Genomic DNA, 49142 nt, shown 5'->3' with positions numbered 1-49142 from the left:
TTGTTATTGTGGGATGGGCGGGACGCCCGTCCAAAACGGACGGGCGTCCCGCCCATCCCACTTTCAAGAGTGGAAGTTATTTAATTCTCATTCCTAAGAGTGCCTACCCCCTATCTATCGGGCAACCGGGCGTGGGATTGCCCCTACAATAATTATGCAAATGATGCGAGGAGTGCTATATAGCAATCCTAAAAGAGTCGTAAATTTTTTACCCCATCCCAACCCTCCCCGCGGTTTCGGGGAGGGAGTAAGAAATTCACAAATTATGCGAGGATTGCTATAGAGACTATTGCGAAAAAAAATCTACTGCGAAAAAAAATCTACCTAAATTAGGTAGACTTTTAGAAATGTTCAAGCAATGAGTTCACTGTGGGCTAACCGTTGTTGTGGTGGATGTGCGATGCAGAAACACTATCCAACTGATCGCGCCCGTTGCGGATCACGCGCAGCATATCGCTCAACTTATGCTCGATATTATCGAGCACTTGGTCGGCATAATCATCGGCTCCGTTTTGAATTTCCTCGCATTCAGCCATCGCCCTAACTCTCATCTCTTCCAATTCCTCTTGAGCCTGGTAGCGAATTTGTTCGACTTCCGCCAGCGTGGCCTGCTGAATTGCCTCGCAGTCGAGCAAAACTTGCTGCCGCAACTGATCAGCCTCTATCTTCGCCTGCTGGAGCAGTCCCATATCGTTTAAAATTTCTGCCGCTCTTTGTTCTGCTGCTTCTATCACTTCCTGAGCGTAAAGTTCCGCCTCTTGAAGCAAGTCGTCCTTGTGCCGGATGATCGTCTCGGCTTCCTGAAAGGCGATCGGCAAATTTAGCCTCACCAAGTCTAACTGATCGAGCAACTGTTCTTCATCCACCAGAGTGCGTCTGGTCATAGGAATTCGCGGGCTGTCGAGAACAATTTCCTCAAGCCGATTCAATTCCCGCTGGATGTCTACTCCTGCGGTTCGGGTGGGATCTCCGAAGGTGGCTGTGTTCTGAGGTGATTCGTTCTCAGTGCCGCGTCCGGTAATGTCGGGTTCGATGCGAGTTGGTTCCTGCTGGCGTAACATTTGTAAATATCTAGGGCGACGTGTTTCGGAACAAGATGATCTACGGAGCCACCAAACTTGGCTATTTCTTTAACTACACTACTACTTAAAAAGCTGTACTCGTTAGAAGTTGCCAAAAAAACTGTTTCAATTTCACCCAGAAGGGTTTTATTGGTGTGGGCCATCTGGAGTTCCATTTCAAAATCTGTTAATACCCGGAGCCCCCGCAGCAGCACTTTGGCTTGTCGAATCTTAGCATAGTTTACTGTCAAACCCTCAAAACTGTCTACTTCTACATTTGGCAAGTGTTGGGTAGAGCGCCGGATCTGCTCGATCCGTTCCTCTACGGTGAACAGAGGGGTTTTGCTGGGGTTTCTGACTACGGTAACAATTACCCGATCGAATAGTTTAGATCCCCGCTCGATAATGTCTGCGTGACCGAAGGTAATGGGGTCAAAGCTGCCTGGATAGATTGCAATCACGAGTTTGGCTCAACCGAGTGGGGGGAGTGGGGGAGTGGGGGAGTGGGGGAGTGGGAGAGTGGGAGAGTGGGAGAGTGGGAGAGTGGGAGAGTGGGAGAGTCTATTATCCTTGTATCCGTGTTAATCCGTGTAGTGCCTTCCTTCTGACAACTGTCAACTGTCAACTGACAACTGTCAACTGACAACTGTCAACTGACATCTACTTTTTCATGGAATGAGCTTTGTAGAAAGTTTCGAGGCTTTGCTTGTCGCCCACAAACCGCCAGTGCCAAGGCTCGTAACTGACGCCTTGGCGATTGTTTCTGGGGAAGGACATTTCAAAGCTGAAGGCGACGGCGTTGGCTTCTAACCACTTGAATGCTTCGGTATTTTCAAAACTGGGGCTGAGGTTGTGTTCCGGGGCGGTGCCGTCGCCGATGTCGATCGCATAACCGGTGTGGTGTTCGCTGTAACCTGGAGGGGCGCTGACTTCGGCTCGCTTGCTGGCGTTTTGCCTGCGTTCGGCTTTCACATCAAAAAATACGTGCTGTTGGTCTTGCAGCGAGCGAAAGCCGGATATGGGAGCGAAATAGATGCCTGATGCTGCGGCGGCGTTGACCATTTCCTGATATTTTGCTGCTGCTGAGGAGCGGAGTTTGACGCTACCGTCGGAGGTGACGCTTACCAAGTCTTTGGCTGGTGCTTCTGGGTACGGCAAGTGTCCCAGCAGGTTTTCTGGGAGTGCGGGGACTTTTGGGGTGGTAGCTGGACTCGGGACAGACGGAGACGCGGAACTGGTGGGCGCTGAGTCTTGTTGAGTTTGCTCTGCCTGACTGGTGGCTGGGAACAAGTTAAAGTTGAGGTGCAGCCAGATGCTGACCCCAAAGGCTAAGGCGGCCAACCCTAGCAGTTTCCAAATCAGCCCTTTTTTCTTAGACTGACTCTGCCCTGCTTCTGGGTATGGGTGATCTCGCACTGCTTCTGGAATTTCGTCGGCGACAAGCTCCGAGGCTTGCGGGGGTTTTCTTGACAGACTAGCGTTATCCAAGCCAGCTCCACTCCTGCACTTCAATAAGGCTCAACGTTACAAATTGTAGATCGATATGGGCGATCGAACAGCTACAATTGCCGCTGAGAATATATCATCTCTTTCTGACCTCGCCCCGTCCCATCCGCCAACTCTCGCATCTGTTGCTTGGGCCCACAGTCGATCGTCCCTGCGATGTCGCACTGGTTGGCGTTGGTAGCGCTGGTTTATTTTAAGTGTAATTTGTTACTGTTGTTCGACAAAATCCAACAATTCTTCGATCGACACATCAAACGTCCGGGCCAATTTTAGCAGAGCACCGATGTCAGCCATTGCCATACCGGGCGATCGGGCATAACTTTTAACAGTATTGTAGGATACGCCGGAGCGATCGGCTACTTCTTTGAGCGTCCAACCTTCCCTAGCCGCCAACTCTCTAATTCGCAATTTTATTAATTCGCCTCTTGACATGAGGGTGAAATCTCACCTCACACTATATATGAGATATCAAGCGCCGACCAGCGCCACCGCACTCCCGACGCCTAATCTTCCACAACCTCAAACAAATCTTCAATCAACAGGTCAAAAGTTCGAGCTAATTTTTGCAAATGAGTAACGTCAACCGTTGCTAACCCGGGCGAACGAGCATAATTCTTAAGCGTGCTGTAGTGAACTCCCGATCGCTCAGAAACCTCTGTCAAAGTCCAACCCTTCTCGGCAGCCAGCTCTCGAATCCGCAACTTAATCAATCCCATTCTTGACTACAGGCCAGTATTGGCCTTAAAATATTTACATCATAAATAGCGATCGCCCCCCGGCCTCGAAAACTGAAGAGCGAACAGCTATTTATTCAAATGACCGACAATTTGGCATTCACCAACAAAAAGTAGGATTCACCAACAAAAGGTAGGATTCACCCAAAATCAAGTCGGATTCACCCCAAACAAGTCGCAGTCACCCCAAACAAGTCGGAGTCACCAAGTCACCAACCATGATACCAAAACAAAACTCAGAAGCCAAGCAAATAAATCCACTCTCTCGCTTTGTAACCAAAGAAGCAGTTGCCAAAGTCTTGAAAGTCAAGCCAGAACAGATTCGGGACATTCGCTGCTGGGCTTACGTCATCCACGTTGTGGGAGTTGGGATTAGTCGGTTTGTCAGCTACGGAGATATGCCACCAATTTTAGGAGTCGAACCGCCGACGCTGCAAGATTGCATTCGGTGGCGGAAACGCTGGAGAAGCAGCCAACATCAAGCACCGATATTTTGGGTAGATTTTTACGAGGGGAAATTTCGGCAGTCTCGCGGTGTGGAAGAACTCTACAACTGGGGTAAGTTGGTAGGTAAGATTAAGCACGGGTTGTCACAATTGCAGGTGCAGTTGCTGCGGAATATTTATTGTGTGGTGAAAGAGTTTATTGAGGCTTTTTGAGTAGAGTTTGTTTAGCAAATTCCTTAACTTATTTTATTCGTGAATAGATCCATCTGGCATAATTGCACCAGTGAGTATAGCATTTTGAAAGCCCGCTCCCCCTATTTTTGCATTTGTTAAGTTAGCGCCCGATAAGTCGGCAAAACTTAACTTTGCCGCGCGGATGTCTGCTGAAATTAGGTCAGCACCACGCAGTTTTGCACTGTTTAATTCAGCTTGACGCAAATCAGCTTCGGTTAAGTCTGCTGTAGTTAGATCAGCACTAACTAATCTTGCATCGTTCAAGTTAACTTGTCTTAAATTAGCCCTGCTCAAATTTGTGCTATCCAGTATTGCTCCCTGAAGTTTTGCCCCACTCAAATTCGCATCTCTCAAATTGGAATTATTCAATTGTGCCGAAATCAAATTAGCACCTTGTAAATTGGCTCCCATCAAGTTAACACTGCTCAAGTCCCTACCAGTTAGCTCGGCATTTTGCAGCGATACATAAGGAGCAATTAAGTAAGCGCCCGCTTTCACGGGATCGAAATCAGTAGGAAATAAAGTTGCTTCACTGTAAATAGCTCCTTGAAGTTGAACTCCTTTGAGATTTGCTCGATCTAGGTTGGCTTCTAAAAGGTTAGAATTACTCAGATTTGCATTTGTCAAATCAGCATTTTTAAGGTCTACTTTCCTCAAGTATAGCCCGCTTAAGTTAGCTTCAGCGAGATTTGCAGTTGTGAATTTTGTTTGTTGATTGATTTTAGCACCGCTGAGGTTTGCACCGTTCAAATCGGCTTCACTAAAATTTGCCGATTCTACGTGAGCTAATCTTAAGCTGGCTTTGCTTAATTTGGCTTTTTCTAGTTTAGTAGATTGTAAATTAGCCTGAGCGAGGTTGGCATTGATTAAATTTGCCTGATGCAGATTGGCACTGGATAAATTAGCCTGAGAAAAGTTGGCACTTACCAAGTTGGCTTGATGCAGATTGGTACTGGATAAATTAGCCTGAGAAAGGTTGGCTTTGACTAAGTTGGCCTGATGCAGATTGGTGCGGGATAAATTTGTATTCGAGAGATTCGTCATTGATAAATTAGCCTGACTAAAATTTGTGCCATCAAAACGTGCATCCCTCATATCTGCTCCCTTCAAAATTGCCCCACTAAGATTTACAGCCTGCCAAGTTGTACCAATCAAATTAGCTTTATTCAGATTAGCATTACTCAAATTAACACCAGAATCTAGACGTTTACCCCTGAAATCAGCAGCCGCTAAATTAATTCCAGTAAAATCTCTTTCTCCCTCACTGTAACGCTGCCAAAACTCCTCAACACTAACAACAGGTTCTCGACATTCCTCAGACTCATCCTCCACATCCTCACAGCTATCCTCTAAAGCAATATCTTCAGCATCCACCGCTAATCCTTCCACATAATCCGCTCTATCCAAGTAATCCGAACTCGCTACAAACCGCCTTTCTATCTCCTCCTCATTTAATACCTCGCTGCTTTCAAATCGCTCAATTAATTGCTTGACAATTTGGCAGTCAGTCGTGCGAATTCCCACTTCTTTTTCTGCACTTTGGTCGTTGTTAGTCAGCAAATTATGACTACCCAACATGGCAAAACTAGAATCACAGACTAAAAAGTTTTCGTGAGTTCCCAATAAAGAGAGACAAAATTTATCGGGATATTCGCTGGCTAATTCTTGCAAATCTGCCAAAGCATTGTAGCGCCATCCCTGGCCGATTTTTTGCCTGTCTCCCAGATAACCCCACCCAATATTTATTAAACACCCTCGGTTCAAGCAATCCCTAAATTTTTGCAGCAATTCATCATTAAGGCTGTTACAATTGAGCCAAGGGCAAACAATAATCAGCCGCTCTTGAGCTAGTGATAAAGCTTCCATCAAGACAGCACGACTGTTGGGACGATCGCATACTAACTGATACTGAAAGTCTGACTTTGGCTTTTGTGTCTCGGTGTCAAGCTCGATCGGTCGATCGGCAATGACAGACATATCGCCATTTCCCAAATCACACGGCTGTTGCAGGGACGCAATTTCAGCAGTCAAACTTTCTAGCATTTGCGGCTCCGGGCGATCGTTAAATCGCTGTTCCTGTGCCTCTAACTGGCGCTTAAGTTTGGCTAGATATTTTTTCAGAATAACTTGCTCTTCTTCAAGCTGCAATACTCTCGTGGCTATTGATCCTAAATCTAGTTCGGTTTCTGACATAGTGCTCCCCTCAAATCAAAAAAACTTAAAAAGCCATGTTTGGGAAATGGGCGAGTCATCAAACATTACCAACTTCCGCCAACTCAGCAGCGCCAACAGAATCTTCCTCTTCCCCTTTATCCCCTTCATCAACCGCAACAGTTAACTTCAATCCCAGAGCATTCAGCCAACTTGCCAAAGCATAAATTGTCGCACTTCCTTCTCCCGACAACAAAACATCTAATTTTTCCAGATGCAATGAGGCCTCCTCATCAGACATAATTGGTTCGCCCAGAGCCTCAAATACATCTCGAAGCGATTTTCGCATTATTCCCATCTCTAAATCGCCTTCTTCCTCTTCTTCAAAGATCAGTGAGAGGTAAGCAGCAGCATAATTTGGGTCTTTGAAATTGGAAATTTTAAAAGAATGATAACTATCACTCGTCGGCACTTTGGCGTCTTTCATAATCTCTCCAGTATTCCTGAGCTTTAACAATGTCTTGGTCTTGAGTGCTTTTATCTCCACCGCACAGGATAAGAACAATCGTAGATCCCGCTTGTCCAAAGTAGATTCGGTAGCCCGGGCCATAGTCAATCCTTAATTCCCAGACTCCTGCGCCAACTGAGCGATAGTCTCCTAAGTTGCCACCGCTAACCCGCTGAAGCCTTTTATCAATCCTAATTTTAGCGTTAACATCCCGCAGGGTTGTAAACCATTCTGCAAAGGGAACTGTGCCATTTTGTCTGATATAACGCTGAATTTCCCTCGGTTGTACTTCCATAAAGTCGATCGAACTTGCACCCTCATATTAATATCGGCGATCGCCCCGTATCCAAGCTTCTTCACCTGGGCTAACTCAAGATCACCGATCGAAAAAAACTCTGCCGTCAGGCGTGGTGTAACGCTCAATTTCACGCTTGTTGCGCTTCCATAATCTTGATTTTAGCGACGATCGCACTCCAATCTTACAGCCGCGCTCGATCGGCCCTTGACTTCATGCGCTACAATTATTAAGAAATCTTTAGTTAGATCCGTTTAACGTTCCAGACGCATTATGAGTCTTCCCATTCGCAACGTCGCCATCATTGCTCACGTCGATCACGGCAAAACCACCCTTGTGGACGCTCTCCTCAGACAGTCCGGGATCTTCCGCGAAGGGGAAGAAATCCCAGATTGCGTCATGGACTCCAACGACATCGAGCGCGAACGTGGCATTACCATTCTTTCCAAAAACACCGCCGTCAGGTACGGAGAAACCCTGATCAACATCGTCGATACCCCCGGACACGCGGACTTCGGCGGAGAAGTCGAACGAGTTCTCGGCATGGTTGACGGCTGTCTGCTGATCGTAGACGCCAACGAAGGCCCGATGCCACAAACCCGGTTCGTGCTCAAAAAAGCTCTAGAAAAAGGACTGCGCCCGATCGTCTTTGTGAATAAGATCGATCGCGAGCGAGCAGACCCCCACAAAGCCGTCGATAAAGTTTTGGATCTGTTCCTCGAACTAGGTGCTGACGACGATCAGTGCGAATTTCCCTACCTCTTCGGTTCCGGCTTAAGCGGTTACGCCAAAAAACACCTCGAAGACGAAGGGGTAGATATGAAGCCCCTGTTTGAAGAAATCCTCGACCACGTACCGCCCCCCGTAGGCGACCCCAACAAACCGCTGCAACTGCAAGTAACCACCTTAGATTACTCAGAATACGTCGGTCGCATTGTCATCGGCCGCATCCACAACGGCACGATTAGAATCGGCCAACAAGCAGTCTTAATCACAGAAAGCGGCGCGCTTGTCAAATCAAAAATTACCAAATTGATGGGCTTTGAAGGCCTGAAGCGGATTGATATCCCAGAATCTTCTGCTGGTAATCTTGTCGCCGTTGCCGGTTTTGCTGATGCGTATATTGGCGAGACAATTACCTGCCCCAACGACCCGCAAGCGCTGCCTTTAATCAAGGTAGACGAACCGACTTTGCAGATGACTTTCTCTGTGAACGATTCGCCGTTCTGCGGTCAAGAAGGTAGTTTGGTAACATCGCGTCAAATTCGCGATCGGCTAATGCGAGAACTCCAAACCAACGTCGCCTTGCGCGTCGAAGAAACCGAATCTCCCGACAAATTCCTCGTATCGGGTCGCGGCGAACTCCACCTCGGAATCCTGATCGAAAATATGCGTCGCGAAGGATACGAATTCCAAGTATCCCAGCCCCAAGTAATCTTCCGCGAAGTCGGCGGTCGTCCCTGCGAACCCTTTGAATGTTTGGTGTTAGACGTACCCGAAGAAGCAGTCGGCGGCTGCATAGAACGCCTCGGTCAGCGGAAAGCAGAAATGCAAGATATGCACGTCAGCAGCACCGGTCGCACCCAAATCGAATTTTCAGTCCCCGCTCGCGGTTTGATTGGATTCCGAGGCGAGTTCATGCGCTTGACTCGCGGCGCTGGAATTATGAACCACAGCTTCCTCGACTATCGCCCCCTCGGTGGAGAAATTGTCGCCCGTCGCAACGGAGTATTGATTTCCTTTGAAGAAGGAGTTGCAACTACTTATTCACTGAAAAATGCTGAAGACCGCGGCGTATTTTTCATCACCCCCGGAACCAAGGTTTACAGAGGGATGATTATCGGAGAAAACAACCGAGATGACGACATGGAGCTGAATATTTGCAAGTCGAAGCAGTTGACAAACCACCGCGCATCTGGCGGTGAAGAATTGGCGCAATTGCAAGCACCAGTCGATATGAGTTTGGAACGTGCTTTGGAGTACATCGGCCAGGATGAATTGGTGGAAGTAACACCACAATCAATTCGCTTGCGGAAGGTTTCTAAGAAGTTGGTCAAACGCTAAAACAAATTAAGGGCTGGCAAAATTGCTAGCCCTTAGTGTCAACTTCAAACTACTGTATTTAAAGACAATATTAATTTTTATAGAAATCAAAAATAGGTAAAAACGATGTCAACAGTTTATCGTTTAAAAGCCAGTGAACTAGATCGTAACTTTTTAGAACAAATTAAAGCGATTTTTGGAGATAAAGAGATTGAAATAATTGTCTCAGAATGCGATGAAACCGAATATCTTTTGAAATCGGAAGTCAATAAAACCAAACTGTTGAAAGCTATTGAAAATGTTAAAGACAGACAAAATTTAGTTGAAGTCGATTTACAGGATTTGTAATGAGTAGAAGAATTATTTTTGAATCTTCGGCTTTTGCAGATTTTAATGAATGGGCAAAATTAGACAAAAAGATTTATCGCAAAATTGTAGAATTGATTAAAGATATAGATCGATCGCCCTTTGAAGGATTGGGCAAACCTGAACCTCTGAAATACGAGTTAAGTGGTTTTTGGTCCAGGCGCATTGATAACGAACATCGTTTGGTTTACCAAGCTACCGATGAAGAAATTGCGATCGCAGCTTGTAAGAATCATTACAGTGAATAGTATATTTGAAGCTTTAAGCAATGTAGCGATCGCTCTTTTTATCCCTTTACTAAATGCGATCGCTCTCAATATTCTTCCTGAAGTTCTTCTATTAGATCAAGTACCTCTTGATAATTTTCTTCTTTTTCCTGTACATGATATAAATTTTTAGCGTGGTGAAGATCCAGAGCTGCTTTTTCGTAATTTCCCAACTGACCGTAGACAATGCCTCGGTTGTGATAAGCTTCAGCAAATTTCCCTTCAAGCTGAATTGCCTGAGTGTAATCCTCAAACGCTTTCTTTTTTTCCCCCAACCTAAAGTGAATAACCCCCATGTTGTAGAAGGTTTTTTCATTATGGGGGTTCAGCCAAGCTGACTGGGTGTAATCATCAAGTGCTTTTTGCAGATCGTCTAGTTCCAAGAAGTAGACATCACCTCTATTATTCCAAGCAAGGGCATAATCAGGATTTAGTTCAATTGCTTGGGTGAAATCTTTAAGTGCCCCTGGCACATCCCCCATTTGTAAACGAGCAAAACCTCGGCTATTGTAGGCTTGATCATTGTTAGGATTTAGTTGAATTGCTCGGCTGTGATCTGCCTGTGCTCCTCGGTGATCACCTAATTCACAAGAAATAATACCGCGGTTTCTGTGAAAATCTGAACACTTAGGATTGAGCAATATCGCCTCTGTGTAATCTTCAATTGCTCCTGGATAGTCCCCTAGTTCAGCACGAATAAGAGCCCGGTTATTGTAGGCATTTGCATAATCAGGATTGAGCTTAATTGCTCGACAGAAATTTTCAATTGCTCCCTCAAAATCTCTTTCCTTAGCCTTGTTTATTCCCAGTTTATCGTAATCCTCAGCACAGAGCGGAGAGTGCGATCGCACCCTCTCGACCACAACCTCGTCACAAAAGTTGTCCAGCACTTCCTCAATTTGCTCAGGTTCAGAATCTTGAAAATGAGGGTTACTCTGTTCTTTTTCCTCTGTCTCAGTTTCAGTGAGCGGATTAGCAATAATATCTCTCCAATCTAGCCCTAGCCTTGTACAAATCTCTTCAAAATTTAAGCGCTCAACTGGTACAGGTTTAAAAAAACGACTAACAGTTGAGCGAACTATTCCTAACTCTCGCGCTAAAGCCTTCTTATTTAAACTATTTCTGACTAAAGCTTGTTCGGCCTTTTCGATGCCTTCTGGAGATGCCTTTATTCCTCTTTTCGCCATAGCCTGACTCCAACACTTATGGCTATTGTAACTGAACGAAGGAAAGTCAGGCACAAACTCAGACAGAAAGTCAGACACATCCGATAGTTTACTCGGTCACAATCTCAGACACCAACCCTCGAAGCTAGGGATGTAGTGATTCACTACTCAAAACTTAGCTGACGGAATTAATCATGTACAACAATAATCAGCACAACGAAGCCAAATTCTCCCAGCCACTACCCCCGCTTTCCCAAAAACAGGAATACGACTTCCAAACTCAAAAGAAAGTAGGAAAAGCAGGAGAGGCGATCGTAGATCAGTGGTTGCAGATTCATGGCTATCGCATTGAGGATGTCTCAGATTTGCCGCAGTATCAGAAAGCAGGTATTGACCGCGTACTAATTCGCCCAAACGGTTCAACTGCAACTGCTGAGTACAAGACTGATATAAAAGCCAAGCAAACTGGAAACTTGTTTTTTGAAACTTTTGACGATCGCAACCGTCCCTGTTGGGGATTGACTTCTAAAGCCGATCTCTGGATATTTTTCATTCCTCAACAGGAGATATTGGTCGTCGAACCGGGTAAATTCAGGTTGTTAGTTTTGCAGCAACAGCCAGAACTCTCGCAGAAAGTAGTACCAAATCGAGGCTACAGTGTAACTGGATTACCTGTTCCATTAGCAAAGGTGCGGAATATTGCTAGTCACGTTTTCAAGTTTCCTGACGTTCTTTTCTAAAAAGAGACTCGCTGTTAATCTGGCGATCGCCTTGAGTAGGCGATCGCCATTATTCGAGTAATAATACTTAGCAAACGCTAATTGGGCGATCGTTATGTTTTAATAAAAAATTGAGCAAAATCCAAACAAAGCCAGCCATGAGTCCTAAATCAATAGCCGTAATCAACTTCAAAGGCGGTGTCGGGAAGACTACCGTCACTTGGAGTCTGGGAAATATTATATCCCAAGGAACCGACTTAGAAGTCTTGATGTTAGACTTAGATCCGCAAATGTCGCTCACAGAGGCGATCGGACTTAACGAAAACACAGGTCATTTAGATGATAAGTTTGGTAAGTGGTACGAACAATCTCTCAAGCATAGACTTACAATTTACGACGCTCTAGAAGTCTTTAAAAAAGCCGGACAGAATTTTAAATTTCCCGTTGGTTTCGACACCATTTATCAGATTGACGAACAGTTGCATTTTGTCCCTTCAGTTGAAGAATTGTATTGGTTGGATATCGATGGCTTTGAGGGAAAAAGTGTTAAAGACTTCATCCGCCGATTCATCGGTAAAATCGCCAACTCTGCCAATCTCCCCAAATACGACTTAATGCTTTTTGACTGTTCGCCTTCCTTCAGTCTCCTCACCTACAGCGTACTCTCTTGCTGCGACTTAATATTGATTCCCGTCAATCCCGATTATTTTGGTTCTAGGGGATTAAGTTTAGTTTTAAACTCGCTTCAGAAACGGATTGAGCCTTATCCGTTTCCCAAGATAGCAGTCTTTATGAATAAAGCTAAAACCTATGGAGGATTGCTGACAAATGAAGTTCAGTTTTACATGAGAGAAGTAAAGAGACTTTGCGATGAGATATCAAAAGATAATAACATAGAAGTTAGATTTTTAGAATCGACGATTCGGGAAAGCGTCGGGCTAAAACGGGCGATTAATGAGGGAGAACTGCCGCGAGAATTAGTTAGAGAATTTGAAAAACTATGGCGCGAGTGTGAGGAGTATCTGAAATGAGTAAAAAAGAAAGTTTGGCTGCTTCCGAACAAGAAAGCGGGGGGTTGGTTGAGGAAATTGGCGAACTTAAGGAAATCTTGCGGGACGTTGCTCGAAAATTAACCCGGCTTGAGACTCAAGTCAAACGGGGTGTGATTTCTGCTGGCTCAAAAGCTTCGGATATCCCTAGGGGTGCTGATGTTAATAAACCTGCTAATTTATCGGCGACCAATGTTCTAGAAGTTTATGAAGAACTTCGTTTACAAGCTAAGAAGGGTAATGAAGAAGAGGTGAGGCAAAAGTTGTTGGCAATGAGTGCAACTGACTTGAACTTAATGTGTTGCGAGTTAGGGATGCCACCCAGCAGCAAGAATCCGTCCCGCAAAAAAATGTTTGAGCTAATTATTGGCAGAATTAAACAGAGTTTGAGGCTGTCGCGGCATATAGACCGACAAACACTTTGAAAATTAGCAGAGGAATCGATAAAATGCGTTTTAACTTGCATTTCCCTCTGCGATATGGAACAGGCAAGATGCCCGTTCCACAAAAGCTTGTTCCACAAGATTTTCAGTTGAGTGTGGGGAGTAGGGGTTGGGAATCTTGGCCGCCCCTGAAAAGCTTGTTGCAAATTATGCAACTTTTCACCTTCCATAAATTATGGCCGATAAGTTCGATCGCCCTCATCTCCCTAACACTCTTAATCAGCTTGTTTTTGAGCCTTCACAGCCCTCCCCCAACCGCAGCCCAAAAACCAAGGATACTAGCGTTTACCGCCCTCCAGATGCGGGGCAGCGAGCCCAGAAACAGTTTATTTGCCCTCAATGCTACCAGTTCCGGTCGCCGCGAACTTACACCCAATATAGATGTTAGCCCTCCCCTAGTGTGGTCGCCCAACGGCAAGCGACTGGCTTTCGTTGGCGGATACAGCGACATCTATACAGTCAATGCTGACGGTTCTCGACTAACTAAACAGTTTGCTGAGGGTGGTTGCAAAGCACCTAATTTTGAAATAGCTTGGTTTTCCAACAGCCAGAAACTTCTTTTTGCCCGTTATTGCAACGGTTTTACCTCTGATACTCCCGGCAGTCAATCACTTTATACAAGCGACACTTCTGGCATCCAAGGAACTAAATTAGTTAGGAATTTGGAAGTAGGAGGATATCCGCCTAAAACAGAAATTTCATCACAATTTTACCTTTCGCCGGACGGCCAGCAGGTAGCATTTGTCAAGGATAAAAATATTTACAAAATGAATGCCGACGGTTCGGGAATGACCAAACTAACTAAAAGTCCCGGCGAATATATATCTGGCGGCAGTCAACTTGTTTGGTCGCCCGATCGCACAAAAATAGCTTTCCTGTTCGGCGCTTATCCGAAACAGCAAATTTACACCATTAATGCCGATGGAACCAACCTCAAAAATTTGACAAACAACCCGCAACATCAGGTTTACAACGTCAAATTATTTTGGTCGCCAGACAGCAGCCGCATTGCTTACTATTACAATAAACCAGGCGATTCAGCAGGCGAACAGCAAGATATTTACCTGCTCGACATTAACCGGGGGACAGCCAAGAACCTCACCCAAAAACCCAGAAACTACGACGAAATTTCGTGGTCGCCGGATGGCAAATTTATTGCTTTCGTCGCCGGAGAGTTCAACAATCAAAAACTCTACACAATCAATGCTGACGGCAACCAGCTAAATCAACTAGCTACCAGGCTAAAACCGTCACAAATTTCAGAATTAGCTTGGTATTCTGACAGCAACCAAATTGCTTTTATATATAATGAAACCGAAGGCGAAAAAAGCAAGTTGTATGTAATTAATCTGGACGGTTCAGGATTGACTAAATTGACAAACGACAAAGATTTGTATCCTGGCAATCCGGTTTGGCAACCGCAGTAAACTTAAGAGCCACAATATGCTGTAGGGGTGGGTTTGATCACAGATAAACCCAGCAGGGCGGGCTATATTGGCATTCCCCCGCAGCGAAAGCGGGTTACTTAACAAGAAAAAATCCACCAAACTCAACACTCAGAAAAATTCTCAAATTGGGGAAGATGAAAGAATTTTTTTCTCCTTTAATGGCTGGTGAACTTGCAATTCATTTGACTCAACTTCCTGCTGTTTTTCATCCTGTACCTGTTTATCAATTTTGGGCAACTTTAAAATCGCTCCAGCTAAAACCCAATAATACACCGACACTGGATCTACATCCAGCGGATAGTATTGAGTATTGATCGTAATAAATGCAACAAACACCCAAAAACTAGCTCCGTAACTCCGCAAACTTTTGTCCTTGACAGATCGGTAAGCTCTAAAAGTTAGAAAAGCTAAGTGTAAAAGCATCATCTGAAAACTAATCATTCCCGGATAACCGAGTTCGTATATCAACTTAGGTTGAAAAGTTTCAATTAGCTGCGTGGCACCAAATATTCGCGTTGAATTAGTTGCTCGTCCCACACCTCTACCCAGAGGTCTATCAATGATAAAATTGTTGCTCTGCTCGAACTGATTAAAGAGAAACTGCTGGGGCGGTGCAGCATTCCAGCGACTAACAAAACTCTCCCACCGCTGCTCGATAATTCCCGGGTTAATAGCTGCACCGACAAACAGCAGAATCGCCAGTCCAGCACCGATGGGAATAAATCGTTTTAAATTAACTAATTGACCGGTGAGAACTAGCAGGATTGCTGTAGCAACGGGAACCATAACTAAAGCAGCTCTTTGACCGGAAATAACTGCATTGGCAAATACTAATGCCATGCCAAATAAACCGATAACTCGCCACCAGAAGGAAGGGTCGCAAAAGGCAGAGGCAAAGGTTAAAAAAGCATTAGAAATTAAAAACCACGCCCACTGCCAAGGCGCGACAAAAGTTCCCGGCAAGCGGACAAACTTGACTTCTGGACTGAACACCAAGGAACCGCCGACAAAACATCTAGCTTCCAACGTTGCTTTATATAATTCTGCTCCGATCATGCCTCTGGTTCCCGCACACTTTCCACTTTGCAGCAACAGGTACTGAATCAAACCGAGAAGGCAGCAAACGATCGCCAAAACGATGTGCATTCGACTAAAAAACACCAAATCCTTCTTAGTGCGGAGCAGATAATAGGTACAAGCAATCAGCGGTATGTAACCTATCAATACTTTTAAGCCGAGAATTCCTTGCAGAATTGGTTTGTCGCCGCCCCTAGGGTTGAGCTGCATCTCCCCGTTGACAAAAATTAAAGTCAGCATTGCCATCATCAACAGGATGCTGAAGGTAGAAAGCATTTGTTTGGGAATGAACAGGGGCAACTGTTTATTTTTGCAGCTTTGAATTAGGGCGATGAGAGCTGGTATGTAGAAAGCATCTTTGGCTACTTGAAATGCAGGATTGCCGCCGCCAATTGCGTAGGTAATTGTACCACTGAAAGGCAGGTAAATTAGAAAAGTCCACAAAGCTTGACGGGGGTATTTGTAGGAAAGCAGCAAGATGGCTGCGGCTGCGCCTCCTCCAATAGCAATCTTAGGGCCGGCTACGAAAAACAGGGGAATGCTGAGAGCAAAGGTGATTAAGCAGCTTATGGCGATCGCCTGCACCACTTCATTGCGCTTTTGGGAAATTTTGCGTTTTTGTGCAGTTACTTCTTTTTTGCTGAGCGCTGTGGTTTTTTCGCTGTGCTTGTGTTTGGATTTCTTGGATTTGCGCTTGGTTTTCAACATAATTTCTAAAAGGCACTTATGTAGAAGGCTGAAGGCACTCTGATGTAGAAGGCACTCTGATGTAAAAGGTAGAAGGCAGAATGAAGAGAATCAAAAATAGGTCGGCAGATATGGTTAGGGATGAGAATTAAATAAAATCCACTTTTCATGACTGTTGTGGGATGGGCCTAAGAGCCCGTCCTTTCTGGGCGGGCTCTTAGGCCCATCCCACAAGAAAAAAGGGAAATTATTTAATTGACTATCCTTACTTATTCTTAAAGTCAAGATAAGAAAAAGTCTCGGTCGAGATTGTCGGTGTGACGCGGGCATAAATTAGACTGGCGACCTTGTAGAATATAACTGCTGCATCTATACTGTACAATGTACAAAAATGTACAAATCTCGAAAAAATAATTTTAATGTTGCGGTGAATATGAAATTAACAAAATTTGTATCGATCGGCATTGCCCTAGTTTTAGGAGCAAGCGGGAGCATATTATCTAGCAGCAGTAGAGCATTAGGGGCCGAAAAAGTAGTCCTCACATTTGGCCCGATCAGACAAGCCATCAATGTCAGCGACTTAGAAGAATTTGCTAAAAACGGCACGACGACGCCAACCCTCCAACAAATTATCCGGTTCTCCAAAATGGACGCGCAATTACTGCGGGGGTTCATGGGTTTAGAAATTGGTTTAAAGCCTGCTAATCTGGCGAGGGTAGTTTACAGCACCCCAGGAGAAAAGATCACTGACGACATCGGTCAAGCAATTCGGACTCAGCGCCGCACAGAAAGCGGGAAAGCTTTGCGGGCAGCGGTGATCCTGGCATCCGGGGATGACGGTAAGGTATCGCTGCTAGAAATCCTGAAAAAGTATCCTCTCAAGGAGGTTTACGTAGATGTTGCCAGCCTTCGCACCGCTGTTGGGAAAGTTCAGAGTATAGCTGGAACTCTGCGAAGCCTGCTTGAAGATGTGACGCGATCGACAACTCGCACAACTGAAACAAATCCCACCGAAAGTCCGATCGAACCTCGCCCCAGCGTTCCGCCAACAACTCCGCCTCCAGCGCCGCGCCGCGCCACCCCCTTGCCAGCACCAGCACCGCAGCCTGTGAGGCCGGTCAGAGGGCTTTGGTAAAAAAATCATAAATTTGTGCTAAAGGCGGGTTGAAGCGGCTGTTGTGGCATTCTGCAGACACTTTTGATATCGTTTCCGGTTGCATCAGAATCATAAAATCGAGTCAACAGTCAACAGTCAACAGTCAACCATCATTCCGGTTTAACCGGAAATGATATGAGACCAAACCCGCCCCCGCCCTACCCTGATCCCAACCCCCAAGAGGGTTAGGACTTGTGTAGAAACTCCCAAAGCAATCAATTTTTCTTGAGCAATTTTTTGAGCAACTTAGGAATCTCGGAAGGTCGAGCCGCCACAGGTATGTCCGCCTCTTCAAAGGCAGCCATTTTGTTTGGGGCCGAAACTCCAAAGGCTTTCTGGGCAGCCGCGCGAGAACTGATCAGGATGCCGGCGTGGCCCAAAGACGGCCCCTTGGGAGCGTAGCGGCCGGCTAGATAAGCAACCACGGGTTTGTCGATCGCCGAGGCGATGTAAGAAGCTGCAGCTTGTTCACTCCACCCGCCAACTTCCCCCACCAAAACTATCGCTTCCGTACTGTCGTCTTCGTCCAAAATTTGCAGCCACTGCATAAAAGAAGAACCGACAATCGCGTCGCAACCAATACAAACCGCCATCGACTGTCCCAACCCAGCCTCCGTCAGTTCTAGGGCAACTTCGTAAGTCAAAGTGCTGCTGCGACTGATCACTCCCACCGGGCCGGGAGTGTAAAATTCCTTGGGGTGAGTTCCCAGCAGCAGTTTGTCGGGCACAATAATCCCCGGACTGTTGGGCCCGATTACCAAAGTTTCGGTGGCTTCTGCTTTTCTGACTAAGTGCACCATATCCAGAGGAGGCACTCCCCCTGTGACGATCGCGATTTGCCGAATTCCTCCGGCGATCGCTTCTAAAGCCGCATCCAGCACTGAGTAAGCGTCTACCAAAATTACCGCAGTGTCAACGTGACCCACTGCAGCCACTGCTTGTTCTACCAAATCAAAAATCGGAATTCCCTCCACTTCCAGCCCCCCCCGACCGGGACTAACACCGGCGACTACATTCGTGCCGTATGCTTTCATCATCAGGGCGGCGCGGGTGGACGCGGGAGATTCTGTAATGCCTTGTACTAGGACTTTGCTTTCAGGAGTTAAATTCATTTTTTCCCACTTGACACTCGATCTGTAAAAAGCAGAAGGCCTTCATCTGTTGTAGAGAAATCTCGTTTTTTGCCGATCGACTGCCGCTACTTGACGGAGGATACAGAAGCGGCAGCGGCCTCATCCAAAGTGCTAGCTAGCTGCACCGGCAACTGTCCCAAACGCTTTTTAACAGCATCAGCATCGATCTCTACCAGTCGCAGCACAACTTGGATGTGGCGGTTAGCGCGAGCTTTCCGTTCCAAATAGCCGGCTACTGCAGCGATTATTTCCTCGGTCTTGGAGGCGCTGCCCAAAATATTTACAAGTATCACCTTAACGCTTTTATCCTGAGCGACTAACTCCAGACCCAACTCCACGCGATCGCGCAGGGCATTTGCTGCATAGTAGCGGTCTAGGGAACCAATATTCACAAAATTAGCGGGTTTTCCTCCTTGGTGGGTTACAGCATCTAGAGTTGCCATTGTCAGGCCCACTCCGTTGCACAAAATCGCAATATTCCCGTCTAGTTCGATTAATTGCAGGGATTCGGAATTCGAGATTGGGGATTTAGATTTGGGGTCAAACTCCGGCGACTGCTGAACCTTGGACTGGGAATGGGAGCGATCGCCCCCAGCATGGGGACTTCTTCTTTCCCGTGCCAACCCGCCCAAGAGCTTCTTCTCCGAGAGTGCTGCCAAATCTGGATGTCGTCCCAAGGCATCGTCGTTGGCGGTGACTTTACCGTCTAAAGCCATTACCTCTCCCCTTGGACTGATGCCGAGAGGATTGATTTCTACTAGGTCTAAATCTTTTTCGACAAACAGTCGGTACATTTTTTCGACAATAGTGCTCACCGATTGAATCAAGTCTCCCTGCAATCCCATTTTCAGCGTGAGACGCCTCGCATAGAATGGCGAAAATTCTTGATCTACGGCAACTTGCTGCATTTGGTCGATCGACCCTTCGACATCCATACCTCCTTGGCTCGACCCCAGAAGCACCGGGCGTCGCGCTACGGGGTCTAGGAGTACCGCTAAGTACAATTCTTGGTCGGCGTTGTACTTTGCTTCTGCCAGCAGGACTTGGGGATATTCATCCTCGATCGGCAAATTAAAAATTGTTTGGGCTGCTGCTACTGCATCGATCGTATTTTCTACAAACTTGATACCGCCGGCCCTGCCCCGTCCCCCAGCCCGCACTTGCGATTTGAGTACAACGGGGTAAGGAATTTTCAGTCCTTTGAGGTCAGCGGGATTGTCAATCCGCTGCGACGGCAAAATCGGAATTGCCATCTGGCGAAATAATGATTTAGCTTGGTACTCTAACAAATCCATTTATCAATTACGGGTGACGGGTAGTTGGCAACAAGCAATTCGTCCTAATTGGCAATTCATAATTAATAGATAGTAATTGGTTTTTTGTCAAGTTAAAAGTTAAAAATTCTCGCTTTTATCTTTTAATTTTAGACTTTTGTATGGCCGATTACTTATTCGCTATTACCGCTCGCCGATTACCTATTACCTAAGCTGTTTCAAAGTGTTTTTTTCTCGGAATTGCCAAATTTTACTGGTGGATATGGCAGGGAGATATTTGGCGAGCGTTGGTGTTTTTTTGTCTCGCAAAATCTTCGGACGTTCGGCCATACTGTGCCGAGATATTTCTGCGAAGTGTTTACTTGAGGCTATTAACAGCGCCTTGATGGACGGTTTTGACCCATTTGAGCCGCTTGGGCCGTACCGCAATCCGAGCCGTCACAGTCCCTACCAGCAGCCAGTGGAACATATACACAGTACCCCGCAGCGTTTGCAGCCCGGTGAGAAAAACTCGCCTTACGTCAAATTTGGTTTCTTTGCGAGTGCGGCGCAAACCGACAAACATTCCCACCACCGACAATGTAAGGGTCATAAAAGTTATGGGACTGGCGATCGGCATCCGGCGCAGCGCAATTGACATCACAAAGTCGGGTAGGGCTACTGTGGGTAAGAAATATTGAGATACCCAAAATCCAAATAAATCCCAAGTTTTCCCAGTTCCCATGCGGTTCCGCAAAATTAGCCGCCAGTAGTCAAGATAACGCTGATAGCCACCTTCTGCCCAGCGATTGCGCTGATGCCACAGAGCGCGAGCGTTAGTGACTCCTTCTTCTGACACGGCTGGGAAAGCGAGAAATTCAATGTCCCAGCGGTCTAGGTGCAGCCTCACCGTCAAATCCAGGTCGTCGGTAATCGTCTCCTCGTTCCAGCCTCCGCAGCTTTCCAAGGCGGTGCGACGCATGAATTGGCCGTTACCGCGCAATTCTCCAATGCCACCGATCGCAATCCGCTGCTGCTGGAAAAAACTGTCTAGAGCCATTTCTGCTTCTTGGCCACGAGTCCAAAAATTTACCGCAGCATTGGCGATGGCTTTCCTGACTTGCACAGCCCCTACTTTTTCTTGATCGAACACCGGCAGCACGCGGCGCAGTAAGTCTGGCGTTACCGTCGCGTCGGCGTCAAATATTCCCACAAATTCCCCGCGAGTCAGGGGTAACACTTGATTCAGGGCCCCCGACTTGCCGCCGCTGGCATTTGCTCCTCGGCGAAATACTTTGAGCTGGGGGTACTTTTTGGTTAGCTGTTCCAACACTAGCGGCGTGGTGTCGCTGCTGTGATCGTCGATCGCCCACACTTCGTAGCGGTCGATCGGATAATCTACATTGCAGATGGATTCTACGAATCGGGCAATCACCGCTTCCTCATTTTTCGCCGCTACCAGCAGCGACACATAGGGCCAATCCTCTCGACTTTCATCGGCAAGAGGCGGCAGTGCGGGCTTGGGCTGGGCAAACAAAACTCGAAATGCTTGCATCCACAGCAGTCCCGTCAACCCCCACACTACCCACGCACCCCAAGAAATCAAGTGCAGGGCGATCGTGCCGGCCCAAATCGCAGCCAGCACTGCGGCAGCTTTTCCGCGCCTTCCCCGGTACAGATTTTGAGGAAAGGAGGGAGTTCCCGGCACAGACACCGCCACCGGGAGCTCTGCTTTTGTTTCCGCGTCAAACACCCTGTCGCCAATGTCTGATATAGCAAATACTTTGCTCAGCTTCGAGTTCGAGGTCAAACTCTTGAGCTCTTCTTGAGCTAAATCAGAGATGTCCAAGTTAAGCTCGCTGCGAGCGTCGTTTTCTGGCCAAGAACTCTCCTGCATAGGTTACTTGATTCAACCACCAATAGTTTTTGATTTTAGATATAAGCATCTACTGTATCAGTTTCTGGACTTTTGTTGAAAGCAGGCGCTTGCAGGGCACCGCAGGAGAACCTGTTGCTGGTACGGCCCTGGTAAACCGGAACTGCATAAAGTATTTGACTTTACCCGCAAATGGATACAAGCCTCCAGACTTCAGTTGTTCGCCACCCCAAATTTTAAACTCCCCTTCTTGCTGGCAGATTCATCTTTTGTGCTGTAAATCTAAAATCTAAAATCTAAAATCTAAAATCGACTGACTTTTGCTTGCGATCGACCTGGAATATCTGCTAGTTTTTTCAGGGGATCTAAACTATCTGTTAGTAATAATTGTCTGAGGTGGAAATATGTCTATTCCTCAACTCAAGCCAGCCGATGACAAAGAAGTGAAAGTCTACGCGCCTTTCTGTCAAGAGCCCAGGCGTAAGTTTTTACCGCACGCTATTGGCCTCTACAAGCTCAAAACCTTGGAGGGAGCAAGAAAAATTGACGGCGGGGAGAGCGTGCCGTTTGTCGCTAGTTGGAATATCTCGTCGCTGCCGATCGATTTAACCCGCTGTCGGGTGTTGTTTGACGGCAATGCTGAACTCAGCTACGAAGTGACTATGCAAAGCTCTGAGTTTGTTAGTTGCTTAATTGAGGTACTCCTGACTTTTCAGCGAACTCGTACTGTCGATTTTTCTAAAACGTTTTACCGCAAGCTGATGCGAATGGATGAATAACTTTCACCGCAGCCGCACTCCCGAAAGTCCGCAATTGACAATCAAGCAATTTAATCCGGGGCCCCCGGATTGATTCGGGGAGTGAGAAAAAAGCTCCGAATCCCGATCGCCAGCCCCCGGATTTATCAGTGGGCTTGCTTTCTTCAATCTCAAATCTCAAATCTCAAATCTCAAATCGATTGACGGGCGCTATAACTGACCCACCAATAGTGTAAAGCCACGACGGCAACATTACATGATTGGGGAGCCAGTTTTATTTGAGAAGCGGAAATAGTAAGTGAGTTGTTGGATCGTTCTCAATAATCCCTTTGGGGGTCAGCACTTATCCCCATTGCTAAAGTAAATCTACCGCAGTTTTCAGTTGAGCGTGATACAGAGTTCGCTACCTGTATTTCATCCAATTGAAAACTACTGTACTTTGTTCTGGTAAAAGTCCAAAAGTCTATTTCGGACATGGGTGCTGTGCGAGTACGCGCGAGCGAAGCTATCGCCGTTAGGCGAATCGCGCCGTCCGATTTCGTTCAAATTTTGCGACTCGGTAGCTGAGAGGAAAGCGCTGTAGATCCGCCCAAGGAAAATTAATCTACAGCCCTTGACGGCGATCTGCCTAGCATCGCAATCAGCCCAAAGGCTGCCGAAATTCCAGCCCACGCCGCCCGACAATTTATGTGTTTAGAAGCTAGAATCCCGATTATAAGGAGCTTATTGCTCGCATTGCCAGTGTTCAGCTTTAAAGCGGGCGATCGCACTAATAATGAATAACTAATAATACATATAGCAACCCTAAATCATTCGCGTAATTATTGTAGGGGCAATCCCACGCCCGGTTGCCCCGATAGATAGGGGGTAGGCACTCTTAGCACTACCCCTACAAATTTACATGAATGATTTATGATTGCTATATCGATTGTCGATTATATGCAAGAATGATCGGGCAAGCACCGGGCTTGATTCCTACAAAATACCTGTATTATAACAATCCTTGCAGGAGTCGTATTTTTTTTACCCCACCCCAACCCTCCCCTTACGAAGCGGAGGGGGTAAGAAATTCACAAATGATGCGAGGATTGGTATATACCAAACAAAAACTGCACCAAGCCCTATTAATAGGTTATTCCTAAGCTGTTGCGCGTTTAAATTGCATATTCTGGACGGGCTCGCGTGCCCATCCCACAATAATTTGATTGATTTTTGACACACAATTTAAATGGATAACAGCTTCTTAGTCAAATTTCCACTTATACCCTGTTATATTTATTTTATAAAAGTCGGTATTAACATCTAATTATAGCAATAAACATGACTAAAAATTTATAATTCTAAATCATTTTTAAAAAAATAATCGGCGATAAATAATTATCAAAAACTGCTGGTAAAACAAACAATTTAAAAACTGGTTTTCCAAAATCAAGTAAAAAGAATGGGAAGAAAATGGTTGCGAACAGGTAAATAAAAAATTTTCGCCAAAAAACAATCTGCCCAAAAGCGACAAAATCGAGTATAATCGAGTATAATATATTATTTCTAAATTGAGGCTCAGTTCAGAAATACTGTTGAAAAACTAAATTTATTGAAATAGACAGGTGCACATTGAGGATTGAAGGCGTACCCAAATTGACTAAATATTTGCTGATCGGTTCCACAAAAGCTTACAGTGGCAAGTCTGCCATCGCCCTAGGGATGGCACTCGGACTCCGGGGAAAAGGACTGGCCGTCGCCTACGGCAAACCTCTGGGAACCTGTTTGAGCTCGCCCGGAGCTGGGATAGAGGACGAAGACGTGCGGTTCGCCGTAGAGACGCTGAATCTCTCAGAAAGTCAGATGCCGTCAACACTGCTGTATTTGGATGAAGAGACGGTTCACAAGCGTTTGCGCGGAGAAGACAAGACAGATTACCGCCAGTCTTTAGCGCAATATTTGCAAGCTCCCAGCGGAGACTTGGCGCTGTTAGAAGGCCCAGCTAATTTGGAGGAAGGCAGTCTGTTTGACTTGTCTTTGGCTCAAATCGCTGAGACAGTTGATGCCTCTGTGCTGTTGGTAGCTCGCCCGATCGATCTGTATATAGACGATTTGCTGTCGGCTAAACAGCGTTTGGGTTCGCGGTTGCTGGGCGTGGTACTCAATGACGTTCCCTCGGACAAACTCGAATCGGTAACGGCGACTGTGCGGCCTTTTCTGGAGGCTGCGGGTATTCCAGTTTTGGGAATGCTGCCGAGAAGTGCTTTGCTGCGAAGTGTCAGCGTCAAAGAATTGGTGCACCAATTAAAAGCTGATGTGCTGTGCCGTCGAGACCGTTTGGACTTGATGGTGGAAACCTTGACAATTGGCGCGATGAATGTTAGTTCGGCTATGAAGTATTTCCGCAAAGCGAGAAATATGGCGGTGGTGACGGGGGGCGATCGCACGGACATTCAGCTAGCGGCTCTGGAGAGCTCGACTCAGTGCTTAATTTTGACAGGCCACTTGCCTCCTTCTCCCCTAGTGATCGGCAGGGCAGAAGAAATGGAAATTCCGGTTTTGTCTGTTGATTTGGATACCTTAACCACGGTAGAAATTATCGACAGCACCTTTGGCAGCGTGCGCCTGCACGAACCGATCAAGGTGGAATGCGTTACTCAGCTAATGGCAGAACATTTTGACCTTGATGGCATGATGGCATCCTTGGGCCTGGGCGATCGAGTCCATTAAGAAGAGAGCCGGAGCTGAGGGAAGAAGGTATTCGGCAGAGAGAACTTTTTGTTTAAATAAATAAAAAGGTAAAATTCTTAAATTCTCAATTTTTCTTGAATTCTACCTAGAGCTCCGGCTGCCGAATGTCTTGAGACATTCTGCCTTCAGGCGAACTCAAATCTCCAGATCCTCTAGTCTGAGCCCGTCAATCAGCAATTCTTAACTTCTTTTTGGCGGCAATGGCTAGTGAGTCTGCTAAAATCCACAACGTAGTTTTATTTAATTTAATAAATTCTTTGAGTCAATCAATTGAGCTACCCAGAGTAGATGATTTTTTACAAGAACTTGCGGCGATCCAGCAAACCAGCTCCAAGCGGATTGCTCTTTTGGGTTCTCGCCACGTTCCTATTACCCACCAGCAGCTAATTGAGATGCTGAGCTACGCCATAGTTCTGGGAGGCAATCAGCTCATCACTTCTGGCGCTACAGGCACCAATTCAGCCGCAATTCGGGGGGCGATGCGAGCAGATCCTAATCTGCTGACGGTGATTTTGCCACAAAGCATGAGTCGCCAGCCCCGGGAGTCTCGCGACCAACTCGAACAAGTGATACATTTGGTAGAAAATCCCAAAAATGATAGCTTGTCTCTCCCGGAAGCAAGCGCCATGTGCAATCAGGAGATTATTTCTCGCTGTCAGCAACTGATATGTTTTGCTTTTCACGAAAGCCACACTTTGCTGAAAACTTGCCAGGATGCGGAGGAACAGCGCAAGGTGGTTACTCTGTTCTATTTTGATTGAACTGCGAGGCGGATGATGGTGTTGGGATTGCCTGTGTCGGTTATTCTGCTTGATTGTATTGCTGCTGCTGCTGCGCTGGTTTACGCACCGTTTTTGGTGGTTGCGTTCGCCCGCTTGCAGCTAGGCTACGACCAAGCAGCCCCCCGCGCTATGTTTGAGAGGTTGCCTGCTTACGCTCAGCGGGCAACTTGGGCTCACCAAAATTCGTTTGAGACGTTTATGCTGTTTTCAGCGGCGGCTTTGATGGCTTTTGTGACGGGGGTAGATTCGGAGGCGGCGGGTTGGGCTGCGATCGCTTTTACGATCGCCCGGTTGTTGTTTTCGGTTTTCTATATTCTCAATGTGCCACTGGGGCGATCGCTCATGTTTGCGATTAGTTCTTCTTGCACTGTTTCTTTATTCTATTTCAGTTTAATGGCTGTTAACGGCTAATTTTCAGTAGTCATTGGTTATTGGTTATTGGTTATTGGTTATTGGTTATTGGTTAGTTGTTAATGCCCAATGCCCTGTTTGGCCAATGCCCAATGCCCAATGCCCAATGCCCAATGCCCCATTACCAATTACTAATTTATGGCTGCTAGTTATTCCTTTGATATTGTCAGCGAGTTCGATCGGCAAGAATTAGTCAATGCTGTTGACCAAACAACGCGAGAAATTCAAAGCCGCTACGATTTGAAAGATACCAAAACTACCGTGGAATTGGGCGCAGAATCCATTACTGTCAATACGGACAGTGAATTTACTCTCGACGCGATTCACACTGTTTTGCAAACTAAAGCCGCCAAGCGCAATTTGTCTCTGAAAATTTTTGATTATGGGAAAATTGAAGCTGCTAGTGGTACTAGAGTACGCCAAGAAATCAAACTGAAAAAAGGGATTGACCAGGAAATTGCCAAGAAAATCACTAAATTAATTCGAGATGAGTTTAAAAAGATTCAAGGCTCGATTCAAGGTGATGCAGTGCGGGTTTCGGCTAAGGATAAGGATGAGTTGCAGTTGGTGATTCAACGCTTGAAGCAAGAAGACTATCCGATGGCTTTGCAGTTTACCAATTACAGGTAAATTTGATAGTTTATCGGGACTTCAGTCCTCATACGTGGTGACGAATCAGGACTAAAGTCCTGATTAGAAACAACTTTTTACCTACTTAATATTAAATATCTAAACCCGTGACAGTTAAGTCGGGAGGATGTTCGACAACAAACTGGTAATATAACTCTTGCTTTGCTTGCGGCGGCAGAGACATTATCCATTCTAGCAGTCCCATTTCACCTGCTACTATCTTCGGATTAGTGAGAGTCGATCGCACTTTAATCTGTTCATTGCGGCTGACTGGCAATTGCTCTTTTAGTGTCAGGTGTACCTGCACCTGCTGCAAGTTTGTCACATTTAAGCGATAAGCGTAACTCGTGCGCCTCTGCTGACCGATCAGTTTTTTATCTACTTGTCTTTCTACTAATTCCCGCTCTATTTTTAACCGTTCATCTATTCCTAAATTCAGTTTATATTCTTGGCCGGGGGAAACATTTTCTAACTGCAAACTGCCGACAAAAGTGTTGTCGCGAAAGATATTTGCTTTACCGGGAAGCAGAGTTGCACCTGTCAGCGGATTCACCACAACTGCTTGCAAATAGGCAAAACTGACTAATCGCGGGACGGCTATATATTCAGGTTTAAACGGATAATTTTCGCCGAAAATAGTAACTTTGTGCGGTGTGCCGTCGCTGGGAATCTTGGTATTTCCGCCTACTTGAAATGAGACTGTACCGCCTTCTCTAGATACTTGGGCTGTGGCTATTTGAGCTGCTAGGGGCGCTCGTGTTATGGAGCGTGAACGGCCTGCAAAACCTTCAGATAATACCTCTTCTAGGTCTAAAAAATCATTCTCTGATGAACCCCTACCAAAAAATTGCTCTGGCTCGGTTTTATCAATATACCAAGGTTCTAGTTTTGGTGGGAGAGTTCCCATTCCGGGTTTGGCTGTAGATAAAGTAAGCCCTACTCCCGTCCAATCTTCGCCGGTATTTTGATTGACTTCGGCTAGGTAATTGAGATTAATTTGGTTGTTGGTAGTGTTTACTCGCAAGTCGTAAAGGGGAGTCCAACGGGCTCGCGTGACTACATAGGAAACTTCTAGTTCAAAATTGCCGCTGCCACTGGGTTCAATGGCAACAATGATGTTAAAACTTTGCTGCGAATGGGGAGTTTGTACTTGCCCCACCTGCTGCTGCAAAGCTTTTATTTGCTTGTCTATTTCGCGCTGCTGTTTTTCGTGTTGGGCGATCGCACTTACATATTTTAGGTAATTAGTTCCTAAAAAATTGAGCAATTCGCCAGTTTCGTTTAAACCTACCTGCTGTTTGGCGATGCTGCTGGAAAAGAAACCGACGCTTTTTTCGCTCAAACCTTCCACAAATTGGAGCTGAATTTTTCGGGCGGTTATTTTGTCGTTAATTCCCCGTCTTTGGGTTTGTAACTCCTTAATTTGTTGGGTTAATTCGGCAGTGCGATCGCCCAATGGTTCGCTGCTAAACACTCTGTGGCAGCGCACTCCCAGCAATCGCACAGCAACTGTACCCGCACCCGTAGCCCTGACTGACTCTGGTTCCAGGGTTGCGGGGAGAGAGGCGATCGCCAATTCTCGCTCGTTTCCCGTCAAAGCGACTGTGCCACGGCGCGTCACCAAAGCGCGATCGGTGTAAACTGTAACTTCGGATATGCTAGTATTTAGTGTTTTAATGGTATCAGAATTAAGTATTTCTGAGTCAGTCATTGCCAGTTGCTCCTATTTAATAAGCGTTTAGTCGATCGAGCTATTTCAAAAGTAGTTTATTGCTCAATTTTCCCGATCCCCCATTCCTCTAGCAAACTCCTCAAGCGCATCCAAAGGTGAAGCAAACAAAATGCAGCGTTTAAGCAAAGACAAGTCTAACTCAGGTAGCACTTCGCTGCTAGTAATGCGATCGTAACCTTCCTCTCGCAGATGGTAAAGCTCTAAAGTGCCATCTTCCCAAAACCAGACTTCCGGGACTCCCATCAGTCGGTATTTCTGAAGTTTAATCGGACTACCGCTAGTAATGACTACCTCAATACACAAATCGGGAACATCTTTATCTGTTCCGAAACAATAAGACAAATCTGCCTGATACTCGACTTTCCCCTCAACAATTTGACTGTAACTGCCACTCGGAAAAAATTGTATTCTATTAAATTGAAAAAAATTGATCAATAGCGCTGCAATCAGACATCTAATTGCCTCGTGAGCTTTACTAATTCCCACAATTTCTAGAACTCCATCACAATAAAATAAACGTACATTCGCCACGTCTTCAAAGCCAGCTTGAATAGCCTTAAATTGATGCCATGTCAAACCGCGCCAAGTGAAACGTTGTTCGACTGCGGGAGAAGTGGTTGGATTGTCTACAGTTTGAAGCATGATTTTTTTATTGATGTTCAAAATGGTAGCGGGGTGGGCGGGTTTACGAAATCGTTACTTTTAGGCATTGATAGTTGGTAAAACCCGCCCCAACGGTTAATTTTAGCTCAGTGGATCGATTCCTGCCAAATCCAAAATTTGAGGAATTAAATCTTCTCGTTTGACGGCCATCATGTGAACTCCTTGACAAATCTGCCGCGCTAGCTTGACTTGTTCGGCAGCAATTTTTATGCCTTCCTGCAAGGGTTCTGGAGCTTTAGCCAAACGGTCGATCGTCTCTTGTGGGATGTGAACTCCCGGCACGTATTTTTTAATAAATTCAGCATTTTTAGCAGATTTAAACAAAAATATTCCTGCTAAAATTGGTTTGTTGCAGCCCGCAGCAATATTGTGCATAAACTTATCTAAAAGTTCAAAATCTGTTATTAATTGACTCTGAAAAAACTGTGCTCCAGCCTCTACTTTTTTCTCAAATCGACTTTGCAAACCAGACCAACTGGGGCATTGCGGATCGACGGCAGCACCGACAAATAAATCAGTAAATCCGTCTGTTAAAGGTTTGTCATTCCAGTCTTTGCCGCCATTCATTTTTTGAATAACTTGCAATAGCCGAACTGATTCCAAATCGAATACACTTTTTGCTTTAGGATGGTCGCCCGCTTTGACGGGATCGCCTGTAAGTGCCAATACATTGCGGATGCCTAAAGCGTGGGCTCCCATGAGATCGGCTTGCAGGCCAATTTGATTGCGATCGCGACAAGCAACTTGACAAATTGGCTCAATTCCGTGCTGCACTAAAATCGCCGAAACTGCTAGGGGGCACATTCGCAAAACTGCGCGACTCCCGTCTGTGACATTAATGGCGTGCACTCTGTTTTTGAGGCGTTCAGCCATTTGAATTGTGTGAGTCATGTCGCCGCCTTTTGGGGGGGCAACTTCGGCGGTAATTATAAATTCTCCGGGGGTGGTGCAGGCTGTGCGAAAACGGTTCATGATTATTTGTCTGTTATTGGTTATTTGTTATTTGACAGTTGACTGTTGACTGTTGACTGTTGGCAGTTGTTAGTGGGCAGTTGGCACTTGTCATTTTTAACAACTAACCAAGAACAACTAACAACTAACAACTAACAACTAAATAGGTAAAGAATAACCGAAAGCTGTCTTCACCTTGGTTAGAGTTTGATTAGCAATAGCTTCTGCTTGTTCTCTTCCGCGACGTAGTACAGACTCTAAATATCCCGGATCGTCCATTATTTCCTTGTATTTATCCTGAATTGGTTTGAGGGCATTAATTGTCGTCTCTGTCAGCAAGGGTTTAAAATCTCCCCAACCCATGTTTTCACATTCTGTGGCTACTTCTTCCTTAGATTTGCCGGAAAGCAGGAGATAAAGTGTCAGCAAATTTCTAGCTTCGGGGCGATCGGGGTCGTCAAAAGTCAACCCCCGCACGGCATCGGTTTTGCAGCGCTTGATTTTTTTGGCGATCGTATCTGGCGAATCCAATAAATTAATTCGACTTTGTTCGGAAGGGTCAGATTTCGACATTTTGCGCGTGCCATCTGTCAAACTCATCACCCTCGCACCGTCAGTCCGAATTAACGGTTCGGGAAGTTTCAATACTGGCTTTTCGGGTGTGCCGAATTGGTGATTTAATCTGATGACAATATCGCGGGTGAGTTCCAAATGCTGTTTTTGGTCTTCTCCCACTGGCACTTTGTCGGCATCGTAAAGCAAAATGTCTGCTGCCATTAACACGGGATAATTTAGCAAACCGGCGTTGACATTTTCACCTTGTTTAACTGCTTTTTCTTTAAACTGAATCATATCTTCGAGCCAGTTAATCGGCGTAATACAGTTGAGCAGCCATGCTAGTTCTGTGTGCGCCGAGACGTGGGATTGCACGAAAATAGTAGAATATTCTAAATCGATGCCGCAAGCTAAATACAGTGCGGCGATCGTGTAAGTGTCGGAGGCTAGAGTTGCTGGATTGTGCGGTGCGGTAATTGCGTGCAAATCGACTACGCAGAAGTAATTTTCGTACTGACTTTGATTCTCTACCCAGTTGCGAATGGCACCGAGATAATTGCCGAGGTGAAGATTGCCGGTTGGCTGAACTCCAGAAAGAACGCGCTTTTTGCCCATGAGGAAAGAATAGAATAGAATTCACATTTCTATATTGACACGTTATTTCAATTTCAGAGCCTCTAATTTTCTGGCGGTTGACTGTTGACTGTTGACTGTTGACTGTTGACTGCTGACTGCTGACTGCTGACTGCTGACTGTTGACTGCTGATAACTAACAACTGACAACTGACAACTGACTAATTACCAATCTGTCAGCAACCTTGCTTTCCGCAAAACAAATGTCAGAACAGTTTCTTCGCCGGTAATAATATCGGCTCTGCCTTCCATTCCCGATTGAATCGAATACTGGCGGCGGACATTAGCCTGGGGGTTGCCGAAGAATTGGCCGTTGGCGGATTTGAGATTTGTTAAATAAGTTTGTTCGGGCTTAATTGCCACTTCGTAATAAGCTGTACCTAAATTATTAGTGGGATTTTGAGTGGCGATCGCATCTGGGGCGATTTCGCTGACAGTTCCTTTTAATGTGCCGTAATCGGGGAAAGGCAAAGCCGAAATCCTGATCTGTACGGGTTGGCCGATTTGGATGCGGGCGATATCTTGGGATGTCACCTTGGCTTTGACTACCAGGGGTACGTCGCTGGGGACGATTTGGGCGATCGCACTGCCGGCTTGTACGGTTTGACCAGTATTTCGTACTTCCAATCTGAGAATTGTACCATCAGCGGGGGCGCGGATTACGCTATTTTCGAGTTTTAACTCAATTTGATTTAGTTCTTTTTTAGCTTGAATTAATTGTTGTTGAAGGGACGATCGCTTGACGAGCAAAACCCGCCGACTTCGGCCCAGTCTTTCGGCGACATCCGGCAGCGGTGTGGCGATTTTTACTAAAGCGGATTCGATTAATTCCTGTTGGGCGGAACTTTCACTTTGGATGCTTTTAAATTGGGCGCTGGCCAAAATTTGATTTTCTAAGTCGCGCAGTTGCTGGTTGATTTGCTGTGCTGTGGTTTGAGACTGATTAATTATTTCTTCTAACTGTTTTTTTTGAGCGCCCAAACGCGAAGCGTCTATAACTGCGATCGCATCTCCTTCTTTTACTGTCTGATTCTCTCTGACAGCAATGCTTTCGACGGTTCCTTCGGTTGCTGCTTGCACGACGCGCACTTCTCCGGCTGGACGGACGATCGCGTCTGCTTTGACTGTAGCGCTGTATTTGGTGACGCTAGCGAGGGCGATCGCCCCGCCAAAGGTCGCCACCATCAAAATGCCCCCCAAAGTCGTCCAGCGGCTGACAGGGGGCAAAAACTGGTCGTTATCAAAGGTTTCAGCGGGTGTGGCTTCGGGAGTGAGAGACATGGCGGCAAGGGGGAGAGAGGAATAGTTTGGAGTTTGGAGTTTTGAGTTGGGGGGGAGGGAGAGATCGCTGATTTGTTTTGTCACTTTTACTCTCACCTTTCCGGAAACCAAGAAGAGGTTTAGAAGTCTAAATCAAAATTCACAGGGTAAAGGTAAAAATCCGCACAGCTTTGCCGTTCCCACCCACAACTTCGCCAAATATCAAGAGGAGTGAAGCCAGCGGGCTACTGTCATTCGATTTTAGATTTTAGATTTTAGATTTTGGATTGACTTGCGCGAGATAAATGCTCTTTCTTGAGGATTTTCGATTTGGGATTGATTCCACGGATAAATCACGTGGCGGGTACCACCTTTGAAATTCGTGGTCATGAAAATACGGCGTTTCCGCCATAACTTTTGGCGCTGTTACCGGGTTTTTACTGTATGCGTAGGTAGTAAGTAAGTACATAGGTATCAATAGGAGTTATTTATGCCAGAAAACCAACAAGGTTCACTCTTCATCGAACTAACCGATGGAGAATCTGCTACTGTCAACGGTGGCTGCATTACCAGCGGTGTTAGTAGCGCTAATAACAACAGCGAGACGGATAACAGCAGCAGCTATGGCCTGAATATGCTGTTTTTCCTGCCACCGCCTAGGCAGTTTTATCTGTACGATCCGAGCCGCGATCGCCCTTACCCAACTCTAGTGGTTTAGATAGCTGAGTCAAGTTGTGCGATCGAGTAAATTTTGAAATTTTATCAGTAGTATTCCGGAGGTCGTACAGAACCACAAGAAGTATTACTCAGTATTTACACTAGGGTCTAGAAATTAAATAATATTTCTAGTTTTCCTTCAATTTTATTAAGTTAAACGGAGTCCAATCATGAAAGAAACAAAGGACAATTCACTGTTTGCTGAACTTACATCTGAAGAATCAGCTAGCGTCAACGGCGGTCACTATTATGCCAATCGATACAATTGTCACCGGCAGCGGCGCAGTTGGGTCGTGTACCGCCGGAATTACGACGGTTCATACAGAAGAGTAGTCCGCTACGCCTACTACTAAAGTTTAGTGCTAGTCAATTCAGATTTATAACTGTGGAATCGAGAAAGCACCCATAACTTTATGGGTGCTTTTTGCTGATTGGGTAGTTGGTGATGAGTAATCTTCTTTATGCTCTACCATTATTCATTTTGCAAAATGTTAAAGAACATCCCTTTGATCGGCAAAGTGCCATTATTCGGACAAGTTAACAGGTTTAAGAAATATCACGTTGTTCTCCAGCAGAGCGAAGAAGATTGCGGGGCGGCTTGTTTGGCTTCGATCGCGAAATTTTACGGACAAAATTTTACTATTAGCCGCTTGCGAGAATGTGCGGGCACCGACCAAAAAGGGACGAGTTTACTTGGCTTGAAACAAGGTGCTGAGGCGATCGGCTTTAATGCTCGATCGGTGCGAGCAGCCGCTGCAATTTTAGACAAGCTCGATGATGCCCCTCTACCGATGATTATTCACTGGAGCGGCTCTCACTGGGTTGTTTTGTACGGAAAACAGGGCAACCAATATGCGATCGGCGATCCAGCCGTCGGTATGCGCTATGTTTCTAAAGCAGAATTATCAGCAGCTTGGACAGATTGGCTGTGCTTGCTAGTAGAACCCGATGCTGAGCGGTTTTTTGCAGCAGCAGAGGGTCAACCGCCCGCCAATTCTTTAGAAAAATGGATGCGCCGGATTGGGATTTATCGCCCGCTTTTAATGGAAGCATTTTTGCTAAATGCAGTGTTGGGTTTGCTGTCAATTTCTTCGCCTTTTCTAGTTCAAATGCTCACCGACGACATCCTGGTGCGGGGAGACAGACAACTCCTGGCAAGCGTGGCGATCGCAGTTATAGTTATGAACCTTTTTAGCAGCAGTTTAGGATTGGTAGAGTCGAACTTAATTGCTCAGTTTTCCCAGCGTTTAGAATTGGGATTGGTGATGGAATTCGCGCGCAAATTCCTGCGATTGCCTTTGAGTTTTTACGAAACCAGACGCAGTGGCGAAATTGTCAGTAGATTACAAGATATCCAAGAAATCAATAAATTAGTTTCTCAAGTCGCTATCAGCTTGCCTAGTCAATTTTTTATAGCTGTAGTTTCTTTTATTTTTATGTTATTTTACAGCAAGGAACTGACTTTAGCAGCTACAGCTATAGCTCTGTTAATGACTGCCTCTACAGTGGTATTTCTGCCCGTATTGCAGCAAAAAACGCGCAGTTTATTTGTGCTGGAAGCAGAAACTCAAGGCGTTTTAGTAGAAACTTTTAAAGGCGCGCTGACGGTCAAAACTACTACCAGCGGTCAGCAACTTTGGGAAGAATTTCAAACCCGCTTCGGTCGCTTAGCAAAGCTGAATTTCCGCACTACACAAATTGGCATTCTCAACAATATATTTTCGGGTTTTGTTGCCTCTGCTGGCAGCATTACTCTGCTGTGGCTTGGTAGCGGTTTAGTGATTGACAAGGTATTGAGTATCGGTCAGTTGCTAGCGTTTATTAGTATGAATCAAAACGTTACTACTTGGGTAAATTCGCTCGTAGGATTTACTGATGAAATGACTCGCGTGCAGACAGCAACTCAAAGGCTGTCGGAAGTGATCGATGCTGAACCGGAAACTAAAGACAATACGAATAAACCTTTTGTAACTATTCAAGACCGCGACGGTATTGTTTGCAAGAGTGTTAATTTTCACTACCCCGGCAGACTTGACTTGCTGGAAAATTTTTCTGTCACATTTCCCGGCGGTCAAGCAATTGCTTTAATCGGCCATTCCGGCTGCGGAAAAAGTACGCTCGCAAAAGTAATTGCTGGTCTGTACCCGCTGCAATCTGGTAATATTAGAATAGGCGGTTACAACTTGCAGGATTTGTCTCTCGACAGTCTCAGACAGCAGGTTGTATTGGTTCCCCAAGAAGCGCATTTTTGGAGCCGTTCGATTCTAGAAAATTTTCGATTGGGCAGTCCAGATATCAGCTTTGAACAGATTGTGAAAGCGTGTAAAATTGCGGGCGCGGATGAATTTATCAGCCAATTGCCGGATAAATATCAAACTGTTTTAGGAGAGTTTGGAGCGAATATTTCTGGCGGACAAAGACAAAGATTGGCGATCGCCCGCGCCATTCTCAACAACCCACCAGTATTGATTTTAGACGAATCTACCGCAGGGCTTGACCCCGCAAGCGAAGCGGAAGTTTTAGAACAGTTGTTGATGTATCGGCACGGGAAAACGACGATTTTTATCAGTCACAGGCCGCGAGTGATCGATCGCGCCGATTGGATTATCATGTTAGAACGCGGCCGGTTGAAAATGCAAGGCTCGGCTGCAAAATTGCGATCGATTCCCGGAGATCATTTAGAGTTTTTGCATCCTTGAGCGAGTTAATAAAACAACAGGTTGAAATCTGTCGCTACACAAACAACACCGGGATCATCTCACTTTTGCACCCCACCCCAACCCTCCCCGAACCGGCAGGGAGAAAGTAAGAAATTCACAAATGCTGCGAGGATTTCTATATCGTTGGCGGTTGCATGGGAATAATAAAATCGAGTCAACAGTTAACACTCAACCATTCAGTTTTTCGACCTGCCCGTCAACAGTCAACAGTCAACAGTCAACAGTCAATAGTCAACAGTCAACAGTCAACAGTCAACATTTATGATGAGTGCAACCGGAATTGAGATCACTCATGACTAATAACTTCTCTAAGATTCTTGAGCCAAAGTACATCGATCGCACAATCCGAAAAACTCCAAAGTGTGATAATAAATTTTGAAAGAATGAGATTGTTGTAGTTGGCTTTCTAAGTGGTGGACGGGGCATTCGTCGATCGTAATTGACGCGCCACATTCCAGACAAGTTAAGTGATGTTGATCTTGGTGGGCGGCACCGTACAGAGACTCGCCACTAGCAAGCGTTCTGACGTGAACGAACCCCTCTCGCTTTAAACCGTCGAGGGAGCGGTAAACGGTTGCTAGGCCCATGCTTTGGTCGCTGTTACGCAGTTCTAAGTAGATATCTTGCGCTGAGAGCGCTCGATTCAGGACTTTGAGCAAGTTTAAAATACGCTCCTGACTGCGGGTGCGGTTGGTTCTCATAATTTTTTTGTGTAATCTGCTAGAGTCAAATCTGTCCCTATTTCTAGGCTATCTTACTTGGGCCAACCAAATGGCGATCGGCGCGCAGCTCGGTTGTAGAATACAATGGGGCTAACTTTCACATCACCTACGGCAACATTCCCGTGACTCAGAAATATCTTGCCCAAATCTATGTTACCCTCCGCCCTTCTGTTTTAGATCCCGCCGGCACTGCCGTACAGTCTGGCTTGCAACACATGGGATACGACAATGTTGAGCGTGTGCGTATTGGGAAATACGTTGAATTGACGCTGACTGCTGCTGGTGAGTCGGAGGCCCGCGAACAACTCGATCGCGTTTGCGACCAACTTTTGGCCAATCCAGTGATTGAAAATTATCGCTTTGATTTGACTGAAATTCCTGTTGCTGTGGAGACAGCGGCGGCATAAATGCGATCGTCCCTAGGGTGTTTTGAAACCCGGAGATCCCCCCTAACCCCCCTTAATAAGGGGGGGACAAGAGGTTCTCAAAATCTCTGTTAAAAAGCGGGCACTCGGAACACTCAAAGTCAACCCCTACTCCCCTTATTAAGGGGGATTTAGGGGGATCTAGACTTTGATATAAGAGAGAAAAACATAAGATTTCAGTCTTATGTTGACACCTCTTCCTTCTTCCTGACATCCGTTACATCCGTTACATAATCCGTTGCCGAACTTCCTTCTTCCTTCTTCCTTCAGCTTATGAAATTTGGAGTTATTGTTTTTCCGGGTTCAAATTGCGATCGCGATGTGGTGTGGGTGACTCAAGGGTTACTCCACCAACCGACGCGGATGATTTGGCACGAAGATACCGATATTTCGGATATTGATATCATTGTAATTCCCGGTGGTTTCAGTTACGGAGATTATTTGCGGTGCGGCGCGATCGCCCGTTTTTCTCCGGCGATGCGGGCTACTGCGGAACACGCGAAACAAGGAAAGCTTGTATTGGGCATCTGCAACGGTTTTCAGGTGTTGACTGAAGCTGGTTTGTTGCCCGGTGCTCTGGTGCGGAATGCGGGATTGAATTTTATTTGCGATCGCGCTTCTTTGAAAGTCGAACGCGGTAATACTCGTTGGACTGCGGCTTATACTACGGGTGAAATTATCGATTTGCCGATCGCCCACGGTGAAGGAAACTATTATGCTGATGCGGATACATTAGCAGAGTTAGAAGAGCACGATCAAGTGCTGTTTCGCTATTGCACAGAGGCGGGCAAAATTAGCGATGCTGGGAATCCCAACGGTTCGTTAAATAATATTGCCGGTATTTGCAATCGCCAAGGCAATGTATTAGGAATGATGCCGCATCCAGAACGGGCATCCGATCCGATGTTGGGCGAAACTGATGGGGTGAAATTGTTTCAAGGGTTGCTGATGGCAACTGTTGCTGCTGTTTTGTAGTTGATATTTGCGGTGTCTATGATTTTAGGAACAGGCAAGATGCCTGTTCCACAGTAGATTAAATTTGTTGTGGGGAGTAGGGGTTGGGCATCTTGCCCGCCCAAAATCAACAGGCTTTCCGGCCTGTTCCACAACAGATTAAATTCATCTACAAATAGACATCTCCAATAATTACTGTGCAACAGGCATCCTGCCTGTTCTTGACAAGCTTTAACTGGTTCCCAGGCGCCAGCCTGGGAACCTATATCCAGAGGCTCTGCCTCGCTTTAAAGCGACGCACCTACCAAATTAAAAATGCTAAAATGATTTGAAAGTCAATACATCGGAGAACAGTCCTATGCCTTCACCCTTTCCTGGAATGGACCCCTACTTAGAACACCCCGATTTCTGGCAGGAAACTCATCATTGGTTAATTTCTGCGATCGCGGCATTCTTAGTCCCTCAAATTCGCCCTAAATATGAGGTGGCAATCGACAAACGAATCTATGAAATTACCGATCCAAATGACAGTAACAGCGACTCCCTTTTAGTAGGTATCCCCGATGTCGCGATTAAGCGTCAATCTAATAACCCGAATATTCCTACAGGTTCAGTTGCCACTTTAAATATAACACTTCCGACTACCGTCAAAGTGCCGGCTCCTGAAAAAATTAAACAGACTTACCTGGAAGTGAGAGAAATGGCAACGAAACAAGTTGTCACCGCAATTGAAATTCTTTCTCCTGTCAACAAACGTAGTGGAGAAGGAAGAATTACTTATCTCAAAAAACGCCAGAGTATTTTAGGTAGCTTAACCAATTTAGTCGAAATCGATTTACTACGAAAATGGGAATCTATGCCCATTCTTAATAATTCTATTCAAAGCGATTATCGGGTTTTGGTCAGTCCCAGTAATCGCCGTCCGTTTGCCGAACTTTATGCTTTTAATCTCCGCGATTCTCTACCTATATTTCCGCTTCCCTTGCGCGAGGAAGATGTAGAACCTATTGTTAATTTCCCAGAAATATTTGCAGGTGTTTACGATCGCGCTGGCTATGATTATCGGATCGACTATAATCAAGAACCCGTACCGTCTCTATCGGAAGAAGATCGGGTTTGGGCTACCCAACTTTTGCAAGAAAAAGAACTTCGAGATAATTAATTATATTTTACTTTATATCGTAGGGTGCGTCGCCATCGACAATCTCTAAATTAACTTGAAATTTTCGCAGCGACGCACCCTACAAATATCTCGCATCTTAGCTATGATAATTTACGCAATATTGTTTCTATCGTCACATCTGGCAGACCAAGCAACTGAGCGATTTGGCATGGTTCGATACCTTGACTGTGCAACTTACAAACGACATCAGCAACATCAATTTCGAGTCGTTCTATCTGAGTTTTGAATCTGGATTCAGTGGCGTATTTGTTGTCAGATTTGCTAGGCCCAGAAGGACAGGGGTTGAAGTTGAGTGTCTGAACGTATTCAACGTATTGATGAATATAATCTCTACCGAAATTTGAGTTATTACTGGAGGTATTGCTAATATTTCTACGATCGATCGCAGCTTTGAGATTGCCTTTTTGCATCTCTTCATCCATCACTGCGGAAAGACTTTTGAGTAGCTTGTAGCCGACTTCTCGGACATATTTTGTAGTGTAGCGGGTGTCGCGGGCGATCGTTTCGTAGGTTTTGCCATCATACATTCCCTGCAACACTAACTGTTGTAGCGTGTTGAGATGTTTGCCTGTTTTCTCAAATATTAGACCATCGACCAATTTCAGCAGTTCGTTTTCGTCAGGGACGGCTTGCAACGGGCGATCGTCGTTGGGCTGCATGGGTTAAGTGAAGAAATATAAAGTTAAGGAAACTTCGGGCTTTTTCAGTCTTTTTCGGGCTTTTTCAGCCATGACATAGATGAGACAGGTGAGGTAGATTTCTTAAATCACCAACACAAAGCAACAGTGTATGCCTGACAATTTAGCTTTGCTGGACAAGAACGATGACATATTGAACGGTAGCAGCGCCACGAATCAAGCGGATTGCGGCTGTGGCTCGAAAAAAGCCACGACTCAAGAGACGGTATCGAATGCTCAGAATATCCAGAATATCTTTAGCTTGGGAAGCAACGATACGCTAGAAAGTTCGATCGCGCCAGACTTTTTGAATGGTAACACGGGAAAGGACTTTATCTCCGGTAGTGTTGATGGGGATATCGGGCGATCGGCTTCTCAAGTCAGCAGTGGCTCACTTTCTGCCGATGGTGGTGCATATATTTTAACCGAGCAAAGTGACACATTTACGATTCCCCTTGGCTTGCTGGATACTCTCATAGGCGGTTTGCGGGGCTTAGGAGGTGCAGATTCCATTACAGGCTCCGAATCTGGGGATATCATCTATGGCGACGAAGGAAATGACCGAATTGAGGGCCAAGGTGGTGATGATTTGCTGTACGGCGGCTTGGGAAACGACTTTCTCAGTGGCGGTGCGGGCCAAAACGGTCTGCTTGGCGGTCCGGGTGCAGACACCTTGCAGGGTGGTGAAAGTGCCGATGGTGTTAACGGAAACGCAGGTAATGACGTAATTTTTGGTGCCGGCGGAGACGACTTTTTGCGGGGTGGTCGCGGTAACGATATTATCAATGGGCAAGATGGCGATGACTTCCTGATTGGCGATTTGGGCAATGACACCCTGACTGGTGGTGCGGGTCAAGATATATTTTTTCTGCGCTCTGAGGCGGCTTTAGGCTCTCCTACGTTTGACTTAATTACCGACTTTCAAAGAACGATCGATTTCATCGGACTTAGTACAAATCTTAGGGAATCCGATATTGTTTTGGAGTCGAAAGTGCAGCCGTCTGGTGGTTCTGCTGTGGATATTAAAGTGGCTGCAACAGGGGCTTTGTTAGGTACTGTTTTGGGAGTGACACCAGATGATTTAAAAGGTCGATTCAGACCTTATGATGTGGAACCCGATCGTCCTGATCAGGTGGCGACGATTGATATACCAGACGTGACAAAGCTATCTGACAACAGATTCCAGATGGAATTTCCGGCGAGTGATGGTAGTAAATATACAGTAGTTTTTCAAGATGATGCTGACGGACGTTTCGTAGAATCAGTTATATTTGTACCCAATCGTACAACGGGTGTTCGTGGTAGTACAACGCGCTGGAATCGAGATGGTACACAGGCGGATGTCACTCTTGAAGGCTCTAATGAAACTGTGCGAGTTGAGAATCAACAGAGTCAAGAAACTGGAAAGCCGGATCAAGGTGTTATATCGCGGCTCAAAGATGGTCAGATTATTGACACTGTAACTTTTCCTCTGCCACTGGAGCCGACCGTACCTACTAATCCTGAGCCACCAGTTACTCCTCCCCCAGTTGGGCCAGATTTTGCGACAAATTGTGAGCCGCTTAGAAAGTTCTGTGAAGGAACTGGCAAAGTGGGTAAAGTCGTTAGTTTTGCTGCTGATGCTTTAGCGGTTACTGGTTTGTTAGCTGCTCCTGTGAGCGGAGGGACCAGTCTATTAACAATTGAACCACTTGCTTTAGGCTTGAAGGGAGTATCGGAGGCTTTAAAAGTCGTTAAGTACAGTTGTATATTACTTACGGGTAGTGATAGTGATTTAGGTTCGGCTCTGATCAAAGATATTGGCAAAGATGCAATTAAAACAATTGCCAAATCAGGAGAACTTGCAGGAGACGTAGGCAAAGGTACAGAAGCTATTTTAAAGCTAATTATATCTACGGCTGGAGTCATTGATTCATTTCAGAAAAAGGAGCCAACAGCTTCTAAAACCAATTTTTTGCCTCAGATCCGAAAGTTTCTTACTAAAAAGTATAATTTTCCATTTGACTTTTGCGATAAACCTGCGACTACTCCTGAACCAACACCAACTTGTTTAGGAGGAGCTTTAAACATTAAAGTAGAACTCATCCCTGACCGCATCCCCTATGGACAAACGGCACAATACACAATGACATACTGCGATCCAATAAACGACATAGACAATTTTCTCGTAGAACTTGATACAGCAAGTGGAACACAAACCAAAATCATTCCCGTTTCCTCTTCCAGTGGCACGATAAGTTTTGGGATACGAAACAAGCCAAACGCTTTTGGGGACTGTGTTACATCAGGTCAATCCGTGAGCGTTACAGCTAGAAGTGGCAATCGTGACTTAAATTCTATTGGAAATTTCACAAATTTTGGTCTTGATGGTGGATTACGTGATGGCCCCATTTCCAGTTACTGTGATGTAGAGTTGGTTTAAGGGCGATCGGGTTTTTTGTGGATGGGCGATCGGATTTTTTGGGGATGGGCGATCGAATTTAAGAGAAATGTGCGATCGAGTTTTTGGGTTTATTGGGCGATCGAATTTGAGAGAAATGTGCGATCGAATTCGATTTGTTAGTCCGTTAGTTTGTCCGCGCAGGGAAAGCCAGTTGGTTTGTCCGCGAGTCCGCCAGGGAATGAATTCCCTGTCTCATAGCGAAAGTCCTCTGAAAGAGGACTGAAGAGTTAGTTGATGTGTATCGGTTTCATGCCAATTTTCAGTCGGTTTCAACCGACTTTAGCTATGAGACGGGGGTTTCAACCCCCGGCGGGCTGTGTCACAAAGCCGACAAATTTTCACTCGATTTCAGGGCGATCGAATTTGAGAGAAATGTGCGATCGAATTTTTGTGTTGATTGGGCGATCGGGTTTTTGGGTTTATGTGCGATCGGGTTTTTTGGTTTATGTGCGATCGGATTTTTGGTTTATGTGCGATCGGATTTTTGGTTTATGGCCGATCGAATTTGAGAGAAATGTGCGATCGAATTTTTGTGGATGGGCGATCGAATTTGAGAGAAATGTGCGATCAAATTTTTGTGGATGGGCGATCGGATTTGAGAGAAATGTGCGATCGAATTCGATTTGTTAGTCCGTTAGTTTGTCCGCGCAGGGAAAGCCAGTTGGTTTGTCCGCGAGTCCGCCAGGGAATGAATTCCCTGTCTCATAGCGAAAGTCCTCTGAAAGAGGACTGAAGAGTTAGTTGATGTCTATCGGTTTGAGGCGAATCTTTAGTCGGTTTCAACCGACTTTAGCTATGAGACGGGGGTTTCAACCCCCGGCGGGCCGTGCTTTAGCTATGAGACGGGGGTTTCAACCCCCGGCGGGCTGTGTCACAAAGCAGACAAATTTTCACTCGGTTTCAGGGCGATCGAATTTGAGAGAAATGTGCGATCGGGCAATAAGTTGTTAACCAATAAGTGATTAATAGGAACCCGATTAGTGCGCTCATTACTTGTTTCTCGGATTCTATCAGGTTCAAAAAGATTGTGAGTAAAATAAACGGGTTTTGCATCATTTGTTTTTGTAAGTGAGTCTGGTCAAATGTTGGTAACATATTTTTTGGGATAGGCAAGCGTGTAACAATTATGCGGCCTATCTTTTTTTACCACCACACAGATCAATCCTTACCCCGTCTGGATTTAGGGCGGGTTGTCACCCCCCCAGCACACTAACAATCCTATTTTTTAATAGTCGCTTGCAAATAAAGCAGCGGGTCTTCAGCAACCCAACCCAAACCCGAATTGTACCGAACTTCAAAATGCAAATGAGATGGCGGAATGTCCCGTTTTCCCGTCATCCCGACAGTTCCCAAAACTTCTCCAGACTGCACTTTTTGACCGACTTTTACCGCAATATCTTTCAAATGAGCGTAGCGCGTTTGCTTCCCTGCTTGATGGTTCACCACCACTAAATTCCCGTAATCCCCCTGCGGCCCGGCAAAGGCGACAGTCCCCTCGCCCGCCGCCAAAACCTGCGTACCCTCCGACGCCAAAAAATCTACGCCGCTGTGGAAAAAAAATTCGCGCCGCGCCGGATGCAATTGCCGCCCGTAACCCAAAGCTTCCACTGCTGGGGCCGGCAGCGGAAATCCTTGCACCGATGGCGTTGCATCGGGATTGATAGAATGCCCGATCGACCTATTCACCGCTGGCACAAACACCGTTTTCCCCAAAGGTCTGCACCCATTCGCCTCAAATAGCAAATCTGCAGGCACTTTGTAAGCTTCTGCCAGTTTTTGCCAATTCGAGCCCGCAGGCACTTCAACCTCGATGCCACTGTACGGAGGAATGACGATCGCACTTCCAGCAGATACTCCACCGCCCCGCAACATCGGATTTATCCCGATCAGCGCCGCAGGAATCACATTGTACTGCCGCGCGATGCTTTCTATTGTTTCGCCCTGGGCCACCGTGTGGCGGCGCAACCGAGACCTAGCCGGACTCGGGCAATCGCGGGCGGGGTCGGGGTTTTCTACAGGTGTACCTAAAGGAAGATTTGCAGGTGGGATTTCGGTATTTGCCGCCGTTTTCTCAACGGGTGCGATCGACCAAATTAGTGCAAAAATCAGCAGAAATAAGCGTTTCAAAGTCATTATGTACATAAAAAAGTATTCATTTCGGACAGTTGACAATTTTAAAATCCTGTAAAATTGCATATTTACAAGCTCTAGCCACCCCCCAGACTGTAAATCCCAGGCTAAGCCAAGTTAGGATGAGAATTATTAGTTTGATTCGCTCTTGGCAAATCCGGCAAAATTGCCTGTGATGCCGATGGGCGCCTGCCTGTTAACAGCTATGTTCTTGAGGAAGCGGTACGCCCCGCCCCGCTTCCTTCCCGTCGCCAAGACAAAAATGCTTGATTCGGAACCTGTCTGCGGGGATGAGGTATTTAGCGGGAGTTATTAAATGAGTTTATCTTTTAAGCAAGCGACCCTTTATGTGACTCTGCTGTCAATCGGCGGAGGTATGGGATGGTTGGGAAATCGCTATCTGCAAGGCTCAAACAATCTGGAAACCGGATTGGTTTTGCCAGTAGTACGCCAGCAAATCCCCCCCTATGCGTCTCCTCCAGTTCAGGAAAATCGGGCAGTCGATCGCAGCAATCCCAATTTTATTGCTGAAGCAGCCGAAAAAGTCGGCCCGGCTGTAGTGCGGATTGACGCATCAAGCAAGGTGGCTAATCAAGTGCCTGAAGCATTCAAAAATCCTTTGTTTCGTCGGTTTTTTGGGGAGAATTTGCCGCAGCCGGAAGAACGAGTCAAGAGAGGTACGGGTTCCGGGTTTATTCTCACTTCTGACGGCCGCATCGTTACTAATGCTCACGTTGTCTCCGGGACGGATACTGTCAAGGTGACGCTCAAAGACGGCCGCGAGTTTGAGGGTAAGGTGCAGGGAGTCGATCCGCTGACGGATGTCGCTGTGGTTAAGATTAATGCTAAGGAACTGCCGCAGGTGGCTTTGGGTCGCTCGGATAATATTGTACCGGGACAGTGGGCGATCGCGATCGGCAATCCTTTAGGTCTCGACAATACCGTGACTGTGGGCATTATCAGTGCTACGGGTCGATCGAGTTCTCAAGTCGGCATCCCCGACAAGCGAGTCCGCTTCATCCAAACCGACGCCGCCATCAACCCCGGCAATTCTGGTGGCCCGCTGCTCAATGACCAAGGCGAAGTAATTGGCATCAATACCGCCATTCGCGCGGACGCTCAAGGCTTGGGATTTGCAATTCCGATCGAAACCGCCAAACGAGTTTCCGATCAGCTATTCGCCAAAGGTAGAGCCGAACATCCCTATCTCGGCATTCAAATGGTCAGCTTGACAGCAGCCACCAAGGCCGAACTCAACAAACAGCTCGATAGTAATAAAATTACCCTCGATCGAGGCGTAGCCGTGGCGCGAGTCGTGGAAAATTCCCCCGCTCAAAAAGCCGACTTGCGTCCCGGAGATGTCATTCTAAAAGTTGACGGAATTGCGGTTAACACTCCCGGTGACGTGCAAGAACGGGTGGAAAACACTGCTGTGGGCAAAGAACTCGAAGTGGAAATTAACCGTTTGGGTCAAGTTCAGAACATTAAAGTACGTCCGGGTGCTTTTCCCCTATCGGGTAGCTCCGCCGGTGGGTAATACCATTTTCGATTTTCGATTTTCGATTTTCGATTTTCGATTTTCGATTTTCGATTAAAGCATTAAGAATGATTTACTGCATAAGGATTTGGAGCTTATTTACAGTTGCATTCTTTTTTGAAATTGGTATTAGTTGCAAGGGTGGAGGATGGAAGATGAATCTGATGCTTTATAGTCCTGGAAGCAGTAACCGGGTTTTTTCACCAAAAGCCTCGGTGTAGCGCTAGGGATATCCGGTTAACAGCCCGGTTTCTTAATTCCCTGTGCCTCCATGATTCAGGATTATGGATTTTTCTGAACAACTTTCATCTTTCTGGCTTCCCCAACCCGTTGATCTTTTTACTTGTCTTTGGGTGAGTTTGGTTGAATCGAGCTGGTGCTTGCTAAATTTTCTTCTAGGTGCATCCTCTGCTCCATTTGCCTCAAAAAATAGCCTGTCATCATCGCTGAAGCTAGCAAACCTGCTAAGTTTTCGCGATCGGTGGTAATTTCGACGTTAAAATTTTCGGAAGGCAAAACGCCGACAAGTCCTTGAACGTTATGAGAGATTATTTCTCTGATGTCGGGGCTCACAGACTTGGCGACGCGGGCTAGAACCTCCGGGGATTGGTGTTGGAGGTACTTCAGCAGTGGATTGACTGCGGTTTGTTGGGCATTGGATGTGTCAAAGTCAGGGTGAAAAACCATTTGGCGATTCTTAATTTCTGGCTGGTTACATTCTACTTCAAACTACTCGTCATTGCTTGGGTACAAATTTGCCTGAAAGTCAATTTGCAATTGTTTTGGCAGTTGGTCTACTTGAAAGTACCGATGAAATTTCTCGGTAACTTGTAACCAATATGACCGCCCCTCACTCGGTCGCCGTTTGCGGACGAAACCCATTTCTACCAGTTCCTGCACTTGTTGGTAAGCTCCTGAACCACGCAAGTTAACTAAATCTGGCTGAGCGATGCCGCCTTTGAGGGCGATCGCAGCCAGCGTCCGCAAAGCTCCCACACCTAATTCTGGAGGTATTAAAGTTTGCATTAAACTGGCAAACTCTTCTCTGAGTTGCAGGCTGTATCCTGTGGGGGTTTCGACGACTTCTAATGCACTGTCGCGGTGGGACGAGTCAGACATGAGTTCGATGATGGCGTCTTCGGCTTGGGCTCGATCGCACTTGGCAATCTCGGCAATTTCTGCGATCGACACTGGCTGACCTTTTAAGTAAAGTATGGCTTCTATTGTTGTGGCTAAGCGAGTCATTTGGGAATTAGTAATGAGGAATTGGGACGTTGAAAGAAGAAGGAAGAAGCAAGAAAGAAGAAGGACTCAGGAAAACAACTGTTATCCCTCTTTCCGTAACTTCCGTGTCGTGAATAATGAGAGTTAGGAATAAACATTCCCCTTACACAAATTATTAATAGTGTAGGTTAGGTTGAGAAACAAAACCTACACTATTAATTTTCTTTTTTTATATCAATCCGAGACGCAGGAATATATAACGTTTCTAGCTCTCCTGAGCTTATGGTAAAATATATCAACCAATACAGATGACGGGGCTAGGACCGATTTTTGGTAAAAAAATATGGGGTCAGTCTTGTTAAGAAGCCCCATCAGTTAAAAATGTTACCTCAATCATACCAAATTTGTTTCCAACAGCAGCTCAAAAACACCGAATACTTGACTGTGACTATTTTAGTTTTTCTGCTCCCAACCCATAAACAAGTGAGTATTGAGTTATTGGCGAAATTGATGCCATACCCAATCATGTTTGAGAGCCGACGACGTTCTATTCAACGATTTCTCAAGCTACCTATCCTCAAGATTGAAAAGCTTTGGTTTCCTGTGCTTAAATATATCTGGAGAACTCAATTTAAAAAGAAACAAGAGTTGAAGGTCGCCATTGATAGAACGCAGTGGCGAGATAAAAATATGTTGATGATTAGCCTGATTGGGGACAAGAGAGCTTTACCGTTGTAGTAGCAGATATTGCATTCGCTGTGGCTGTAGCAACATCCGAGAACAACAAAGCTTAATCTGCCCCATTCTTGGTCTGCTAAAAAATTATAAAATGGTTCTTTTAGGAGACGCCTGAATTTGCGAGCGTTAAGCTGGCAAGTGGGCTGTGTGAAAAGAACATAAGGTGTGTTTTGAGAGTAAAACAGGGACACTATATTCAAGAAGAAGGAGAGGAATTTAAGCGGTTGAGTGAGTGGGGTTTCGTAGCAGGTACGAGCTTTTATTGGACCGGAGTTAAAATCAGCAGCAAGAATGTGGCTATTTGGCTGTTTTGAGGTCGCTGGTTATGGGTAACGAAAATATCGAAATAGTGGCGAAGATGAAGGCTGGTATTTACTCACCAATATCAGCAAATTGAAACAAGCTGTAACAGCGTTTAAATGTCGCAGTGGTATCGAAGCAATGTTTAAGGACTGTCAAACCGTCGGCTATAATCTTGAAAAGAGTTACCCTTGTGACGACCGCCTCAAAACTTTAATATTATAAAACTTTAATATTTTTAATAGCTTTAGCTTATAGTTGCTTATAGTTGTGCGATTTTACAAGGACACAAGCTCAAGCTTATGGGAATTCCGAAATAGATCGGTCGCCTTACGGTCGTCGAGGCGATCGCAACGCCGTCATAGTAGCTTTTGAATTGGATTATACGGTCAATCGTGGGCGCAGCGAAGCGGAGGGAGCTTTGCCATGCACCTATTGCGGAATTGATGAAAATTAGACGCAATCAGCTCCTATTCCCTCAGATTAGCAACCCGGACTTTTAGCAACGGAAAAAGCAATAGTATCCCAGTGATGCCACTGCGTCTTTGTAGAGACGGAAAAAAAATAAGGGTAAAAAACCCTGAAGACTGCAGAGAAATTAAGTCATCATCATCACCATGTAGAAAGAGAGGTCAAGCCCTCGGTCTATT

48 protein-coding genes are annotated in these 49142 nt (G+C 45.9%); 25 read left to right on the top strand and 23 right to left on the bottom strand.

The genetic code is table 11. The annotated features are described in order from the left end of the window. Window positions 1–374 precede the first annotated feature (374 nt). The 3 genes from QUB26_RS20400 to QUB26_RS20390 form a co-directional block, all read right to left on the bottom strand. Window positions 375–1061: a DivIVA domain-containing protein gene (locus QUB26_RS20400; protein WP_333055439.1), complete on the bottom strand. Its 687-nt coding sequence runs from the start codon at window positions 1059–1061 to the stop codon at window positions 375–377. Further along, window positions 944–1522: a pantetheine-phosphate adenylyltransferase gene (coaD, locus tag QUB26_RS20395; RefSeq protein ID WP_333055440.1), complete on the bottom strand. Its 579-nt coding sequence runs from the start codon at window positions 1520–1522 to the stop codon at window positions 944–946. Before coaD ends, QUB26_RS20400 begins: the two co-directional genes overlap by 118 nt. Window positions 1523–1721: 199 nt before the next feature. Next, window positions 1722–2549 carry a M15 family metallopeptidase gene (locus QUB26_RS20390; protein WP_333319430.1) on the bottom strand — a complete coding sequence of 276 codons (828 nt, stop codon included), beginning with the start codon at window positions 2547–2549 and terminating at the stop codon, window positions 1722–1724. Window positions 2550–2604: 55 nt separating this feature from the next. On the opposite strand from QUB26_RS20390, the gene QUB26_RS20385 reads away from it, so the two are divergent. Then, window positions 2605–2748, top strand: a complete 144-nt coding sequence (locus tag QUB26_RS20385) for a hypothetical protein (protein ID WP_333319428.1) — start codon at window positions 2605–2607, stop codon at window positions 2746–2748. Window positions 2749–2774: 26 nt separating this feature from the next. Here the strand turns inward: QUB26_RS20385 and QUB26_RS20380 are convergent, their stop codons facing one another. Next, window positions 2775–2999, bottom strand: coding sequence for a helix-turn-helix transcriptional regulator (locus QUB26_RS20380; protein WP_333209019.1), 225 nt, complete (start codon window positions 2997–2999; stop codon window positions 2775–2777). 71 nt (window positions 3000–3070) lie between these two features. Beyond that, window positions 3071–3283 (bottom strand): helix-turn-helix transcriptional regulator, encoded by a 213-nt coding sequence (locus QUB26_RS20375; RefSeq protein WP_333319425.1) that lies wholly within the window; start codon window positions 3281–3283, stop codon window positions 3071–3073. Window positions 3284–3519: 236 nt separating this feature from the next. Between QUB26_RS20375 and QUB26_RS20370 the strand changes: the two genes are divergently transcribed. Further along, a complete protein-coding gene (locus QUB26_RS20370) occupies window positions 3520–3960 on the top strand; it encodes a hypothetical protein (protein ID WP_333319424.1) in 441 nt (146 codons plus the stop codon). Window positions 3961–3993: 33 nt separating this feature from the next. Here the strand turns inward: QUB26_RS20370 and QUB26_RS20365 are convergent, their stop codons facing one another. Genes QUB26_RS20365 through QUB26_RS20355 form a run of 3 tightly spaced genes read right to left on the bottom strand, consistent with a single transcriptional unit; the run spans window position 3994 to window position 6935 of the window. After that, window positions 3994–6174: a pentapeptide repeat-containing protein gene (locus QUB26_RS20365; RefSeq protein ID WP_333319422.1), complete on the bottom strand. Its 2181-nt coding sequence runs from the start codon at window positions 6172–6174 to the stop codon at window positions 3994–3996. Between the two features lie 58 nt (window positions 6175–6232). Beyond that, window positions 6233–6619 (bottom strand): transcriptional regulator, encoded by a 387-nt coding sequence (locus tag QUB26_RS20360; protein ID WP_333318085.1) that lies wholly within the window; start codon window positions 6617–6619, stop codon window positions 6233–6235. Further along, entirely contained in the window at window positions 6591–6935 is a 345-nt protein-coding gene (locus QUB26_RS20355) for a type II toxin-antitoxin system RelE/ParE family toxin (protein ID WP_333293801.1), read from the bottom strand. Before QUB26_RS20355 ends, QUB26_RS20360 begins: the two co-directional genes overlap by 29 nt. Before the next feature lie 273 nt (window positions 6936–7208). Here QUB26_RS20355 and typA point away from each other — a divergent pair, with 273 nt between their 5' ends. The 3 genes from typA (at window position 7209) to QUB26_RS20340 (ending at window position 9592) form a co-directional block, all read left to right on the top strand. Continuing rightward, window positions 7209–8999, top strand: coding sequence for a translational GTPase TypA (typA, locus tag QUB26_RS20350; protein ID WP_333319420.1), 1791 nt, complete (start codon window positions 7209–7211; stop codon window positions 8997–8999). Between the two features lie 105 nt (window positions 9000–9104). Continuing rightward, window positions 9105–9326, top strand: coding sequence for a hypothetical protein (locus tag QUB26_RS20345; protein ID WP_333238302.1), 222 nt, complete (start codon window positions 9105–9107; stop codon window positions 9324–9326). After that, entirely contained in the window at window positions 9326–9592 is a 267-nt protein-coding gene (locus tag QUB26_RS20340; protein ID WP_333238304.1) for a Txe/YoeB family addiction module toxin, read from the top strand. Before QUB26_RS20345 ends, QUB26_RS20340 begins: the two co-directional genes overlap by 1 nt. Window positions 9593–9657: 65 nt before the next feature. Here QUB26_RS20340 and QUB26_RS20335 read toward each other — a convergent pair whose 3' ends face one another. Then, window positions 9658–10797: a tetratricopeptide repeat protein gene (locus tag QUB26_RS20335; protein WP_333238306.1), complete on the bottom strand. Its 1140-nt coding sequence runs from the start codon at window positions 10795–10797 to the stop codon at window positions 9658–9660. Between the two features lie 173 nt (window positions 10798–10970). Between QUB26_RS20335 and QUB26_RS20330 the strand changes: the two genes are divergently transcribed. The 4 genes from QUB26_RS20330 to QUB26_RS20315 all read left to right on the top strand — a co-directional run bounded on the left by QUB26_RS20330 (window position 10971) and on the right by QUB26_RS20315 (window position 14414). Next, entirely contained in the window at window positions 10971–11516 is a 546-nt protein-coding gene (locus QUB26_RS20330; RefSeq protein WP_333238308.1) for a hypothetical protein, read from the top strand. Between the two features lie 137 nt (window positions 11517–11653). Next, window positions 11654–12526, top strand: coding sequence for a ParA family protein (locus QUB26_RS20325; protein WP_172192852.1), 873 nt, complete (start codon window positions 11654–11656; stop codon window positions 12524–12526). Continuing rightward, window positions 12523–12969: a hypothetical protein gene (locus tag QUB26_RS20320; protein WP_333238310.1), complete on the top strand. Its 447-nt coding sequence runs from the start codon at window positions 12523–12525 to the stop codon at window positions 12967–12969. The genes QUB26_RS20325 and QUB26_RS20320 overlap by 4 nt, the downstream gene beginning before the upstream one ends. Window positions 12970–13037: 68 nt before the next feature. Next, entirely contained in the window at window positions 13038–14414 is a 1377-nt protein-coding gene (locus QUB26_RS20315) for a DPP IV N-terminal domain-containing protein (RefSeq protein WP_333319417.1), read from the top strand. A gap of 141 nt (window positions 14415–14555) precedes the next feature. Here the strand turns inward: QUB26_RS20315 and hpsL are convergent, their stop codons facing one another. Then, complete coding sequence (gene hpsL / locus QUB26_RS20310; protein WP_333238314.1) at window positions 14556–16220, bottom strand: hormogonium polysaccharide biosynthesis protein HpsL; 1665 nt, start codon at window positions 16218–16220, stop codon at window positions 14556–14558. Between the two features lie 412 nt (window positions 16221–16632). Here hpsL and QUB26_RS20305 point away from each other — a divergent pair, with 412 nt between their 5' ends. Further along, entirely contained in the window at window positions 16633–17334 is a 702-nt protein-coding gene (locus tag QUB26_RS20305) for an alpha/beta hydrolase (RefSeq protein ID WP_333238316.1), read from the top strand. A gap of 236 nt (window positions 17335–17570) precedes the next feature. Here QUB26_RS20305 and QUB26_RS20300 read toward each other — a convergent pair whose 3' ends face one another. The 3 genes from QUB26_RS20300 to QUB26_RS20290 all read right to left on the bottom strand — a co-directional run bounded on the left by QUB26_RS20300 (window position 17571) and on the right by QUB26_RS20290 (window position 21638). After that, on the bottom strand, window positions 17571–18467 hold the full coding sequence (locus QUB26_RS20300) for a CoA-binding protein (protein WP_333228717.1): 897 nt from the start codon (window positions 18465–18467) through the stop codon (window positions 17571–17573). An 86-nt stretch (window positions 18468–18553) separates the two neighbouring features. Further along, complete coding sequence (locus QUB26_RS20295; RefSeq protein ID WP_333238318.1) at window positions 18554–19783, bottom strand: succinate--CoA ligase subunit beta; 1230 nt, start codon at window positions 19781–19783, stop codon at window positions 18554–18556. Window positions 19784–20120: 337 nt separating this feature from the next. After that, entirely contained in the window at window positions 20121–21638 is a 1518-nt protein-coding gene (locus tag QUB26_RS20290; protein ID WP_333319415.1) for a glycosyltransferase family 2 protein, read from the bottom strand. Between the two features lie 383 nt (window positions 21639–22021). Between QUB26_RS20290 and ebsA the strand changes: the two genes are divergently transcribed. The 5 genes from ebsA (at window position 22022) to QUB26_RS20265 (ending at window position 26928) form a co-directional block, all read left to right on the top strand. Next, window positions 22022–22396 carry a type IV pilus biogenesis protein EbsA gene (gene ebsA, locus QUB26_RS20285; RefSeq protein ID WP_190737140.1) on the top strand — a complete coding sequence of 125 codons (375 nt, stop codon included), beginning with the start codon at window positions 22022–22024 and terminating at the stop codon, window positions 22394–22396. Window positions 22397–23986: 1590 nt separating this feature from the next. Then, complete coding sequence (locus tag QUB26_RS20280; RefSeq protein ID WP_333055465.1) at window positions 23987–25084, top strand: phosphotransacetylase family protein; 1098 nt, start codon at window positions 23987–23989, stop codon at window positions 25082–25084. A gap of 278 nt (window positions 25085–25362) precedes the next feature. Then, a complete protein-coding gene (locus tag QUB26_RS20275; RefSeq protein WP_039887610.1) occupies window positions 25363–25866 on the top strand; it encodes a hypothetical protein in 504 nt (167 codons plus the stop codon). Window positions 25867–25881: 15 nt separating this feature from the next. After that, window positions 25882–26298, top strand: coding sequence for an MAPEG family protein (locus QUB26_RS20270; protein WP_333238334.1), 417 nt, complete (start codon window positions 25882–25884; stop codon window positions 26296–26298). A 138-nt stretch (window positions 26299–26436) separates the two neighbouring features. Beyond that, window positions 26437–26928: a YajQ family cyclic di-GMP-binding protein gene (locus QUB26_RS20265; RefSeq protein WP_333055466.1), complete on the top strand. Its 492-nt coding sequence runs from the start codon at window positions 26437–26439 to the stop codon at window positions 26926–26928. A 91-nt stretch (window positions 26929–27019) separates the two neighbouring features. On the opposite strand, the gene QUB26_RS20260 is transcribed toward QUB26_RS20265, so the two are convergent. The 5 genes from QUB26_RS20260 to QUB26_RS20240 form a co-directional block, all read right to left on the bottom strand. Beyond that, window positions 27020–28639 carry a mucoidy inhibitor MuiA family protein gene (locus tag QUB26_RS20260; protein WP_333319413.1) on the bottom strand — a complete coding sequence of 540 codons (1620 nt, stop codon included), beginning with the start codon at window positions 28637–28639 and terminating at the stop codon, window positions 27020–27022. A gap of 63 nt (window positions 28640–28702) precedes the next feature. Further along, window positions 28703–29302, bottom strand: coding sequence for a Uma2 family endonuclease (locus tag QUB26_RS20255; RefSeq protein ID WP_333319411.1), 600 nt, complete (start codon window positions 29300–29302; stop codon window positions 28703–28705). Between the two features lie 102 nt (window positions 29303–29404). Next, the gene (locus QUB26_RS20250) at window positions 29405–30295 is read right to left on the bottom strand and encodes a methylenetetrahydrofolate reductase (RefSeq protein WP_333319409.1); all 891 of its coding nucleotides are present in this window, start codon (window positions 30293–30295) and stop codon (window positions 29405–29407) included. A 138-nt stretch (window positions 30296–30433) separates the two neighbouring features. Then, window positions 30434–31444 (bottom strand): tryptophan--tRNA ligase, encoded by a 1011-nt coding sequence (trpS, locus tag QUB26_RS20245; protein ID WP_333319407.1) that lies wholly within the window; start codon window positions 31442–31444, stop codon window positions 30434–30436. 183 nt (window positions 31445–31627) lie between these two features. Continuing rightward, window positions 31628–32827, bottom strand: coding sequence for an HlyD family secretion protein (locus QUB26_RS20240; protein ID WP_445299629.1), 1200 nt, complete (start codon window positions 32825–32827; stop codon window positions 31628–31630). A gap of 385 nt (window positions 32828–33212) precedes the next feature. On the opposite strand from QUB26_RS20240, the gene QUB26_RS20235 reads away from it, so the two are divergent. From QUB26_RS20235 to QUB26_RS20225, 3 genes are all read left to right on the top strand, one after another. Beyond that, window positions 33213–33440 (top strand): secretion protein HlyD, encoded by a 228-nt coding sequence (locus tag QUB26_RS20235; RefSeq protein ID WP_333055472.1) that lies wholly within the window; start codon window positions 33213–33215, stop codon window positions 33438–33440. Between the two features lie 169 nt (window positions 33441–33609). Beyond that, complete coding sequence (locus QUB26_RS20230; protein WP_333055473.1) at window positions 33610–33792, top strand: hypothetical protein; 183 nt, start codon at window positions 33610–33612, stop codon at window positions 33790–33792. Between the two features lie 135 nt (window positions 33793–33927). Further along, window positions 33928–36138: a peptidase domain-containing ABC transporter gene (locus QUB26_RS20225; RefSeq protein WP_333246357.1), complete on the top strand. Its 2211-nt coding sequence runs from the start codon at window positions 33928–33930 to the stop codon at window positions 36136–36138. Between the two features lie 329 nt (window positions 36139–36467). Here the strand turns inward: QUB26_RS20225 and QUB26_RS20220 are convergent, their stop codons facing one another. After that, the gene (locus QUB26_RS20220; RefSeq protein WP_242715401.1) at window positions 36468–36860 is read right to left on the bottom strand and encodes a Fur family transcriptional regulator; all 393 of its coding nucleotides are present in this window, start codon (window positions 36858–36860) and stop codon (window positions 36468–36470) included. A 143-nt stretch (window positions 36861–37003) separates the two neighbouring features. Between QUB26_RS20220 and purS the strand changes: the two genes are divergently transcribed. The 3 genes from purS (at window position 37004) to QUB26_RS20205 (ending at window position 39422) form a co-directional block, all read left to right on the top strand. Then, complete coding sequence (gene purS, locus QUB26_RS20215; protein WP_333042010.1) at window positions 37004–37288, top strand: phosphoribosylformylglycinamidine synthase subunit PurS; 285 nt, start codon at window positions 37004–37006, stop codon at window positions 37286–37288. Between the two features lie 291 nt (window positions 37289–37579). Beyond that, window positions 37580–38281, top strand: a complete 702-nt coding sequence (purQ, locus tag QUB26_RS20210; protein WP_333319405.1) for a phosphoribosylformylglycinamidine synthase subunit PurQ — start codon at window positions 37580–37582, stop codon at window positions 38279–38281. A 337-nt stretch (window positions 38282–38618) separates the two neighbouring features. After that, window positions 38619–39422, top strand: a complete 804-nt coding sequence (locus tag QUB26_RS20205; RefSeq protein ID WP_333319403.1) for a DUF4058 family protein — start codon at window positions 38619–38621, stop codon at window positions 39420–39422. Window positions 39423–39523: 101 nt separating this feature from the next. On the opposite strand, the gene QUB26_RS20200 is transcribed toward QUB26_RS20205, so the two are convergent. Continuing rightward, the gene (locus tag QUB26_RS20200) at window positions 39524–40102 is read right to left on the bottom strand and encodes a hypothetical protein (RefSeq protein WP_333319400.1); all 579 of its coding nucleotides are present in this window, start codon (window positions 40100–40102) and stop codon (window positions 39524–39526) included. A 130-nt stretch (window positions 40103–40232) separates the two neighbouring features. Here QUB26_RS20200 and QUB26_RS20195 point away from each other — a divergent pair, with 130 nt between their 5' ends. Next, window positions 40233–42542, top strand: coding sequence for a calcium-binding protein (locus tag QUB26_RS20195; protein ID WP_333319398.1), 2310 nt, complete (start codon window positions 40233–40235; stop codon window positions 42540–42542). Window positions 42543–42848: 306 nt separating this feature from the next. Then, the gene (locus tag QUB26_RS20190) at window positions 42849–43193 is read left to right on the top strand and encodes a hypothetical protein (RefSeq protein ID WP_333319396.1); all 345 of its coding nucleotides are present in this window, start codon (window positions 42849–42851) and stop codon (window positions 43191–43193) included. Window positions 43194–43781: 588 nt separating this feature from the next. Here the strand turns inward: QUB26_RS20190 and QUB26_RS20185 are convergent. Further along, on the bottom strand, window positions 43782–44696 hold the full coding sequence (locus QUB26_RS20185) for a M23 family metallopeptidase (protein ID WP_333319394.1): 915 nt from the start codon (window positions 44694–44696) through the stop codon (window positions 43782–43784). A gap of 313 nt (window positions 44697–45009) precedes the next feature. Between QUB26_RS20185 and QUB26_RS20180 the strand changes: the two genes are divergently transcribed. Next, window positions 45010–46230 carry an HhoA/HhoB/HtrA family serine endopeptidase gene (locus QUB26_RS20180; protein WP_333319392.1) on the top strand — a complete coding sequence of 407 codons (1221 nt, stop codon included), beginning with the start codon at window positions 45010–45012 and terminating at the stop codon, window positions 46228–46230. 339 nt (window positions 46231–46569) lie between these two features. Here the strand turns inward: QUB26_RS20180 and QUB26_RS20175 are convergent, their stop codons facing one another. Beyond that, window positions 46570–46917 carry a DUF760 domain-containing protein gene (locus tag QUB26_RS20175; RefSeq protein WP_006635907.1) on the bottom strand — a complete coding sequence of 116 codons (348 nt, stop codon included), beginning with the start codon at window positions 46915–46917 and terminating at the stop codon, window positions 46570–46572. Window positions 46918–46959: 42 nt separating this feature from the next. Beyond that, window positions 46960–47475: an SMC-Scp complex subunit ScpB gene (gene scpB, locus QUB26_RS20170; RefSeq protein WP_333319390.1), complete on the bottom strand. Its 516-nt coding sequence runs from the start codon at window positions 47473–47475 to the stop codon at window positions 46960–46962. 360 nt (window positions 47476–47835) lie between these two features. On the opposite strand from scpB, the gene QUB26_RS20165 reads away from it, so the two are divergent. Further along, window positions 47836–48192 (top strand): hypothetical protein, encoded by a 357-nt coding sequence (locus tag QUB26_RS20165; RefSeq protein WP_333319388.1) that lies wholly within the window; start codon window positions 47836–47838, stop codon window positions 48190–48192. Window positions 48193–49142 lie beyond the last annotated feature (950 nt).

The organism is Microcoleus sp. B4-C1 (genome assembly GCF_036705285.1).
GTDB lineage: Bacteria > Cyanobacteriota > Cyanobacteriia > Cyanobacteriales > Microcoleaceae > Microcoleus.
This window is presented reverse-complemented; position numbering and strand designations above follow the sequence as displayed.

Bases quoted from the DNA above. Each gene is read 5' to 3' on its own strand.
- QUB26_RS20300 (WP_333228717.1), bottom strand. From the start codon at position 18,467: ATGAATTTAACTCCTGAAAGCAAAGTCCTAGTACAAGGCATTACAGAA.
- QUB26_RS20195 (WP_333319398.1), top strand. From the start codon at position 40,233: ATGCCTGACAATTTAGCTTTGCTGGACAAGAACGATGACATATTGAAC.
- QUB26_RS20380 (WP_333209019.1), bottom strand. From the start codon at position 2,999: ATGTCAAGAGGCGAATTAATAAAATTGCGAATTAGAGAGTTGGCGGCT.
- hpsL (WP_333238314.1), bottom strand. From the start codon at position 16,220: ATGTTGAAAACCAAGCGCAAATCCAAGAAATCCAAACACAAGCACAGC.
- QUB26_RS20180 (WP_333319392.1), top strand. From the start codon at position 45,010: ATGAGTTTATCTTTTAAGCAAGCGACCCTTTATGTGACTCTGCTGTCA.
- QUB26_RS20255 (WP_333319411.1), bottom strand. From the start codon at position 29,302: ATGCTTCAAACTGTAGACAATCCAACCACTTCTCCCGCAGTCGAACAA.
- QUB26_RS20330 (WP_333238308.1), top strand. From the start codon at position 10,971: ATGTACAACAATAATCAGCACAACGAAGCCAAATTCTCCCAGCCACTA.
- trpS (WP_333319407.1), bottom strand. From the start codon at position 31,444: ATGGGCAAAAAGCGCGTTCTTTCTGGAGTTCAGCCAACCGGCAATCTT.
- QUB26_RS20375 (WP_333319425.1), bottom strand. From the start codon at position 3,283: ATGGGATTGATTAAGTTGCGGATTCGAGAGCTGGCTGCCGAGAAGGGT.
- QUB26_RS20385 (WP_333319428.1), top strand. From the start codon at position 2,605: ATGGGCGATCGAACAGCTACAATTGCCGCTGAGAATATATCATCTCTT.
- QUB26_RS20260 (WP_333319413.1), bottom strand. From the start codon at position 28,639: ATGACTGACTCAGAAATACTTAATTCTGATACCATTAAAACACTAAAT.
- QUB26_RS20200 (WP_333319400.1), bottom strand. From the start codon at position 40,102: ATGCAGCCCAACGACGATCGCCCGTTGCAAGCCGTCCCTGACGAAAAC.
- QUB26_RS20335 (WP_333238306.1), bottom strand. From the start codon at position 10,797: ATGGCGAAAAGAGGAATAAAGGCATCTCCAGAAGGCATCGAAAAGGCC.
- ebsA (WP_190737140.1), top strand. From the start codon at position 22,022: ATGTCTATTCCTCAACTCAAGCCAGCCGATGACAAAGAAGTGAAAGTC.
- QUB26_RS20360 (WP_333318085.1), bottom strand. From the start codon at position 6,619: ATGAAAGACGCCAAAGTGCCGACGAGTGATAGTTATCATTCTTTTAAA.
- purQ (WP_333319405.1), top strand. From the start codon at position 37,580: ATGAAATTTGGAGTTATTGTTTTTCCGGGTTCAAATTGCGATCGCGAT.
- QUB26_RS20315 (WP_333319417.1), top strand. From the start codon at position 13,038: ATGCCCGTTCCACAAAAGCTTGTTCCACAAGATTTTCAGTTGAGTGTG.
- QUB26_RS20265 (WP_333055466.1), top strand. From the start codon at position 26,437: ATGGCTGCTAGTTATTCCTTTGATATTGTCAGCGAGTTCGATCGGCAA.
- QUB26_RS20295 (WP_333238318.1), bottom strand. From the start codon at position 19,783: ATGGATTTGTTAGAGTACCAAGCTAAATCATTATTTCGCCAGATGGCA.
- QUB26_RS20305 (WP_333238316.1), top strand. From the start codon at position 16,633: ATGAAATTAACAAAATTTGTATCGATCGGCATTGCCCTAGTTTTAGGA.
- QUB26_RS20325 (WP_172192852.1), top strand. From the start codon at position 11,654: ATGAGTCCTAAATCAATAGCCGTAATCAACTTCAAAGGCGGTGTCGGG.
- scpB (WP_333319390.1), bottom strand. From the start codon at position 47,475: ATGACTCGCTTAGCCACAACAATAGAAGCCATACTTTACTTAAAAGGT.
- QUB26_RS20400 (WP_333055439.1), bottom strand. From the start codon at position 1,061: ATGTTACGCCAGCAGGAACCAACTCGCATCGAACCCGACATTACCGGA.
- QUB26_RS20290 (WP_333319415.1), bottom strand. From the start codon at position 21,638: ATGCAGGAGAGTTCTTGGCCAGAAAACGACGCTCGCAGCGAGCTTAAC.
- QUB26_RS20365 (WP_333319422.1), bottom strand. From the start codon at position 6,174: ATGTCAGAAACCGAACTAGATTTAGGATCAATAGCCACGAGAGTATTG.
- QUB26_RS20225 (WP_333246357.1), top strand. From the start codon at position 33,928: ATGTTAAAGAACATCCCTTTGATCGGCAAAGTGCCATTATTCGGACAA.
- QUB26_RS20185 (WP_333319394.1), bottom strand. From the start codon at position 44,696: ATGACTTTGAAACGCTTATTTCTGCTGATTTTTGCACTAATTTGGTCG.
- QUB26_RS20355 (WP_333293801.1), bottom strand. From the start codon at position 6,935: ATGGAAGTACAACCGAGGGAAATTCAGCGTTATATCAGACAAAATGGC.
- QUB26_RS20165 (WP_333319388.1), top strand. From the start codon at position 47,836: ATGTTACCTCAATCATACCAAATTTGTTTCCAACAGCAGCTCAAAAAC.
- QUB26_RS20230 (WP_333055473.1), top strand. From the start codon at position 33,610: ATGAAAGAAACAAAGGACAATTCACTGTTTGCTGAACTTACATCTGAA.
- QUB26_RS20270 (WP_333238334.1), top strand. From the start codon at position 25,882: ATGGTGTTGGGATTGCCTGTGTCGGTTATTCTGCTTGATTGTATTGCT.
- QUB26_RS20205 (WP_333319403.1), top strand. From the start codon at position 38,619: ATGCCTTCACCCTTTCCTGGAATGGACCCCTACTTAGAACACCCCGAT.
- QUB26_RS20190 (WP_333319396.1), top strand. From the start codon at position 42,849: ATGAGACGGGGGTTTCAACCCCCGGCGGGCTGTGTCACAAAGCCGACA.
- typA (WP_333319420.1), top strand. From the start codon at position 7,209: ATGAGTCTTCCCATTCGCAACGTCGCCATCATTGCTCACGTCGATCAC.
- QUB26_RS20370 (WP_333319424.1), top strand. From the start codon at position 3,520: ATGATACCAAAACAAAACTCAGAAGCCAAGCAAATAAATCCACTCTCT.
- QUB26_RS20220 (WP_242715401.1), bottom strand. From the start codon at position 36,860: ATGAGAACCAACCGCACCCGCAGTCAGGAGCGTATTTTAAACTTGCTC.
- QUB26_RS20175 (WP_006635907.1), bottom strand. From the start codon at position 46,917: ATGGTTTTTCACCCTGACTTTGACACATCCAATGCCCAACAAACCGCA.
- QUB26_RS20340 (WP_333238304.1), top strand. From the start codon at position 9,326: ATGAGTAGAAGAATTATTTTTGAATCTTCGGCTTTTGCAGATTTTAAT.
- QUB26_RS20250 (WP_333319409.1), bottom strand. From the start codon at position 30,295: ATGAACCGTTTTCGCACAGCCTGCACCACCCCCGGAGAATTTATAATT.
- QUB26_RS20235 (WP_333055472.1), top strand. From the start codon at position 33,213: ATGCCAGAAAACCAACAAGGTTCACTCTTCATCGAACTAACCGATGGA.
- QUB26_RS20345 (WP_333238302.1), top strand. From the start codon at position 9,105: ATGTCAACAGTTTATCGTTTAAAAGCCAGTGAACTAGATCGTAACTTT.
- QUB26_RS20320 (WP_333238310.1), top strand. From the start codon at position 12,523: ATGAGTAAAAAAGAAAGTTTGGCTGCTTCCGAACAAGAAAGCGGGGGG.